The following is a 40,678-nucleotide window of genomic DNA, read 5'->3' on the forward strand; positions in this document are numbered from 1 at the left end:
TGCTGTTGCCGTTGCTGTTGCTGTGGCCCTTACATCCTTTTCGATGACGAAGTCAGCGGTCTTTTGATCTGCGCTTTTGATCGTGATCTTGATCTGAAATCGCCCCGTCAAACACGATGGCCGGAATCTGACAGTGATTTGGGGGGTAAACCGGCAGGGATGCCGGTTTAGCCGCCCCGCGCCATGGATGGCGCGTGGCGGCGGCCCCCCAAATCACTGTCGGATTGCGGGCATGCCGAGCCACAGCGAGGCACCGAGTGTTGGGGCGAGGACTTTTTGCTTACTTTTTGCTGGGCCGGCATTCCGGTCCCTCAAAAAGTGAGCCGCCGTCAGGGCGGAACCCTAAGCCGCCGTTACCGCAGCAACGGATATGCACACCACTCAACCTGCACAGTACCAGGCCCGAAAGCGCATCAATGTGCCTTAGGGCTGCCGATACAATCCTTATAGCAAGGATCCACACGCACATCCGGCCTGTCGTCGACGTAGAATCCGTCGCGATTGGGCATCTTCAGATGGGTGAGGGTGGCAGCATCCAGCGTGGCGTTCGCTTCCACTATCTGGTTTTTGTTGAGGATATAACCCACCACCGCGTACACCTGATCATTGCTCAACGACTGTGGTTGCTGAAAGGGCATGGTGCGCCTTACATAGTCGAACAGGGTGGTTGCGTAGGGCCAATAACTGCCGACGGTTTTTACCGGTTTGGGCGTGGGCAGCGAGCCAGCACCGCCGATTAATGCCGGGCCTGTGCCGCCTTCGAGGTGGGCGCCGTGGCAGCCAAGGCAGGCGGTTTGATAGACCTTTTCGCCTTCCACGACGGTGCCTTGCCCGGCCGGCAGGTTTTTGCCATCGGGAGCGACGTCGATGGTCCAGCGGGCGATGTAGTGCTCTGTCACCGGCTGCCCCAAGCCGGATTGCGCAGCCGTCGATGCGCACGAAACCACGCCCATGCTCAGTAGCCCCAATGCCAAGGCGGTAAAGTTATGCACGGCCATTGGTAACCTCCCCGTTGGCCTTGATGCGCCAGGGCTGGATTGCATTGTTGTGGTAGAACGAAAAATCCCCGCGCACGGCTTTCAGTTGTTCCAGGCCGGGTTGCACGTAGCCGGTCTCGTCCATGGCGCGACTCATGATGAGCATTTCTTTGCCCTGCCATTCAAAGGGCGCACGAAACACCGTCAGGCATTTGTTCAGCACCGGCGCCTGAAGCGTGGCCGCATACCAGTTATTGCCGCCATCGACGGACACGTCCACGCGGGTGATTTTGCCGTTGCCGCTCCAGGCGATACCGCGTAGTTCATGTTCGCCTTTACGGGTGAGTGTCTGGCTGCCGGACGGGGCAGTGATGATTGACTTGCACTCCATCACGAAGGAGAACTTCCTGGCCCGCCCATCCGGCATCAAGTCGGTGTATTTGGCCGTTTCTTCACGGCTATAGGCGGGGGCATCGGTGACATGCAGGCGGCGTAGCCACTTGATGTGGGTATTGCCTTCGTAACCCGGCACGATAAGGCGCAGGGGGTAGCCTTGTTCGGGGCGCAGCCTTTCGCCGTTTTGGCTGTAGGCCACCAGCACATCATCCAGACATTTTTCGAGCGGCAGGCTGCGGTTCATGGCGGCGCCATCGGCACCCTCTGCCACAATCCATTTCGCCTCAGGCTTGAGGCCGGCCGCGTGCAGCAGGGCTTTCAACGGCACGCCGGTCCATTCGGCGCAGCTGACCAGGCCCGCGACTTCAGCGGCGGTTTTGCCCCAGGGTGGCAAGAATGAAGGGTTGCCCGAGCATTCGATGAAGTGGATGCGCGAGACGGCAGGGAACTGGCGTAGCTCATCCAGGGTGAACAGCAGGGCGGTGTCGGTCAGCCCATGAATCACCAGGAAATGTTTTGCTGGATCAATCGCTGGCACGCCGGCGTGATGGCGTTCAAAAAACAACCCGTTGGGCGTGATGATGCCGTCCAGTTCCTGCAAGGGCGAAGTGCTGTAGGCCGACATGCGTTCGGTAAGCCCAGGGTAGAGAGTGCGCACCGCCTCTGTCTCAAAGCTGGACGGTTTACCGTAGGGCACACCGGTGGGGCCGCCCAAGGTTTTTGTCCAGGCCGGCACTTCGAGTTGGTCATCGGTTGAAGTGGGCGACTGTGCCGCGCGTGCCAGCGGCCCAAACGTAGCCCCGAGCGCGGCGCTGCCCACCAGCAGGCCGGTTTTACCGAGAAAGTCCCGACGGGCCAAAGGGGCGGTGATTGCGGGTTTATCGTCTGTTGAGTCGTCCTTCATTCCGGCTCTCCTGAGCAAAAATTTTGGCGACTCACCAGCGGTTCACGCTGCACCATGGATTTTAATGTAGTCGGGTTTTAACCACAGGCGTAGAAATTGACGTAACGGCGGCAAATTAATTTTCAAGCGAATGACTTTTTTCTCCTCCGCCAAGGTCCACATCCTTCAGGAACCCTTGAACCCAGGAGAATGACCCCATGACCACCCCCAAAGCACTGTTGATTCTGCACGGCAAGCAAGCCCTCAATGAGGACGTGCGCGCGGCTGTGCAGGCACGGCGCGAGCAGGGTTGGGAGCTGGCGGTACGGGTGACGTGGGAGGGCGGCGATGCCCAGCGCCTGGTCAACGAAGCCTTGGCCGACGGCTATACCCATTTGATCGCCGGCGGTGGCGACGGCACCTTGCGCGATGTGGCCGAGGCCATGGCCCTGGCCAAGACCGACGCCAGCCTGGTGCTGATGCCGCTGGGCACCGCCAACGACTTTGCCCGCGCTGCCGGCGTGCCGCTGGAGCCTGCACGGGCGCTGGCGCTGCTGGATGTGCCGCCCAGGGCCATCGACCTCGGCCAGGCCGGTGGGCAGATGTTCCTGAATATGGCCACCGGCGGCTTTGGCAGCCAGGTCACGGCCAATACCTCGGAAGACCTGAAAAAGGTGTTGGGCGGCGCCGCGTATCTGTTCACCGGGCTGTCGCGTTTCAGCGAGTTGAAGGCGGCGTATGGCGAGCTGGAAGGGCCGGGCTTTCACTGGAAGGGCGACTTGCTTGCGCTGGGCATCGGCAATGGCCGCCAGGCCGGTGGTGGGCATGTGCTGTGCCCCGGCGCGCTGGCCGATGATGGCTTGCTCGATATCAGTATTCTGCCGGCGCCCCAGGAAGTGGTGGGCACGCTGATGACCCTGATGAGTGACGGCTGGGGCCTGGACAATATGTTTGTCCGCGCGCGCCTGCCATGGGTCGAAATCAAAGTGGCCGAAGGGCTCTATATCAACCTCGATGGCGAGCCGCTGAAGGGCGATGACCTGCGTTTTTCCGCGCTGCCCAAGGCCCTGCGCGTGCACTTGCCGGTGGGCTCGCCGTTAGTCGTCCAGGCTGATGATCTGCTCGCGAACGGCGAATAACACCAGGCCTGCCACGTCGAAGATTTGCAGGCGTTTCATGATCTGCGAGCGATGGGCTTCCACCGTTTTGATACTCAGGCCCAGGCCCTGGGCGATTTCCCGGGTGGACTTGCCGCGCACAATCAGGCGCAGGATCTCCAACTGGCGCGCCGTGAGGTTGTGGCTGTCGGCGGCGGTGGAGATCGGCCCCTGGCTGCGGATCAGCGCCTGGTTGATCACTGTGTGGGCAATCGCCGGGCTCAGGTAGCGCTCGTTGTTACGCAAGGCCAGCAAGGCGTGTTCGAGCTCGTTGGCGGTGGTGTCCTTGAGCAGGTAGCCATGGGCGCCGCACTCCAGCGCGCGCATGATCAGCTCCGGGTCGGTGTGCATTGACAGGATCAGCACCTTGCTTTTGGGGTAGGCGGCCTTGAGTTGCTGTAGTGCGTCGAGGCCGCCGGTGTATTTCATCGACAGGTCGAGCAGTACGATATCCGGCTGCAGGGCGCTGAATGTCTCCAGCAATTGCGTGCCATCGCTGGCCTCGCCGATCACGCTGTAGCCTGGGATGTCCTGGATCAGCGCGCGTACGCCGGCCCGGATCAGTGCGTGGTCATCCACCAGGAGTAAGTTGCAAGTCACTCGAGAACCTTAGGGGAATTGGCCCGTTCGAGGGCGCGGGGCGCCCAGGGGAATAGCGCTTCGATGCGCGTGCCTTTGCCTGGCTGGCTGCTGACAGACAACGCACCACCCAGTTGGTCGATACGCTCGCTCATGCCGGCCATGCCCCGTTGGCCTTCCAGGCTTGGGTTGGGCGCCGGTGAAAAGCCCAGGCCGTCATCGCAGATCATCAGCGACAGGCCTTCGGGCAGGCGTTGCAGGCGTACCAGCAAGTTCTGCGCCTGGGCGTGGCGCAACATATTGGTCACCGCTTCCTGGGTGATGCGAAAGGCTGCCACGGCCATTTCTTCCGGGATGCCGGTCAGGCGCTGCTGGCATTCCAGGCTCCAGTGTACCGAGGTGTTTTCCAGGGTCTTGAGCAGGTGCGCGCGCAGGCTCGCTTCAAGGCCCAGGCTCGCCAATTGGCGTGGGTTGAGGATGGCGGACACGTCGCGCACTTTGGCCAGGGTTTCGTTCAAGGTATTGCATAACACCGTGCATTGGCTTTGCAGGTCGTCGGGCAGGCGGCGCTTGAGCCATTCGCTTTGCAGTTTGGCGGCGGTCAGCAGTTGGCCGATATCGTCATGCAATTCGCGGCTTAAACGGTGGCGCTCGTTTTCCTGGACCTGCAGCAGGCGGTCGGCCAGTTCCTGCGGCTGGAATTTTATCGATTTGCGCGAGCGCCACTGTTGCAGCCCCACCACCATCAACGTGGCCAGGTTGAGCAGCAGTATCAGCAAGGGCAGCGGCGCGGCGTGGGTGTAGGCCCACAGGCTGACCAGCAGCGAGCAAAAACACAGGGCGAGGACCAGGCGGCGGGCATTGCTGCGGGCATTGCTGCGGGCATTGCTGTGGGACACGGACCTTGCGATGAGTGACTTCAGGCTGGCGTACATAGCGGATGGAGCCAATCAAGGTTCGCTGCGGGAAGACCGGTCATGGCGGCTGACAGGGCTCTGTGTGGAATGCGGTGCCGGAACGTTTTTTTATACATGATGAAGTTGAGTCACTTCGAGCGGGGCATAGTACCACCACTATTACCGTTGGTCGCCTGGCGCCTTAGCCTGTTCGGTTTAATCTGCGCAAAACGCCGAGGAACCTGACTCTGTAGTTCAAAGAGTCAGCCGTTTACTCGAGGTAGTTATATTAATTTGATGTGTTTGTATCGATATTGCGTTGATGGCTAATTGATATATATCGCCCGCGCATCATTATCGACCGTTTAATGTACGGTCGTTTTTAGATAACTCGACGATCAAATACGACCTGTCAGCACTCAGGACGCGTGATGTAGGCGCTGTTGTGGTTTATGCGTGAAGTCTTTCTGCGGGATCTGCAAGGTGACGGTCGCGATGAGTGTGGTTTGTTCGCTGTCGTCCAGCGTCAGTTCGCCGGTGCGGATGTCGATCAGCTCCAGTTGCCAGGCCAGCAGCGTCAGGCAGTCATGCAGGGCATTCAGTGCCTGGTCGTGCAGCTCCATGGGGCTGGCGGCGTTGGCGATCAGGTATTGGATGTGCCGGGAAAACTCGCTGATCGCCCGCAGGGCCAGGCCTTCGGCTTTTTCCGCCAGCTTGGCCAGGCTGGTTTTCATGCAGTCGATGGCATCGTTGTCGTTGCGAATCAGATGTAAGTGGTGCAAGCACTCTTCTGATTTGGCCAAGAGCTTTTCGGCTTCCAGCAGAAACTCTGGAAGTGCAGTTTGCCATTCGTTTGCGCTATTCATCATGCAAGTCTCCGCAACATAAGGTCGGGTGATGAGATGCCGCACCGGGTGAATAGCGTAAAACTACCGCCGAAATATGACTGAGATCTGTAGCCTGCTTCTGAAATTCCAGTAGGACCGTTACTTGAATGAGCCGAGTAGCCGTGGAAGGCCTTGGTCATTCGGGTCATTTGCACAACTTTGGTTGCCGCCACGTATAAGTCTGAAAGACCCGTGGGCCGAGGGCTTGGGATGGCAAACAAAAGCCTGACTCCATTCATGCAATGAGAATGGCGTCACATTAATGGCTATTAGATATCGCGAATATCAGGTCGGGCCTGATTGTGCATAGGGGAATCCCTTACGCAACGGAACCCTACGTCGATTTGAATGTCGCGCAAGGTCGCTGTACTGCCGCTTGGAGGGCGGATTGCAGTAAACCATGATGTCAGTGTGACATCAATGAATTTACATGGCATTTTACCGGGGTCAAGGTCTGGCGCTGGCCGCCGATAACCAGCCTTAAGTGAGCTGCACAATCCCACATCAGGAGCTTTTAATGGCCGGCATTCTCGACACGGTAGATCAACGCACGCAACTGGTGGGTGAGAATCGCCTGGAGATCCTCATGTTTCGCCTGGCCGGGCGGCAACTGTTTGCGATCAACGTGTTCAAGGTTCAGGAAGTCCTGCAACTGCCCAAGTTGACCCTGATGCCCCAGCGTCACCCGTTTGTGTGCGGCGTGGTCAACCTGCGTGGCCAGACCCTGCCGGTGATCGACCTGTCTCAGGCCATCGGCATGCGCCCGCTGGTACCGGGGCCGAACAGCACGATTATCGTCACCGAGTACAACCGTTCGGTGCAGGCCTTCCTGGTGGGCGGTGTGGACCGCATCGTCAACATGAACTGGGAAGCCATCCTGCCGCCGCCGGCCAGCGCCGGGCGCCAGCATTACCTCACGGCCATCAGCAAGGTCGATGACCAGTTGGTGGAAATCATCGACGTGGAAAAAGTCCTCGCCGAAATCGTGCCGTACAACGCCAAAGTCTCGCGTGAAAAACTTGAAGACCCGGTGCTGGAACGTGCCCGTGGCCGCGAAGTGTTGCTGGTGGACGACTCCAACGTGGCCCTCTCGCAACTGCGCGACACCCTGGGGCAACTCGGCGTGAAGATGCACATTGCCAGCGACGGCCTCAAGGCGCTGAACATGCTCAAGGCCTGGGCCGACAGCGGCCAGGTCATGACCGACAAGTTGCTGATGATCTTCACCGACGCCGAAATGCCCGAGATGGACGGCTACCGATTGACCACCGAAATCCGCAACGACCCGCGCCTGCGTGGGCTTTACGTGGTGTTGCACACCTCGCTGTCGGGCAGCTTCAACGACTCGATGGTCAAGAAGGTCGGGTGCGACAACTTCCTGTCCAAATTCCAGCCCGACAAGCTGGTGGATGTGGTGCGCCAGCGCTTGATGTTGGACGAAGTGCCCGCCTGACTTTAGGATGACACTTTGTTTCCCAGGAATGCAGGCCCATGCTTCGTCTCAGCGCGTTGTACCGTTACCCCTTGAAGTCCGGCAAGGCCGAAACCTTGCAACACATCGGCCTGGATAAACTCGGACTGGACGGGGATCGACGCTGGATGCTGGTGGACGAAGCCAGTGGCCGATTCCTGACCCAGCGGGCGGTGGCGAAGATGAGCCAATTGTCGGCGTTGTGGAACGGCGCCGGTGGCCTGACCCTGAATTCACCCGGCTTTGCCACCCTCGACGTGGCGCTGCCGGGCAGCGATGCCGAGTTGCGCGGCGTGACGATATGGCGCGACACCCTGCGTGTACCGGATGCCGGCGATGCGGCGGCGGCCTGGGTCAGTGACTTTATCGGCAAGCCCACGCGGCTGGTGCAGGTGCCGCTGGCACGTGCACGTACTACCGAGGCCGGTTATGGCAAGGACGACGATCAGGTCGGTTTTGCCGATGGTTTCCCCTTGCTGCTGATCGGCCAGGCCTCGTTGGACGACTTGTCCCAGCGCATCGGCCGGCCGATGGAAATGCTGCGTTTCCGTCCCAATCTAGTGATTGAAGGCAGCGAGGCCTTCGCCGAAGACGGTTGGAAACGCGTGCGTATCGGCGAAGTGGAGTTTCGCGTGGTCAAGTCGTGCTCGCGCTGCATCCTCACCACCATTGATCCGGCCAGCGGCGAGCGCAGTGCCGACCGCGAACCGCTGGCGACACTCAAGACCTACCGTGAGCGGGGCGGTGACGTGATGTTCGGCCAGAACCTGGTCAACGATGGCATCGGCGAATTAGCCGTCGGAATGCCCATGACGATCCTGGAATAAAAAATGCCCGTCTCCTGCGAGACGGGCATTTTTTTGCGCTGTAACCCTTAGCCGCGGTATTCGCACAGGTAAGCGGTGTCTACGGCGACCTTCAGCTGGAACTTGCTGTTGGCCGGCACGTTGAACTGGCTGCCGGCGGCGAAGGTTTCCCAGGTGTTGGCGTCTGGCAGCTTGACGGACAGGGCGCCGGACACCACGTGCATGATTTCACGCTGGGCGGTGCCGAATTCGTATTCACCCGGGGCCATCACGCCGATGGTCGCAGGGCCCTCAGCGGTGCCGAAAGCGATCGACTTGACGGTGCCGTCGAAGTACTCGTTGACTTTGAACATGGGTGAATCCTCGCAAAAGGGTCTGGAAAGGTCGGCCAGTATGCCCAAGGCCAGGGGAGCTGCCTAGACCGGCAAAATCAACGGTAGCAGGCGTGCGGTATTGCGCGCGTCTTCGAGTGCCCGATGTTGCTGGCCATGGAACTGCATCCCCGCCAATTGCAGCGCGCCATTGAGCCCCAAGGGCTTGTCCAGGCGCCGGGCCTTGGCGAAGCGCTGCTTGAGGTTCACATGCGCGGTCTGGGCGAGCGCGCTGGTCAGGCCATGGCGTTGCCATTCAAGTTCGAGCTGCGCGCGATCGTAGTCGCCCCAGCTGGCCCAGCCTTCCAGGCGTGCTTGATGCTGGCCCAGCCAACGCTCGAACAACGGCCACACCTCGGTAATCGGCGCCGCCGCGTCGATGTTGGCCTGGGTGATATGCGTGAGTTGGCGACAGAACGGCGTCAGCAAGGGCCGGCGCAGCGGCCGCACGAAGCGCTGGAAGTGATCCAGTTCGCGACCCTGGCGGTTCACCAGGCTGGCGCCGATCTCGATGACTTCCATCTCTGTCACGGGCCAGCCGCCTTCATCCGTTGTGGCTTCAAGGTCAATAATCAGCCAATGGGGCATCGTGCAGGTTCCCGTACTCGTCCTTTCCTGATGGGGATAGAGCGTAGCTGGGCCGTGTAGTTCCGCCTAGGGTGTTATTCGATCTCCAGCAAAACCTGGCGATTGCGCACTTGATCACCTGCGACGACCTGCACAGCCTTGATCACACCGTCGATGCCGGCTGTCAGCGGATGCTCCATTTTCATGGCTTCGAGCACCAGCAGCAGTTGGCCTTTGCTGACGCTTTCACCAGCGCTTACGCGGATATCGACAATCGCGCCGTCCATCGGCGCCTTGACGATGCCGGTGCTGGCATCGGCCTGGCGGCTGGCGACGTGGTGGGTGCGGTTGACGATCTTCACGCCCGGCAGCCAGAGTTGAGTGTCGTCCAAATGGTAGGGCAGGCGTCGGCGGATGCCGTCGATCACCAGCGTGGCCCAGCGGCCATCGGTGGTCAGGTCGCGGATCTCGATGCCGTTGGCGTGCAGGTGGTTGCCGTCCAGTACGCTGACGTCGAGGTCCCGTACCTCGTCGTTCACCGCCAGGCGATAGCGCCAGGGGGCATTGTTGCGCCATCCCGACAAGCCTTGGCGGTGGGCGCTGGCGCTGTGTTGGTAAAACAGCGCGGCGGCCAGGGCAAGCTGCTCATCCGTCGCGACGTGACGCGGGATGTCATGGAAGCGCTCGGCGATAAACCCGGTGCTGAACTCACCCGCGATAAAGTCCGCGTGCCTGAGCAGGTCGACCAGCAAACCCTGGTTGGTAGTGACGCCCAGCAACACCGTGTCTTGCACTGCGCGCAGCAATTTGCGCCGGGCCTCCTCGCGGGTGGCGCCGTGGGCGATGATTTTGCCGAGCATGGCGTCATAGAACGGGCTGATGCGTTGGCCTTCCAGCACGCCATGGTCGATGCGTACACCGCCAGCCGGTTCCCAGCGCAGTACGTCGCCGGTTTGCGGTAAAAAGCCCTGGGCCGGGTCTTCGGCGTACAGGCGCACTTCCATGGCGTGGCCGGTCAGGGTCAGGTCGGCCTGTTGCAAGGGCAGCGGTTCGCCAGCGGCGATGTTCAGTTGCAACTTAACCAGGTCCAAACCCGTGACCAGTTCGGTGACCGGGTGCTCCACCTGCAGGCGGGTGTTCATTTCCAGGAAGTAGAAGTGGCCGTTGCGGTCGAGCAGGAACTCCACCGTGCCGGCGCCGACGTAATTGACCGCACGCCCAGCCTTGAGCGCCGCTTCGCCCATGGCTTGGCGCAGCGCAGGTGTCATCACCGGGCAGGGCGCTTCTTCGATGACTTTTTGGTGGCGGCGCTGGATCGAGCAGTCGCGTTCGCCCAGGTAGATGAGGTGGCCGTGGCTGTCGCCGAACAGTTGGATCTCGACATGGCGCGGGTCGATCAACGCCTGTTCGAGAATCAGTTCGTCACTGCCAAACGCGTTGAGGGCTTCGGAGCGTGCGGTGCGCAGTTGGTCGAGCAGTTGGCTGCTGTCGTGAACCAGGCGCATGCCACGCCCGCCACCGCCGGCACTGGCTTTGATCATCAGCGGGTAGCCGATGCGCTCAGCCTCTTGCTGCAAGGTCGTGTCATCCTGGGCATTGCCTTGGTAACCGGCGATGCACGGCACACCCGCGTCGAGCATGGCGAGTTTGGACCGGCGTTTGCTGCCCATCAGCTCGATGGCGGCAACGCTGGGGCCGATGAAGATGAGGCCGGCGTCCAGGCAGGCTTGGGCGAACCCAGCGTTTTCAGAGAGGAAGCCATAGCCGGGGTGGATGGCGTCGGCGCCCGTGCGTGTGGCGGCGTCGAGGATGGCCGCGATGTCGAGGTACGACTGCTGCACTGGCGCGGGGCCGATGTGGACGGCTTCGTCGGCCATTTGCACGTGCAGGGCCTGGGCGTCGGCGTCGCTGTAGACCGCGACGGTGCGATAGCCCAGTGCTTGGGCGGTGCGCTGGATGCGGCAGGCGATTTCGCCGCGGTTGGCGATCAGGATTTTGGTGAATGCAGGCATGGGTTTATCCCTTGGATGATGGGGTGTTTGTGGTGGCCTCTTCGGGAGCAAGCCCCCTCCCACATTTGAAGGGGTTCACACATCAAAATGTGGGAGCGGGCTTGCTCGCGAAAGCGTCATTTGCACCACCCAGGCTTACGCTTCTGCACAAACGCCTGCGTCCCCTCAATCCCTTCCTCACTGCTCACCGCCTCGGCAAACCACTGCGCGGCCTGATCCAACAGCGGGCCGATCGGCTGTTCCACACTGGCGAGCAACAGCGCTTTAGTCCGCGCATTCGCCCCCGGCGCACAGCGCAACACCTGCCCCAGCACCTCATCCAATCGTTCCGCCAATGCTTGTGCATCGCGCTCGACGTAGTGCACCACGCCCAATCGCTCAGCCTCAACCCCATCAAACCGCGCCGCTGTCAGCGCCAGTCGTCGTGCCTGGGTCAGCCCTATACGCTTGACCACAAACGGCGCTATCTGCGCCGGCAACAAGCCCAGGCTGGTCTCCGGCAGGCCGAACTGCGCCTGGTGGTCGGCAATCGCGATATCACTCACGCACGCCAGCCCAAAGCCACCGCCCAGCACGGCGCCTTGCAGCACCACGATCACCACTTGCGGCACGGCTTCGACGGCTTGCAGCAAGGTGCCGAAGGCGCGGTTCAGCGCCTGCAACTGCCCGCCCGCCATGACCATGTCTTTCACATCCGCGCCGGCACAGAAGTGTCCACCGGCGCCGCTGATCACCACGGCACGCACCTGGCTGTCCAATTGTGCCAATACCGCCTGCAGTTCGTTGACCATCTCCAGGCTCATCGCATTACGGCTGGCCGGGCGGTTAAGGGTGATGTGCAGCACGCCGTTATGCGGTTCGAGCAGCAGGGTGTTCATGATTTTTTCCCGGGCAGCGTGCCCATCAATTTGCAGATGATGCCCAGCATGATTTCGTCGGCGCCGCCGCCGATCGACACCAGCCGCACATCACGGTAGGCGCGGGCTACCGGGTTGTCCCACATAAAGCCCATGCCGCCCCAGTATTGCAGGCAGCTGTCGCTGACCTCACGGCCCAGGCGCCCGGCCTTGAGTTTGGCCATGGAGGCCAGGCGGGTCACATCCTGGCCTTTGATGTATTGCTCGGTGGCCTGGTAGACCAGCGCGCGCAGGCATTCGATTTCGGTGGCCAGTTCGGCCAGGCGAAAGTGGATGACCTGGTTGTCGATCAGCGCCTTGCCGAAGGTCTGGCGCTCTTTGCAGTAATCGATGGTGCTGTCGATGCAGTACTCCAGCCCCTTGATCATATTGGCCGCGCCGAACAGGCGTTCTTCCTGGAACTGCAGCATTTGCATCATGAACCCCGCGCCTTCGTGGCCGATGCGGTTGCGTTGCGGCACGCGCACGCCGTCGAAAAACACTTGGGCGGTCTCGGAGCTGTGCATGCCGAGCTTTTCCAGGGGCGGGCTGACGCTGATGCCAGGGGTGTTCATCGGCACCATGATCAGCGATTTGTTGATATGTGGCTTGTCGTCGGAGGTGTTGGCCAGCAGGCAGATAAAGTCGGCGCTGGGCGAGTTGGTGATCCACATTTTGCTGCCATTGATCACGTAGTCGTCGCCATCCTTGCGCGCGTGGGTTTTAAGCCCCGCCACGTCGGAACCGGCGCCGGTTTCCGAGACGCCGATGCAACCCACTTGCTCGCCGCTGATGGCCGGGCGCAGGAACTCATCGCGCAGTTCATCGGAGCCGAAACGGGCGAGGGCGGGCGTACACATATCGGTCTGCACGCCGATGGACATGGGGATGCCACCGCAGCGGATGGTGCCGAATTCTTCGGCGGCGACGATGGAGTAGCTGTAGTCCAGGCCCATGCCGCCGAATTGTTCCGGCTTGGAAATGCCCAGCAGGCCGAGGTCGCCGGCTTTGCGGAAGATCTCGTGAATGGGGAAGCGCCCGGCTTTTTCCCATTCGTCCACGTGCGGGTTGATCTCGCGGTCGACGAAGGCACGCACAGTGCGGCGCAGTTCCTGGTGTTCCTGGGTGAAGATCATTGTTGTTGTTCTCCTTGTTGGGACGCGGAGCGTCCTTGGCTGCGTTACCACGCGGAGCGTGGGAACGATCAGCGCGCTACACCAAAGCTGTTGGGCTGCAGTTGGCGCACCTCGGCCTCATGGCAGATGTCCAGCAAGAACCCCAATAGCGTGCGGGTATCGCGTGGATCTATCAGCCCGTCGTCCCACAGGTTGGCGCTGCCATACAGCGCGGTGGACTGGCTGTCGAGTTTCTGCGCGGTGACCTGTTCGAGCATGTCCAGCATCTTGGGGTCGGGCACCAAACCGTCTTTCAATTGTTTGGCCTCCGTCACGATGCGCAGCACCTTGCCCGCCTGCGCGCCGCCCATCACCGCCGTGCGACTGTTGGGCCAGGCGAAGATAAAACGCGGGTCCAGGCCCCGGCCGCACATCGCATAGTTGCCCGCGCCATAAGAGCCGCCGACCACTACCGTGAGTTTAGGCACCCGCGCATTGGCCACCGCCTGGATCATCTTCGCGCCGTGCTTGATCACGCCTTGCTGCTCCGACTCGGTGCCGACCATAAAGCCGGTGGTGTTGTGCAGGAACAGCAGCGGTGTGCGGCTCTGGTCGCACAGTTGGATAAATTGCGCAGCCTTGCTCGCGCCCTTGGGAGTGATGGGGCCGTTGTTGCCGATCACCCCGACGGCGCGGCCCTGGATATGCAAGTGGCCGCAGACGGTGTGGGCATCGAACTCGCCTTTGAACGCCAGAAAGTGCGAGCCGTCGGCCAGGCGTGCGAGGATTTCGCGCACGTCGTAGGGTTTTTTCGGGTCATCGGGGATCAATCCCAGCAACTCGTCAATCGGATACAGCGGCTCCTTGTAAGCCCGTTGTGGAACGGGTGGCAGGCGATCATCCCAAGGCAGCAGGCTGACGATTTCGCGCACGATACGCACGCCGTCGGCATCGTTTTCCGCCAGGTATTCGGCGGTGCCGGCGGTTTGCGCGTGCATCTCGGCGCCGCCCAGCTCTTCATCAGTCGCCACTTCGCCGGTGGCGGCCTTGAGCAGCGGCGGCCCGGCCAGAAACAGCTTGGCCTTGCCGCGCACCACCACCACGTAATCCGACAGCCCCGGTTGATACGCGCCGCCCGCCGTGGCCGAGCCGTGTACCACTGTGATCTGCGGCAAGCCCATGGCCGACATGCGCGCCTGGTTGGCGAAGCTGCGTGCGCCTTCGACGAAAATCTCCGCCGCGTAATTGAGGTTGGCCCCGCCGCTTTCGGCCAGGGTCACCACCGGCAGTTTGTTTTCCATGGCGATCTGTTGCAGGCGCAGGGATTTTTTCAGGCCGGACGGCGAAATGGTGCCGCCCTTGATCGCGCTGTTGTTGGCCACCACCAGCATGCGCACGCCGCTGACGTAGCCGATACCGGCGATCAAGCCGCCACCGGCCGCGCTGCCGTCTTTGTCATCGTGCAGTTTGTAGCCGGCCAGGCTGGCCAATTCCAGAAACGGTGCGCCGGGGTCCAGCAGCAGGTTGAGGCGCTCGCGAGGCAACAGTTGGCCGCGTTTATCGAACTTGGGTTTGGCTTGCTGCGCCTTGTTCAGCAGGGCCTGCTCCAACTGCTGCAATTGCGCGATGGCGGCCAGCATCGCCGCACGGTTCTGCGCGAATTGTGGGCTGTGGGCGTCGATCAGGCTTTCAATCACCGGCATGGTTTATTGCTCCGTCTTCAGCACATCGGGCAAATACGCGCGGTGGAAACCATTAAATGCCGCGCTCGGCGGCTGCGCTTTGTGAAGCGGCCAGGCGCGGCTGCCCAAGCTGGCGGCGCCGTCGATGCGCAAGGTGCTGCCGCTGATAAACGCGGCGGCGGGGCTGAGCAAAAACACGATGGCCGCGCTGACTTCCGATTCGGTGCCGATGCGTTTGAGCGGCACGTGCTCACGCAATGTGGGGATCACCGCCTTGAACGCGCCTTCGTAGGTGTCCATGCCGCTGGAGGCGATCCAGCCCGGCGCCACGGCGTTGACGCGCACACCGGCGTAACCCCACTCGAAGGCGGCGGTCTTGGTGAAGTTGTCCATCCCTGAGCGTGCAGCGCCCGAGTGGCCCATGCCGGGCATGCCGCCCCACATGTCGGCGAGCATATTGACGATGGCGCCGCCGTGTTTGCTCATCGACTGGTTGAACACTTCACGGGCCATCAGGAAACCGCCGACCAGGTTGGTACGCAGTACGGTTTCAAAGCCTTTTTGATTGATCGACGCCAGTGGCGACGGGTATTGGCCGCCGGCGTTGTTGACCAACCCATGGATCGGCCCGTGTTCGTGAATGATCTGCGTGACCAGTGCTTTCACGGCCTCTTCATCGCGAATGTCACAGGCCTGCCAGTGCGCGGTGCCGCCGTCTTCGGCGATTTCCGTTGCCACGGTTTGCAGTTTTTCCGGCTTGCGCCCCACCAGTATCACGCTGGCGCCAAGGGCCGCCAGTTCATGGGCGGTGCAGCGACCAATGCCACTGCCGCCGCCGGTCACAATCACGGTGTGCCCCTGGAACAGGTCGGCTTTGAAGATCGAGTCGAAGGCCATGGCGACGGTCCTTTAGGAGAGTTGATCGGCGATGTGTTGCGGCACGGCGATGGGGATTTCCAGTAACTGCTGGGCGAAGGCCTTGCCTTGGGGGTCGATGCACAGGCTGGCGATGCCGCCGCCGCCCAAGGCGTTTTCCAGCAGGAAATTCAAGCTGTGGCTGCCGGGCAAGTACCAGCGCTCGACGCGGCCGTGAAGTGGGTCGAGCACGTGGCTCATCCAGTCGACGATCACCTCCGGGGTCAGCGCTTCGGCGATCCAAGGCAGGTAGTCGGGGTGGCGGGCGATTACGCCGATGTTGCTGTGGTTGCCCTTGTCGCCGGAGCGCGCCACGGCCAGTTTCACCAGGGGCACGCTGGCGTCCGCGCGGCCTTCGGGTTTGGGTGGATCAATCGGCGCGGCGGGTGTGCGCATCGGCGCTGATGAAGGCAATGCAACGGCGTGACGCGCGCCTTGGAAGTCGACCTGCGGTGCGCAGGATGATTTGTCGATCAGGAATGAAAACAGCCGGATCAGCGGGTACACCGTCGGCCGCCCGCCGACGATACCGGTCAAGCCGGGAGCCATGCCGGTCGCCGCCTGGGCGATCTCGCGGGCGAACAGCACCAAGGCCTGCTTGCTGGGGTGGCGTACCGCCAATTTCACCACCACCTCGCGGCAATCCTGACGCTGGGCGTGAGCGCCGTAGGTGGCTTCGCTGCCGAGCAGTTCAATGTTTACCTCGGTGTAAGGCGCCCAGCCGCGTTGGCTGAACAGCTCCGAGGTCTTGTTGATGATCGCCTGGCTGACTCGTTCGGCTTTGGCCACCGCGTCGATACCGGCGATCAGGCAACTGGCGGTGCAGCGGAAACCGTCGGGGTAAGTGGCGCTGACCTTGTACTGGGCGGTGGGCGGCAAACCTTTGGCGCCGTGCAGGCGCACGCAGTTTGGGCCGTGCTGCTGCAGGTTGACCTGGCTGAAATCGCAGATCACATCCGGCAGTAAATACGCGCGCGGGTCGCCGATTTCATACAGCAACTGTTCGGCCACGCTGAGTTCGCTGATCAGCCCACCGGTGCCGGCGACTTTATTCACGGTAAATTGGCCGTCGGCGCTGACTTCGACGATGGGAAAGCCGATGTGCTCGTAGTCCGGTACATCGCGCCAATCGGTGAAGTTACCGCCGCTGCACTGCGCGCCGCATTCGATGATATGCCCGGCGAGCGCGGCTTGAGCGAGGCGGTCATAGTCCTGCCACGACCAGTTGAATTCATGCACCAAGGCGGCGCTGACCACGGCGCTGTCGACCACGCGGCCGGTAATCACAATATCGGCGCCCAGCGCCAGTGCCTGGGCAATGCCGGGTGCGCCGAGGTAGGCGTTGGCCGAGACGCACACCGGCGGCAGGGGCGCACCGTTGAACATATCGGTAATGTTGTGCAGTTGCTTGAGTTGAGGTTGCAGGTCGTCACCCAGCAGCACGGCGATTTTCAGCGGCACACTGGCCTTGTCGCAGGCCGCTTGCAGGGCGGCGGCGCAGGCGTGAGGGTGGATGCCGCCGGCGTTGCTGATCACGCGGATGCCCTGGCGCTGGATATCGCCCAGCAACGGCGTGAGCACCTCGACAAAATCCGTGGCGTAACCGGCCTGGGGATCTTTCATCCGCGCACCGGCCAGAATCGACATCGTGACTTCCGCCAGGTAGTCGAACACCAGGTAATCCAGGGCACCGCCGTGCACCAGTTGGGCGGCAGCCGTGCAGGTGTCGCCCCAGAAGGCGCTGGCGCAGCCGATACGAACCGTCTTGCTCATGAGAAATCCTTCCTCGAATGGCTGGTGCCGAGACTACCAAGCAAGCGCTTGGTTTGTAAACGGTTGATATAAGTTTTGCCCAAGCGCTTGCTTGGCTGGCGGCCACGGCCTAAATTGCCGCCCAAGACGTCAGTACAGATCAAGGAGAGCAGCATGGATGAGCAAAAAGCCCTGCGGGTGATGCGCACCATGGTCGACGGCGGCCAGTTGACCGACCCCGACAGTGCCCGTGGCAAGTTGCTGCAAACCGCGGCTCACCTGTTTCGCAACAAGGGTTTCGAGCGCACCACCGTGCGTGACCTGGCCAGTGCCGTGGGCATTCAGTCCGGCAGTATCTTTCATCACTTCAAGAGCAAGGACGAGATCCTGCGTGCGGTGATGGAGGAAACCATCCACTACAACACCGCGATGATGCGCGCTTCACTTGAAGAGGCCGGCAACGTGCGTGAGCGCGTGCTGGCGCTGATCCGCTGCGAGTTGCAGTCGATCATGGGCGGCAGTGGCGAGGCCATGGCGGTGCTGGTCTACGAATGGCGTTCACTGTCGGCCGAGGGCCAGGCCCAGGTGCTGGCGCTGCGCGATGTGTATGAGGACATCTGGTTGCAGGTGTTGGGCGAGGCCAAGGCGGCGGGTTACATCCGGGGCGATGTGTTTATTACCCGGCGCTTCCTGACCGGCGCTTTGTCCTGGACCACAACCTGGTTTCGCGCCGAAGGCAGCCTGACCCTCGAGCAGCTCGCCGAAGAAGCGCTGTTGATGGTGCTTAAAGCCGATTGAGGCGCAAGCTATTAATTTGCCGATGGAAAGTTGTCTCACCTGACAAAAACGCCTAGCTTATTGCCATCAGAGTGTTAAACGGTGTGTGCCTCAATGTTTTCGCCATGGCGGCTGGCTGCAGGACTGACTATATGGGCACTGGGCACCGCGTGGTGGCTGCCGGCGTCGGCCGCGCAATTGGTCAGGATTGGCGCCGCGCACTTTCCACCCTACACCGTTCGGCCCGAGCAGGGCGCTGACACCGGTTTATTGCCGCAACTGGTGGAAGCCCTGAATGCTTCACAAGGCGACTACGTGTTTGTGCTGGTGCCTACCTCGATTCCGCGGCGTTTTCGCGATTTTGAGCAAGGCCGGGTCGACATGGCGATCTTCGAAAACCCCGACTGGGGTTGGCAGAATATTCCCCACACCAGCGTGGACATGGGCCTGGAAGATGCAGAAATATTCGTTGCCCAGCGTGAACCCGGCCGTGACCAAAGCTATTTCACCGACCTCGCCGGTAAGCGTCTGGCGGTGTTCAGCGGTTATCACTACGCCTTTGCCGGCTTCAACCCCGACCCCAAGAACATGGCCGAACATTTCAACGCCACGTTGACCTATTCCCATGACAGCAACCTGCTGATGGTGGCGCGCGGGCGTGCCGATATTGCGCTGGTCACGCGTTCGTTTTTGAGCGATTTCATGGTGCGCAATGCCGATATGGCCGGGCAATTCCTGGTCTCGGAGCGGATTGACCAGGTGTATCACCACTATGCGCTGGTGCGGCCCGAAGCGCCGATCACAGGGCCTGCGTTCGCTGAGCTGCTCAAACACCTGCGTGAGGACGGGGAGATGTTGAAGATATTCGAGCCGTATCGCATTGATGTGATGCCGGTACCCTAAGGTCTCGCACAGATCCAAATGTGGGAGCGGGCTTGCTCGCGAAGGCGGTGTGTCAGTCAATTCATCTGTTACTGACCCACCGCATTCGCGAGCAAGCCCGCTCCCACCTTTGACCGAGTATGGCTCTGCAGTTGCTTTGCTGTTGCTGTTGCTCTTACATCCTTTTCGATGACGAAGTCAGCGGTCTTTTGATCTGCGCTTTTGATCTTGATCTAAAGTCGCCCTCCAAATCACTGGCGGATTGCGGGCATGCCGAGCCACAGCTTTACACCCTGCGCGCAAACGTATCGCTATGGCTGCCCGACACCTTGCGGCAATGCACCAGCGCATCGCGAATCATGAAGTTGACCAGGGTTGGGGACACGCCCAACTCCTTGGCGATGTCTTTTTGCGGCACGCCGTGCAGGCGGTACATCTCGAACGCGTAGCGGGTGCGCTGGGGCAGCTCCGTCAGGGCGTCGGCGATGTTTTCCAGGGTGTTGAAGTTGATATGCGAGGTTTCCGGTGAAGCGCCGTGAATGACCACATTCAAGCCTTCCTCTTCCGTCCCCGAATATTTCAGCTCCAGGGCCTGCTTACGGTAGTGATCGATCGCCAGGTTGCGCACGATCTGGAACAGATAACTCAGTTGAGCCTTGAACGACGAGGTGATGGTCGGCGCCGATTGCAGCCGGAAGTAGGCGTCCTGCACCACGTCTTCGGCGCGTGAGCGGCAGCCGGTAATACGGGCGGCGATCTTCACCAGAATCAATCGATTGTCGACGAATGCCTGTAAAAGGGGTGAATCACACCTGCCTGTGGATACTTGTTCCGTCATGGAAATCACCTTGTCGCGAAAGAGTTAGGGGAGGGCGTCCTTGCTGAGGCCTCCTACACATCGGGCAACAAATTATTCTGAATGATAATGATTGTCAAATGAGAAGACGAACTAATCTTATGCTTTCTTGTTCGCTGTGAACCACGTCTCGCTTACCCCCGGCGACTAATTATTTGCCGGGGCCGTCCGTTCTTCTGGGTGACAGGTCCGTTAGCAAACGGCCAAGGATCAGCACCCGCAGGAGGGCGAAATGGGTTTTTATCGTGCAGGCAGCGTGTTTCAGTCTGGAGACCGCGATCGATGAGCGTTTCCACGCGATTGCGCCTGTTCTGCCTGCCCTATTCGGGTGCCAGCGCGATGGTCTATGCACGTTGGCGCCGGGCGCTGCCTGACTGGTTGCAGGTGTGCCCATTGGAGTTGCCGGGTCGCGGCATGCGCATGGATGAGCCGTTGCAGCGCGATATCAAAACCCTGGCCGCGCAGCTTGCCGACGAGATCGGTCGTGACCTGGGTAGCCCTTATGCACTGTTCGGCCACAGCCTGGGCGGCCTGCTGGCATTTGAATTGGCGCATGCCCTTAAGGCACGCAATCTGCCTGCGCCGCTGGCGCTATTTGCCTCCGGTACTGCCGGCCCGGCGCGCCGCGATGTCAGCGAATACGCCATCGAAAAGACCGACGAGCAACTGATCGCCCGCCTGCGCGAGCTGCAGGGCACCGCCGAAGAGGCGCTGGGCAATCCGGAATTGATGCAGTTGATGCTGCCGATTTTGCGCGCCGACTTCCTGCTGTGCGGCAGCTTCACCTATGGCGAGCGTGCGCCGCTGGGCATGCCGATCCATGTGTTTGGCGGCAAGCAGGACAGTGTGCGCGCCGACCAGTTGCTCGACTGGCAGCTGGATGCCGCCAGCGGCTTTTCCCTCGATATGTTCGACGGCCACCACTTCTTCCTCGTGCAGCACGAAAGCGCGGTGCTGCGCTGCCTGCGCCGCTATGCCGACGAGCACCTGGCCCGCTGGCGCAACGATGTGGCGCGCCAACTGGCTGCCGTTTAGCACGGCCCTAATTCCCGATTTTCCCGTAAGCCGATTTCAGGCAGGAACCCCATGATGGACGCCTTCGAACTTCCCCGCACCCTGGTCCAGTCCCTCCAACGCCGCGCCGCGCAGACGCCGGACCAGGTGGCCCTGCGCTTCCTTGCCGAATCCGCCGCCGATAGCGTTGTGCTCAGTTACCGCGACCTCGACCAGCGCGCCCGCACCCTTGCCGCCGCCTTGCAGGCCAATGCGGCATTGGGTGACCGTGCGGTGCTGCTGTTCCCCAGCGGCCCGGATTACGTCGCGGCGTTCTTTGGTTGCCTGTACGCCGGGGTCATCGCCGTGCCGGCTTATCCGCCGGAATCCACCAAGCGTCACCATCAGGAGCGCCTGCTGTCGATCATCAGCGATGCCGAGCCGCGCCTGCTGCTGACCATCGCCAGCCTGGCGGACGGCCTGGCGCAGATCGAAAACGCACCACCGGTATTGAGCGTCGATACCCTGCAGACCACCGGCAATTGGGTCGAGCCCGAGCTGCAAGCGGACGATATCGCCTTCCTGCAATACACCTCTGGCTCAACGGCGCTGCCCAAGGGCGTGCAAGTCAGCCACGGCAACCTGGTGGCCAATGAAGTGCTGATCCGTCGCGGCTTCGGCATTGATCTGAACCCGGATGACGTGATCGTCAGCTGGCTGCCGCTGTACCACGACATGGGCCTGATCGGCGGCTTGCTGCAACCCATCTTCAGTGGCGTGCCCTGTGTGTTGATGTCGCCGGCGTACTTCCTCGGCCGGCCATTGCGCTGGCTGCAAGCGATCAGCGAATACGGCGGCACCATCAGCGGCGGGCCGGATTTCGCCTATCGGCTGTGCAGTGAGCGGGTCAGTGAAACGGCCCTGGAACGCCTGGACTTGAGCAAGTGGCGCGTGGCCTATTCGGGCTCCGAGCCGATCCGCCTCGACACCCTGGAACGCTTCGCCGAGAAGTTTGCCGCGTGTGGTTTCACCCCGAATAATTTCTTCGCCTCCTACGGGCTGGCCGAGGCGACTTTGTTTGTCGCCGGTGGCACCCGTGGTCAAGGCATCCCCGCGTTGCGTGTGGATGAGCAGGCGCTGGCCGCCAACCGCGCTGAACCGGGGCAGGGCAGCGCGATCATGAGTTGCGGCACGAGCCAGCCGGAACACGCGGTGCTGATCGCCGACCCGCACACCCTCACCGAACTGCCCGACAACAACGTTGGCGAACTCTGGGCCGCCGGCCCCAGCATCGCCCACGGCTACTGGCGCAACCCCGAAGCCAGCGCCAAGACCTTTGTACAACACGCGGGGCGCACCTGGCTGCGCACCGGCGACCTGGGTTTTATCCGTGACGGCGAGGTGTACATTACCGGTCGCCTCAAAGACCTGCTGATCGTGCGCGGCCACAACCTGTACCCGCAAGACATCGAGCAGACCGTCGAGCGTGAAGTCGAAGTGGTGCGCAAGGGCCGTGTCGCCGCCTTTGCCGTGCAGGACCACGGCCTGGAAGGCATTGGCATTGCCGCAGAAATCAGCCGCAGCGTGCAAAAAATCCTGCCGCCCGAGGCCTTGATCAAGGCGATTCGCCAAGCGGTGGCCGAGGCTTATCAAGAAGCCCCGAGCGTGGTGGTGTTGCTCAACCCCGGCGCCTTGCCCAAGACCTCCAGCGGCAAGGTGCAGCGTTCGGCCTGCGCGCTGCGTCATGCCGATGGCAGCCTCGACAGCTACGCGCAGTTCCCGAATCTGCAAGCCCAGGCCAGCGATGCGCTGCTTGAATCCGAACTGCAAAAGCAGATTGCAGCGATCTGGTGCGAGCAGTTGCAGGTCGCAACGGTGGCGGCCGATGACCATTTCTTCCTGCTCGGCGGCAACTCCATCACCGCCACCCAGGTGGTCGCGCGCCTGCGTGAAACCCTGGGCCTGGAGCTGAACCTGCGCCTGCTGTTCGAAGCGCCAACGCTCTCGGCGTTCGCCGCCAATGTGGCGCAGTTGCAGCAAGACGGCGGCATTGCCCAAGGCGCGATCCAGGCCTTGTCACGCCAGGACGACCTGCCGCAATCCCTGGCGCAGAACCGCCTGTGGATCACCTGGCAACTGGACCCGCACAGCAGCGCCTACACCATCCCCGGCGCCCTGCGTTTGCGCGGCGAGCTGGACGAGGATGCGGTGCGCGCGAGCTTCCAGCAGTTGATCCAGCGCCACGAAGCCTTGCGCACACGCTTCTATGAGCGCGATGGCCAAGCCTTGCAGCGTGTCGAGGCCAACACGGGTTTCGAGCTGCAAGTAATCGACCTCAGCAACCTGCCCGCCGCCGAACGCGAAGCCCGCGCGCAGCAGATCCGCGAGGACGAAGCACGCACCCAGTTCGACCTGGAAAAAGGCCCGTTGCTGTGGGTAACACTGGTGCGCCTGGACGATGAAGATCACCAACTGCTGGTGACCTTGCACCACATCATCGCCGACGGTTGGTCGCTCAACATTCTGATCGACGAATTCTCGCGCCTGTACGCCGCCGCGAGCCAAGGCCAAACCCTGGAGCTGCCACCACTGGCCCTGCAATACGCCGACTACGGCAGCTGGCAGCGCCAATGGCTGGCCGAAGGCGAAGGCCAGCGGCAATTGGCGTATTGGAAGGCGCAATTGGGTGAGGAACACCCGGCCCTGAGCCTGGCCACCGATCATCCACGCTCTGCGCAGCACATCAAGAGTGCCTCGCGCCACAGCGTGCGCTTGAACGCGACGCTCAGCGAAGCCATTCGCCGGGCCGCTCAAGCCCATGAGTCCACACCGTTCATGTTGTTGCTGGCGGCGTTCCAGAGCCTGCTCTACCGCTACAGCGGCCAGCGCGATATTCGCATCGGCGTGCCCAACGCCAACCGCCCGCGCCAGGAAACCCAAGGCCTGATTGGCTTCTTCATCAACACTTTGGTGCTGCGCGTTGAGCTGGACGGGCGCCTGCCATTCAATCAGCTGTTGGCTGCCACGCGCCAGGCTGCGCTGGGTGCCCAGGCCCATCAGGACCTGCCTTTCGAACAACTGCTGGAAGCTTTCCCGCAGGCCCGCGAACAAGGCCTGTTCCAGGTCATGTTCAACCACCAGCAACGCGATTTGAGCGCCTTGCGCCGCTTGCCGGGCATGCTTGCCGATGAGCTGCCATGGCACAGCCGCGAAGCCAAGTTCGACCTGCAACTGCACACTGAAGAAGACCGCAACGGGCGCCTGAGCCTGGCGTTCGACTACGCCGATGAGCTGTTCGACAGCGCGACCATCCAGCGCCTGGCCGAGCATTTCGTCAGCCTGCTGCAAGCGGTGTGCGAGCAGCCGGAGCAAGCCATCGGCGACCTCAAGCTGATGCACACAGACGAGCAGCAGCCATGGAGCGAAGCCCCGTGTGCCCCGGCCCAGCAGTGGCTACCCGAATTGCTCAACCAACACACCTCGGACCACACCGCACTGGTCTGGCAAGGCGGCAGCCTGACTTTCGCCCAACTGCACACCCAGGCCAATCGCCTGGCCCACTACCTGCGCGACAAAGGCGTCGGCCCGGATGTGTGCGTGGCCATCGCCGCCGAGCGTTCGCCACAGCTGCTGATTGGCCTGTTGGCAATCATCAAGGCCGGTGGCGCCTATGTGCCGCTCGACCCGGATTACCCCGCCGACCGCCTGGCCTACATGCTCAAGGACAGCGGCGTACACCTGTTGCTGACCCAAACCGCACTGCTTGAACTGCTGCCGGCCACCGAGGGCGTTTGCGTGATCGCCATGGACAGCCTGCACCTGGACAGCTGGCCGACCCAGGCGCCGGGCCTGCACTTGAATCGCGACAACCTTGCTTACGTGATCTACACCTCCGGCTCCACCGGCCAGCCCAAAGGCGTGGGCAATACCCATGCGGCCCTGGCCGAGCGCTTGCAGTGGATGCAGGCCACTTATCAACTGAACGACACCGATGTGCTGATGCAAAAGGCACCGATCAGTTTTGACGTGTCGGTGTGGGAGTGCTTCTGGCCGCTGATCACCGGCTGCCGCCTGGTGCTGGCCGGCCCGGGTGAGCATCGTGACCCGCAGCGCATTGCGCAGCTGGTGCAGGAGCATGGCGTGACCACGCTGCACTTTGTGCCGCCGCTGTTGCAGCTGTTTATTGATGAGCCGTTGGTGGCTGAGTGCACCAGCCTGCGGCGTCTGTTCTCTGGCGGCGAAGCCTTGCCCGCCGAGCTGCGTAACCGCGTATTGGCGCAGCTGCCGGCGGTACAACTGCACAACCGTTATGGCCCGACCGAAACCGCGATCAACGTGACCCACTGGCATTGCCAGGTTGCGGATGGCGAGCGCTCGCCCATCGGCCGGCCGCTGGGCAATGTGATCTGCCGCGTGCTCGATGAGCAGCTCAACCCGTTGCCGGCCGGTGTGCCGGGTGAACTGTGCATCGGCGGCATCGGCCTGGCGCGCGGTTACCTGGGCCGCGCCGGGCTCACCGCCGAACGCTTTGTGGCTGACCCGTTGGGCGAACCCGGCACCCGCCTGTACCGCACCGGCGACCGTGTGCGTTGGAGCGCCGATGGCGTGCTCGAATACCTCGGCCGCCTTGATCAGCAGGTTAAATTGCGTGGCTTTCGTGTAGAGCCTGAAGAAATCGAGGCACGTATGTTGGCCCTGGACGGTATCGCCCAGGCCGTGGTGTTGGTGCGTGATGCGCAGTTGATCGGCTACTACACGGCGCCTACCGAGCTGGACGAAAAGCAGGTGAAAACCGCTCTGGCCGCCGAGCTGCCGGAATACATGGTGCCCGCCTTGCTGATGCGCCTGGCTGCCATGCCCCTGAGCCCCAGCGGCAAACTCGACCGCCGTGCCTTGCCCGAACCGGTGTGGCAAACCCGCGAGCACATCGAGCCGCAAACGCCGTTGCAGCAGCAGATTGCCGCGATCTGGCGCCAAGTGCTGGGCCTGCCACGTATCGGCCTGGGCGACGACTTTTTCGCCCTCGGCGGCCACTCGTTGCTGGCCACGCAAATCATCTCGCGCACCCGCCAGGCCTGCGACGTCGAGTTGCCGTTGCGCACCTTGTTCGAAGCCAGCGAGCTGGGCACATTTGCCGAGCAGGTCGGCTTGATCCAGGCTTCGGGCCAACGCAATCAGCAAACCGCAATCGCCAGGGTCGACCGCAGCGCGCCGGTGCCGCTCTCCTATTCCCAACAACGCATGTGGTTCCTGTGGCAGATGGAACCCGACAGCCCGGCCTACAACGTCGGCGGCATGGCGCGCCTGCGCGGCGTGCTGGACGTGGGGCGCTTTGAGGCGGCCTTGCAGGCACTGATCATGCGCCACGAAACCCTGCGCACCACCTTCCCGAGCGTCGATGGCGTGGCGTATCAGAAGGTCGCGGCGCAAACCGGCTTGCGCATGGACTGGCAGGATTTCTCCGCGCTCACCGAGGCTGAGCGTCAGCAGCGCCTGCAAGATTTTGCCGATCAGGAAGCGCACACGCCGTTCAACCTGGAAACCGGGCCGCTGTTGCGCGCTTGCGTGGTCAAGGCCGGTGAGCAGGAGCACTACTTCGTGCTGACCCTGCACCATATCGTCACCGAAGGCTGGGCGATGGACATCTTTGCCCGTGAACTCGGCGCACTGTACGAGGCGTTTATCGACGAACGTGACTCGCCGCTGGCGCCGCTGACGGTGCAATACCTCGACTACAGCGTGTGGCAGCGCCAGTGGCTGGAGTCCGGTGAGCGCCAGCGCCAACTGGATTACTGGACCGCGCAACTGGGCCATGAGCATCCTTTGCTCGAACTGCCCGCCGACCGCCCACGGCCACCGGTGCAAAGCCATCAGGGCGAGCTGTACCGCTTTGACCTGAGCGATGACTTGGCCGCTCGCGTGCGCGCCTTCAACGCCGAGCGCGGCCTGACGCTGTTCATGACCATGACCGCCACCCTGGCGGTGTTGCTCTACCGCTACAGCGGCCAGACCGACCTGCGCATCGGCGCGCCGGTGGCCAACCGCATTCGCCCGGAAAGCGAAGGGCTGATCGGCGCGTTCCTCAATACCCAGGTGCTGCGTTGCCAGCTCGATGGGCAGATGAATGTGGCCGAGTTGTTCGAGCAGGTGCGCCATACCGTGATCGAAGGCCAGTCGCACCAGGACCTGCCATTCGATCATCTGGTGGAAGCCCTGCAACCACCGCGCAGCGCGGCCTATAACCCGCTGTTCCAGGTGATGTGCAACGTGCAGCGCTGGGAGTTCCAGCAGAGCCGCCAACTGGCGGGCATGACCGTCGAATACCTGGTCAACGATGCGCGGGCGACCAAGTTCGACCTCAACCTGGAAGTCACCGACCTCGACCATCGCCTGGGTTGTTGCCTGACCTACAGCACCGACTTGTTCGACGAGCCGCGTATTGCGCGGATGGCCGCTCACTGGCAAAACCTGTTGGAAGCGTTGATCGCCAACCCGCAACAGCGACTGAGCGAGTTGCCCTTGCTGACCGCCACTGAGCAGCGCGCATTGCACAGCAGCCTGGGTATCGAGGCGGGTGAACACCGTCTGGATCAGTGCATTCACCCATTGTTCAGCCACCAAGCCGTGGCTCGCCCGGATGCAGCGGCGTTGACCTTTGCCGGGGTTACGCTCAGTTATCGCGAACTGGACGAGCGCGCCAACCGCCTGGCGTGGATGCTGCGTGAGCGCGGCGTTGGCCCGCAGGTGCGGGTCGGCCTGGCGCTGCCGCGTTCGCTGGAAATGGTCATTGGCCTGCTGGCGATCCTCAAGGCCGGCGGCGCTTATGTGCCGCTGGACCCGGAATACCCGCTCGACCGCCTGCACTACATGATCGAAGACAGCGGCATCGGCCTGCTGCTCAGTGATGCGGCGATGTTCGAAGCCCTTGGCGAGCTGCCTGCTACCGTGGCGTGCTGGTGCCTGGAAGATGACTTGCCGGTGCTGGCCAATTACCCCGCCGACGCGCTGCCGTTTATCAGCCTGCCGCAACATCAGGCGTACCTGATCTACACCTCCGGCTCCACCGGCAAGCCGAAAGGCGTGGTGGTGTCCCACGCTGAAATCGCCATGCATTGCCAGGCCGTGATTGCGCGCTTTGGCATGCGCGCGGATGATTGCGAGCTGCACTTCTACTCCATCAACTTCGACGCCGCCACCGAGCGTTTGCTGGTGCCGCTGCTCAGTGGTGCGCAAGTGGTGTTGCGTGCCCAAGGCCAATGGGATGCCGAAGAAATCTGCGCGCTGATCCGCGCCCATGACATCAATATTCTCGGCTTTACCCCAAGCTATGGCAGCCAGTTGGCACAATGGCTGGCGACCCAGCAACAGACCTTGCCGGTGCGCATGTGCATCACCGGCGGCGAGGCGCTGACCGGCGAGCACTTGCAGCGGATTCGTGCGGCGTTCCAGCCCGAGCTGTTTTTCAACGCCTATGGCCCGACCGAAACCGTGGTGATGCCGCTCGCCAGCCTGGCGCCGCAGGTGTTGGAAGAGGGCGTCGCCAGCGTGCCGATCGGCAGCATCATCGGTGCTCGCGTGGCCTATATTCTCGACGCCGACCTGGCGCTGGTGCCCCAAGGCGCGACCGGTGAGTTATATGTGGGCGGCGCCGGTCTGGCCCAGGGTTATCACGAACGTCCTGGCATGACGGCTGAGCGTTTTGTCGCCGATCCGTTTGCTGCCGATGGCGGCCGTTTGTACCGCACCGGCGACCTGGTGCGCCAACGCGCCGACGGCCTGGTGGAGTACCTGGGCCGTATCGACCATCAAGTGAAGATTCGCGGTTTCCGTATTGAACTGGGCGAAATCGAAACGCGCCTGCTGGAGCACCCAGCCGTGCGCGAAGCCGTGGTGCTGGCGCTGGACTCACCCAGTGGTAAACAGCTGGCGGCCTATCTGGTCAGCGACGCCGACCCTGCCACTTTGCGCGAAGCGCTGAAGGCGCACCTCAAGGCGCAACTGCCGGACTACATGGTGCCCGCGCACCTGATCGTGCTCGACAGCATGCCGCTCACTGCCAATGGCAAGCTCGATCGCCGCGCCTTGCCGCAGCCCGATCCTGAGGCCAATCGCCAAACCTACGTGGCGCCACGTAATGAGCTGGAGCAAAGCCTGGCGGCCATTTGGTGCGCGGTGTTGAACGTGCAGCAAGTCGGCCTGGACGATAACTTCTTTGAACTGGGCGGCGACTCGATCCTGTCGATCCAGGTGGTCAGCCGTGCGCGGCAGGCCGGGATTCATTTCAGCCCACGGGATTTGTTCCAGCACCAGACTGTGCAAACCCTGGCCGCTGTGGCTACGCGTACTGAGCAGGTGACTGCCGAGCAAGGCCTGCTCACCGGCAGCTCGGGCCTGACGCCGATCCAGCACTGGTTCTTTGATACCGAGATCCCCAACCGTCAGCACTGGAACCAGGCATTGCTGCTCAAACCGCTGCAGTTGCTCGAGCCCCATCGCCTGGAGCAAGCGCTGCTGGCGGTGCTGGAGCATCACGACGCCTTGCGCCTGAGCTTCTCCAAGCGCGACGCAAAATGGCATGCCGAACACTTGGCCGTGCCCCTAGGCGGCGTGCTGATGCAGGCGCAAGTGCGCGATATGCAGGATTGCACCGCACTGTTCACCGACACTCAACGCAGTCTCGACCTTGAGCACGGCCCGCTGTTGCGCGCCTTGCTGGTGGACGGCCCGCAAGGCCAGCAACGCCTGTTGATCGCGATTCATCACCTGGTGGTGGACGGCGTGTCGTGGCGCGTAGTGCTGGAGGACCTGCAAACGGTTTACCGCCAGTTGAGCGACGGCCAGTCCGTCAGCCTGCCCGCCAAGACCAGCGCATTGCGCGATTGGGCGGCGCGTCTGCGCGCTTATGCCGGCAGCGAGTCCCTGCGTGAAGAATTGAGCCTGTGGCAAGAGCAATTGGCCGGCCCGGCAGTGGCGTTGCCGGTGGAGCGCCCACAGGGATCGCTGCGCAACCGTGAGGCTGAAACCGTCAGCGTGCGCCTGGGCGCCGAACACACGCGGCAGTTGCTGCAACAGGCGCCGAGCGCGTATCGCACCCAAGTCAATGACCTGCTGCTGACCGCCTTGGCCCGCGTGCTGTGCCGCTGGACGGGGCACGCCTCGACCTTGATCCAACTGGAAGGCCATGGCCGTGAAACCTTGTTCGATGAAATCGACCTGACCCGCAGCGTCGGCTGGTTCACCAGTGCTTACCCGTTGCGCCTGACGCCGCAAGCCGGGCAGGGCGACTCGATCAAGGCCATCAAGGAACAACTGCGCGGCGTGCCGCACAAAGGCCTGGGTTATGGCGTGCTGCGTTACCTGGCGGACGATCAGTGCAAACAGGCCATGGCCGCGCTGCCGACGGCGCAGATCACCTTCAACTACCTCGGCCAGTTCGACCAGAGCTTCGGCGCCGATGCGCTGTTTCATCCGCTGGATGAGTCGGCCGGCCTGGCCCACGACCCGGATGCGCCACTGCCCAATGAGCTGAGTGTCGACAGCCAGGTGTACGGCGGCGAATTGGTGCTGCGCTGGACTTTCAGCCGTGAGCGCCATAACCAACAGACCATCCATGAGCTGGCCGATGCCTATGTGGCAGAGCTGCAAAGCCTGACCGAGCATTGCCTCAACGACGAGGCGGGTGGCCTGACGCCGTCCGACTTCCCGCTGGCGCACCTGACTCAGGCACAGCTCGACAGCCTGCCGGTGCCGGCCCACGTCATCGAAGACGTCTACCCGCTGACGCCCATGCAGGAGGGCCTGCTGCTGCACACCTTGCTGGAACCGGGCACCGGCCTCTATTACATGCAGGACCGCTACCGCATCAACAGCGCTCTGGACCCCGAGCGTTTCGCCCAGGCCTGGCAGGCGGTGATCGCCCGGCATGAAGCCTTGCGTGCGTCGTTCTGCTGGAACGTCGGCGAGGACATGCTGCAGGTGATCCACAAGCCGGGCAGCACGCCGATTGAGTATCTGGATTGGAGCCATGACCCCGAAGCCGAGCAGGAGCCGCGCCTGCAAGCCTTACTGAAGGCCGAACGCGAGGCCGGTTTTGATCTGCTCAACCAGGCGCCGTTCCACCTGCGGCTGATCCGCGTGGGCGAGGCGCGCTACTGGTTCATGATGAGCAACCACCACATCCTGATCGATGCCTGGTGCCGCTCGTTGCTGATGAATGATTTCTTCGACATCTACATGGCCCTGGGTGAGGGCCGTGAGGCGCAACTGGCCACGCCGCCACGCTACCGCGATTACATTGCCTGGCTGCAACGTCAGAACCTGAATGAAGCGCGCCAGTGGTGGCAACAGAACCTGCAAGGCTTTGAACGCACCACGCCGATCCCGAGCGACCGGCCATTCCTGCGTGAACACGCAGGCCACAGCGGCGGCATGGTGGTGGGCGATTGCTACACCCGCCTGGATGCCCGCGACGGTGCGCAATTGCGCGAACTGGCCCAGGCCCATCAACTCACCGTCAACACCTTCGCCCAGGCGGCGTGGGCGTTGGTGCTGCGGCGTTTGAGCGGTGATCGCGACGTGTTGTTCGGCGTCACGGTGGCCGGGCGCCCAGTGGAAATGCCCGAGATGCAACGCACCGTGGGCCTGTTCATCAACAGCATCGCGCTGCGGGTGAAACTGCCGCAAGACGACCAGCCTTGCAGCGTGCGCCAGTGGCTGAGCGGCCTGCTCGACAGCAATATGCAACTGCGTGAATATGAATACCTGCCGCTGGTGACTATCCAGGAACACAGCGAACTGCCCAAGGGCCAGCCGCTGTTCGACAGCCTGTTTGTGTTTGAAAACGCGCCAGTGGAAGTTTCGGTACTGGACCGTGCGCAAAGCCTGAACGCCACCTCGGACTCCGGCCGCACCCACACCAACTTCCCGCTGACGGCGGTGTGTTATCCGGGCGATGACCTCGGGCTGCACCTGTCCTACGATCAGCGTTATTTCGATGAGACCACCGTGCAAGGCATGCTTGGCGAGTTCAAGCGCCTGCTGCTGGCGCTGGTGCAGGGCTTCCATGGGGATATGGCCGACCTGCCGCTGATCGGTGCGCAGGAGCGGGCGTTCCTGGTCGACGGCTGCAACCAGAGCGAACACGACTACCCGCTGGAGCGCAGTTACATCGAGCTGTTCGAAGCGCAGGTGGCGCAGCATCCGCAGCGCATCGCCGCCAGTTGCCTGGACCAGCAATGGACCTATGACACCTTGAACCGCCGCAGTAACGGCCTGGGCTACGCGCTGATCGAAGCCGGTCTCGGGCTGGATCAGCCGGTGGCGCTGCTGGCCGAGCGCAACCTGGATTTGCTCGGCATGATCATCGGCAGCTTCAAGGCTGGTGCCGGTTACTTGCCGCTGGACCCAGGCCTGCCAAGCCAGCGCCTGAGCCGCATCATCGACCTGAGCCGCACGCCGTTGCTGGTGTGCACCCAGGCGTGCCGCGAGCAGGCGATTGAATTGCTGGACGGCACCGACTGCCAGTTGCTGGTCTGGGAAGAAGTGCCTGGCCGTGGGGAAAACCCGGGCATCTACAGCGCGCCGGATAACCTCGCCTATGTGATCTACACCTCCGGCTCCACGGGGTTGCCCAAAGGCGTGATGGTGGAACAGCGCGGCATGCTCAATAACCAGTTGAGCAAGGTGCCGTATCTGCAACTGAGCGAGGCAGATGTGATCGCGCAGACCGCTTCGCAGAGTTTCGATATTTCTGTGTGGCAGTTCCTCGCCGCGCCGCTGTTTGGCGCGCGGGTGGATATTGTGCCGAACAGCATCGCCCATGACCCGCAGGGTTTGTTGGCGCACGTGCAGGCCCAAGGTATTACCGTGCTGGAGAGCGTGCCGTCGCTGATCCAGGGCATGCTGGCCCAGGAGCGCATGAGCCTGGATGGTTTGCGCTGGATGCTGCCGACGGGTGAGGCAATGCCGCCGGAGCTGGCGCACCAGTGGTTGCGGCGTTACCCGCAGATTGGTTTGGTCAATGCTTATGGCCCGGCGGAGTGTTCCGATGACGTGGCGTTCTTCCTCGTTGACCTGGCGTCGACCCGTGGCACGTATCTACCGATTGGCACGCCGACCGACAACAACCGTTTGTACCTGCTCGACGGTGCGCTGGAGCTGGTGCCGCAAGGGGCAGTGGGTGAGTTGTGTGTGGCTGGCACGGGCGTAGGGCGTGGTTATGTCAGCGACCCGTTGCGCACCGCCCAGGTGTTTGTGCCGAACCCGTTTGGCGCGCCGGGCGAGCGCTTGTACCGCACCGGCGACCTGGCGCGTCGGCGCAGCGATGGCGTGCTGGAATATGTCGGGCGTATCGACCATCAGGTGAAAATTCGCGGTTACCGCATCGAACTGGGTGAAATCGAAGCGCGGCTGCATGAACAGCCGGATGTGCGGGATGTGGCAGTCGGCGTGCAGGAAGGCGTCAACGGCAAGCATTTGGTGGGTTACCTGGTGGCGACGGATGCAGCGCTGAATCCAGGCGAGCGCCTGGACCGCATCAAGCAACGCCTGCGCGCGGAATTGCCGGAATACATGGTGCCGCTGCACTGGCTGTGGCTCGACCGCCTGCCGTTGAACGCCAATGGCAAGCTGGACCGCAAGGCACTGCCGGCACTGGAGATTGGCCAGTTGCACAGCCAGGATTACCTGGCGCCACGCAACGAGTTGGAAGCGACCTTGGCGGCGATTTGGGCTGAGGTGCTGAAGGTCGGGAGGGTGGGCGTGCAGGACAACTTCTTCGAGCTGGGCGGGCATTCGTTGCTGGCTACGCAGATTGCTTCGCGCGTACAGAAAACCCTGCAACGGGATGTGCCGCTGCGGGCAATGTTCGAGTGCAGCACGGTGGCGGAGTTGGCCGAGTATATCGACGGCCTGGCGGCCAATGAGATCAGTGAGGAGAAGGTGGATCGCTTGAGTGATTTGATGGCGGAGTTGGAAGGCTTGTAACTGATCGTTCCCACGCTCCGCGTGGGAATGCAGCCCAGGACGCTCTGCGTCCCAAAGCGTGACGCAGAGCGTCACCTGAGGCATTCCCACGCAGAGCGTGGGGAACGATCTGATGGGCTATTTTGGCCCGAGAATCTTCACCAGCTTATCCGGCGACGGCGCGCCTTGCTGTTGCTGCAAGCCGCCCTTCACTGATCGTTCCCACGCTCTGCGTGGGAATGCAGCCCAGGACGCTCTGCGTCCCAAAGCGTGACGCAGAGCGTCACCTGAGGCATTCCCACGCAGAGCGTAGGGAACGATCTGATGGGCTATTTAGGGCCGAGAATCTTCACCAACTTATCCGGCGACGGCGCGCCTTGCTGTTGCTGCAAGCCGCCCTTGTCATCCCGATAGAAAATCGCCGGTGTTGCCGACAGTTCCAGCTCTTCCATCAACTTCATGTTGGCATCGAGCTTGGCTTCGATATCTGCCGGGATCTTGTCCAGCGCCTGCAATTTGCTGCCCTTGCCGGCGGCTTCGTGTTCTTCCAGGGCTTTTTGCGGGTCTTTGGCAGCCAGCAGCGCGGCGGATTTGCCTGGGCTGTCTTCGCGAATGATGCCGACCATGATGTGGCGCAATTGCACCTTGCCGGCCTTGACCCACGGGCGTGCCTGTTCCCAGAACATGTTGCAGTACGGGCAGTTGGGGTCACTGAACAGGTAGACGATGCGCGGCGCGTTTTTGTCGCCGTCCTGGATCCAGTTGCTGTGTTCCATCTTGGCCCAGACTTCCTTGGCCATCGGCGCGTACACCAGTTTTTCCAGCGGCGCGCTGCTCAGGTCATTGCCTTGGGCGTCGTACAGGTTACCGGCCAGCACACTTTTACCGTCGGCGGTCAGGTACAGGGCCATACCACGGTTCTGGTATTGCGCAGCATAACCAGTGAGGCCGCTGGGCGCGTCGAACTTGCCGAGGATCTTGGCGCCCTTGGCTTCGATCTGTTTGATCGGCGCCGGCCAGTCTTCGGCCTGGGCCAGTGTGGCCGCGAGTGTCAGCGGCAGCAGGGTCAGCAGGTGGCGGAGTCTTGGCATGTCGGTTTCCTTGTGGCAGCAGGGGCAGTGTCGAAGGGTTCCATGGCACGGGCCAGGCTGGCCTGGGACAGTTCGCCCAGGTGGCTGTTGATCAGGCGCCCATCGGCTTGGTAGAACAGGGTTGTCGGCAGGGCCATGGAGCCCACGGCCTGGCCGAGGCGGCCGCTGGCATCAAACAGCACGTTGTCGAGGGTCAGGCCTTGGGTGGCGAGAAAGGTGCTGACGCTTTGCATGCTTTCGGCCTGGTTGACGAACAGGAAAGTCACGTCCGGGCGTTGGTGCTGTGCGCGTTCCAGCACCGGCATCTCGCGGCGGCACGGCGGGCACCAGGTGGCCCAGAGGTTGATCACCAGCGGGCCGCCTTTGTAGTCGGCCAGTTGCACCACATCGCCATTGGCATTGCGCAAGGTGATGTCCGGCAGTTGCGAGCCCTTGTCGTAAAGGCTCAAGGACACACTGGTCAGGCCCCAGAACACCAGGCCAGTGACCACCCCGGCACTCAACGGTTTGCGCATGGCAGGGCGGCGCCAGCCGTAGAACAAGGCGCCCAGCACCAGCGCGATCACGCCGGGCCAGGGCAGGAAGCCGCCGTCGCGCAGGTCGACCATTTGCAGTGGGTCGTGGCGGTAGTCGCTCCAGTACATCAGTACAAAGCTTAAGCGTGCCACCAGCATGCCCAGCAGGAACAGGCTGAACAGCACCGATTCGGGGTTTTCACCGCCGCGCTTGGCCACGCGCCAACCCACCAGCGTGGCGAGGATCAGCGCGCTGATCAGCAGGATGTGATTCAGGGCGATGGCGAACGTACCGATGGTCAGGGTCAGCATCAGCGTGCGTCTCGGGTTTGCGTCCAGCGTTGCAGGAAGGCGGCGGCATCCACTTCGCCGGTGATGCGTTGGGCGCGGCGTTCTTCACCGTCCGGGCCGATCCACACGAAGCTCGGTGGCCCCGGCACCTTGTAGCGCCCGAGCAGCTCGCGGCTGGCGGCGTTGTCGGCGGTGACGTCCAGGCGCAACAGGTGCACGTCTTTAAGCGCGTCCATCACCTGGGGTTGGCCGAAGACTTGTTTCTCCATGATTTTGCATGACACGCACCAGTCGGCGTAGTAGTCCACCAGCACCCATTGGCCCTGGGCCTTGGCGCTGTCGAGCTGGCTTTGCAGCACGGCGGGGTCATTGATGGTCATGAACGCGTCGTGGGCGCTCGGCGCAGCAGCGACCTTCGAACCGCTGTAGACCTTCAACGGTTGCCACAGGTCGTCGCTGCCACCGGCCGCGCCGACTACCAGCAGCGCGCCCCACAGGCCCAGCACCAGCGAGCCGGCGCCGAATACCTTGGCCGCCAGCCCGTATTCGCGGGCCAGTGTCCAGCCGCAGTAGGCCATCACCAGCGCCAAGGCGCCCCACAGGCCGAGCCACAGGCTTTCGCCAACCACCGGGCGGATCATCAGCACGGCGGTACCGAGGAACAGGAAGCCGAAGATGCCCTTGAGCACGTTCATCCAGGTGCCCGGCTTGGGCAGGAAACGGTTGCCCACGGTTACCAGCAGCAACAGCGGAATGCCGATGCCGATGCCCATGGCGAACAGGATCAAACCGCCGTGCAGCGCGTTGCCGCTCTGGGCGATATACAGCAGGGCGCCTGCCAGTGGTGCGGTCATGCACGGGCCGACCAACAGGCCGGACAGCGCACCGAGAATACCGGCGCCGACCAGGCTGCCGCCGCTTTGCTGACGGCTGACGTTGTCCAGGCGATCACGCAGGAAGGTCGGCAGTTGCAGTTCAAAGAAGCCGAACATCGGCAGGGCCAGGATCACAAACAGCGCGGCAAAGCTGCCAAGGATCCACGGCGTTTGCAGGAGCGCGGCAAGGTTGCCGCCCAGCAGCGCAGCCAATACGCCGAGCGCCGCATACACCAGCGCCATGCACACCACATAGCTGCTGGCCAGGGCAAAGCCGCGACGGGGGCTGGCGCCGCTGCCTACCACCAGGCCCGCGAGGATCGGCAGCATCGGCAGCGAGCACGGGGCAAACGCCAGCAGCAGGCCCAGGCCGAAGAACACCAGCAGGCTCCAACCCAGGCTGCGCTGTTGCAGGCCGCTGGCCAGGCTTTGGTCCTGGGCTTGCGCGGTCGCCGCTACGGCCGGGTTGCCACCCAGGTCTACAGTGATCGATTGTGGCGGGTAGCACAGGCCGGCATCGGCGCAGCCCTGCCAGCCGAGCATGAGTTGGCCGGTGGCGCCAGCCGGGATCTTCACTTCCAGGCCCTGGCGGTACACTTGCTGCTCGCCGAAAAACTCATCGCTGTGGGCTTCACCTTGCGGCAGCACGGGCTTTTCAGCCAGGCCGTCGAACTTCATGCGCTGCTGATAAAGGTAATATCCGTCGGCAATCTGCCAATACAGCTGGGTTTCGCCGCTTTCAAGACGTTCGGAGGTAAAGGTGAATGCTTTGCCCACCGGCAGGAAATCGGGTTTGGTCTCGAATGGATTGCCCGGCGCGGCCTGGGCGAACCCTGCGAATAACACCAGCAGAAAGGTAAACAGATACCGCATGGTCAAGCCTTAGTTCGATGCAAGTTAGGCACACAATGTGTGGTGTTGATTAACCGATGATTAACCGGGCGCTATTCTAAACTGAGCCTGTCGGTTTTCACGGCATAATCGGCGCTTAATCCGCCCGACCTTTAATTCCCCCATCTTTCATGAAGGGTTAACCATGCACGTACTGGTCTGTGAAGACGACGAACTGATCGCCAGCGGCATCGTGGCCGGGCTTGGCGCCCAGGGCTTTACCGTCGAGCGCGTGGCTTCGGCCGCCGCCGCACGCGCGATGCTCAAGGCCGCCACGTTCGACATCATGGTGCTCGACCTCGGCCTGCCCGATGAAGACGGCCTCAAGTTGTTGCAGCAACAGCGCAGCCAGGGCCTGGAAATCCCGGTGCTGATCCTTACCGCGCGCGATTCAGTCACCAACCGTGTCGACGGCCTGCAAGCCGGTGCCGATGACTACCTGCTCAAACCCTTCGACCTGCGCGAGCTTGCCGCACGCCTGCAAACCCTGCTGCGCCGGGTGGCAGGGCGCCGGGTCAACCTGATCGAACATGGCCAACTGGCCTACGACCCCAGCAGCCGCGAAACCTTCCTGGCCGGCCAGCCGGTCGACCTGTCGCGTCGCGAGCAAGCCTTGTTGCAGGCGCTGTTGCATAACAAGGGCCGCGTATTGTCCAGCGAACAGCTCAAGGACAGCGTCTACGGCTTCAACGACGAACTGGAAAGCAACGCCCTCAACGTGCACATCCACCACTTGCGCCGCAAATTGGGCAACGGCATCGTCGAAACCGTGCGCGGCCTGGGTTATCGCCTGGGCACGGCGGATGGGGGAGAGGACGCGTCGTGATGAGCTTGCGCCTGCGCCTGACGTTCAAGTTGGGCGCCGCCTTTGTGTTGATCTGGGTCCTGGCTGCCGCCTGGATGCTCAACGATCTGCGCAACCAGATGATGTTTTCCCTCGACCAGCGCCTGGTGGCGTCGGCGCGCATGGTGGCCGGGCTGACCGAGCAGATGCCGGGCCTGGCCAGTGTGAGCGGCGCGCCTACGCATTTGCGCACTGAACAACTCAACGTGCCAGGCGGCATGGCCTGCCAGGTCAGCTCCCTGCGCGGGGAAATCCTGGCGCGCAGCCACATGACCCCGGATGAAGGCCTGGAATCGCGCAAAAGTGGCTTTCGCGATCAGATTATCGACGGTGTGGGCTGGCGCAGCTTCACCTTGTCCCGTGGCGACCTGCTGATCACCACCGCCGACCGCCAGGTGGAGCGCGAGGCGCTGAACCTGTCGATCCTGCTGGCGGCTTCGGTTCCGGTGGGCGTAGCCCTGCTGGGTTGCCTGTGCCTGCTGTGGCTGGGCATCGGCCAAAGCCTGTTGCCGCTTAACCGCATGCGCGATGCCTTGATGCGCCGCAGTGCCGATTCCCTCGAACCGCTGCAGATTCACCCGCTGCCCAGCGAGTTGAAGCCGCTGCTCGACACCCAGAACCAGCTGTTGCAACGCATCGCCAAGACCATCGAGCGCGAGCGCCGCCTGACCGGCGATGCCGCCCATGAACTGCGCAGCCCGCTGACGGCGATCAAAACCCACCTGCAAGTGGCTCGCATGACCGACGGCGCGGCCCGTGACCAGTCCCTGGCCCACGCCGAAGAGGGCGCCGACCGCTTGCATCGCACCCTGGAGCAATTGCTGCTGCTGGCGCGGGTCGAGGGCAGCCTGTCGTTTGACGATGGCTTGCAATCGAGCGCCGAACAAGTGGCGCGGCTGGCGATTCAGGATGCCAATGCGGGCGATAACCGCCGCATCGACCTGATCCTGGCGGACAACCTCACGCAAGCGCCTGTGGAAATGCCGGTGGCCCTGGCGGTAGCGGCCTTGCGTAACCTGTTGGATAACGCGCTGCGCCATACGCCGGGTGACACTCGCGTTGAGCTGAGCGTGTTCACCAGCGCCGACACGGTGGTGTTTCGCGTGCGCGACCATGGCAAGCAGATTTCTGCCGAAGACCTGCAATACCTCACCCAACGTTTCTGGCGTAATGGCAGCAGCGAGGGCTGTGGCTTGGGCTTGGCGATCGTGCAAGCCATCGTGCAGCGCTGTTCCTGCTCGCTGAAATTCGACAGCCAACCGGACGGTCTGCGGGTCGACTTGGGCATGCCGCTGCGGCGCTGAACACTTTTCTTCAAACACTAAATAGTTACCGCCAGCCTGAAATCCATCCCTTCAGGATGGCGGTAATTTTTTTGCGTTTGAACGGGCTGAATGACTCGGCCTGTATTGAAAAGGATGGTTCTTATGTTAGTGATTGACAGCAGTTTCCCTTCCAGGGATTTTAATCAGCGCAACGGCGAACCCGTGCGGCAGATCATCCTGCACTACACCGCAGCGCCCTTTGCAGCGTCTTTGCGCACGCTGACTCGAGGGGGCGTCAGTGCGCACTATTTGCTCCCGGATCCTGATGAACCCAGCTACCACGCTGCCGGTTATGACGAGCTGCGGGTGTTTCGCCTGGTGGACGAGGATAAACGTGCCTGGCATGCCGGGGTTAGCCATTGGTGTGGGCGCGATAACCTCAACAACGGTGCGATTGGTATCGAGATTATCAACCTGGCGCGGGACGATGGCGGGGTGTTTACCTTTCCCGAGTATGGCCGGGAGCAGGTCGATATGTTGATTGCGCTGGTTGGCGACATTCTTGGGCGTTACCCGCAAATGGGGCCTATGGATGTGCTCGGGCATTCAGATGTGGCGTATTGGCGCAAGAGTGATCCTGGGCCTCGGTTGCCCTGGCAATGCTTGTTCGAGGCCGGGATCGGTGCCTGGTTTGATGAGGCAACACGGGCGATGTATCAGCGGCGGTTTTGCCTTGGGTTGCCGCCGGAGGTGGAGCTGGAACGGGCGTTTCAGCGGTTCGGGTATAAACCGGCCTTGAATCGTCGTGAGTTTGAACTGCGCACGCGGGCGTTTCAGATGCGCTTTCGGCAGCGGGATTATTGTGGCGCGTTGGATGGCGAGACGTGCGCGATTTTGTATGCGTTGAATGAGCGGTATCGGGGGATTTGAGTGGTTGTTTGGTGGGGTACATATCCGTTGCTGCGGTAACGGCCGCTTATGGTTCCGCTCTTACAGCGGGTCACTTTTGCAAGGACCGGAATGCCGGCCCAGTCAAAAGTAACCAAAAGGTCCTCGCCCCACCACTCGGCACC

27 protein-coding genes are annotated in these 40,678 nt (G+C 62.4%); 10 read left to right on the forward strand and 17 right to left on the reverse strand.

Annotated features, from left to right (window positions below; all coding sequences use genetic code 11):
• Nucleotides 1-413: 413 nt before the first annotated feature.
• Both ACTD9P_RS17990 and soxC read right to left on the reverse strand, forming a co-directional pair.
• Nucleotides 414-998 carry a c-type cytochrome gene (locus ACTD9P_RS17990; protein WP_438868757.1) on the reverse strand — a complete coding sequence of 195 codons (585 nt, stop codon included), beginning with the start codon at nucleotides 996-998 and terminating at the stop codon, nucleotides 414-416.
• Entirely contained in the window at nucleotides 985-2,277 is a 1,293-nt protein-coding gene (soxC, locus tag ACTD9P_RS17995) for a sulfite dehydrogenase (protein ID WP_438868758.1), read from the reverse strand. Before soxC ends, ACTD9P_RS17990 begins: the two co-directional genes overlap by 14 nt.
• A 197-nt stretch (nucleotides 2,278-2,474) precedes the next feature.
• Between soxC and yegS the strand changes: the two genes are divergently transcribed.
• Nucleotides 2,475-3,395 carry a lipid kinase YegS gene (gene yegS, locus ACTD9P_RS18000; protein WP_438868759.1) on the forward strand — a complete coding sequence of 307 codons (921 nt, stop codon included), beginning with the start codon at nucleotides 2,475-2,477 and terminating at the stop codon, nucleotides 3,393-3,395.
• Here the strand turns inward: yegS and ACTD9P_RS18005 are convergent.
• From ACTD9P_RS18005 to ACTD9P_RS18015, 3 genes are all read right to left on the reverse strand, one after another.
• A complete protein-coding gene (locus tag ACTD9P_RS18005; protein ID WP_438868760.1) occupies nucleotides 3,354-4,013 on the reverse strand; it encodes a response regulator transcription factor in 660 nt (219 codons plus the stop codon). The two genes, yegS and ACTD9P_RS18005, sit on opposite strands and share 42 nt — an antisense overlap.
• Nucleotides 4,010-4,927, reverse strand: coding sequence for a sensor histidine kinase (locus tag ACTD9P_RS18010; RefSeq protein WP_438868761.1), 918 nt, complete (start codon nucleotides 4,925-4,927; stop codon nucleotides 4,010-4,012). Before ACTD9P_RS18010 ends, ACTD9P_RS18005 begins: the two co-directional genes overlap by 4 nt.
• 380 nt (nucleotides 4,928-5,307) lie before the next feature.
• Nucleotides 5,308-5,757, reverse strand: coding sequence for a hypothetical protein (locus tag ACTD9P_RS18015; protein WP_438868762.1), 450 nt, complete (start codon nucleotides 5,755-5,757; stop codon nucleotides 5,308-5,310).
• A gap of 535 nt (nucleotides 5,758-6,292) precedes the next feature.
• On the opposite strand from ACTD9P_RS18015, the gene ACTD9P_RS18020 reads away from it, so the two are divergent.
• Nucleotides 6,293-7,228, forward strand: a complete 936-nt coding sequence (locus tag ACTD9P_RS18020; RefSeq protein ID WP_017134971.1) for a chemotaxis protein CheV — start codon at nucleotides 6,293-6,295, stop codon at nucleotides 7,226-7,228.
• A gap of 38 nt (nucleotides 7,229-7,266) precedes the next feature.
• On the forward strand, nucleotides 7,267-8,073 hold the full coding sequence (locus tag ACTD9P_RS18025; protein ID WP_438868763.1) for an MOSC domain-containing protein: 807 nt from the start codon (nucleotides 7,267-7,269) through the stop codon (nucleotides 8,071-8,073).
• Nucleotides 8,074-8,120: 47 nt separating this feature from the next.
• Here ACTD9P_RS18025 and ppnP read toward each other — a convergent pair whose 3' ends face one another.
• The 8 genes from ppnP to ACTD9P_RS18065 all read right to left on the reverse strand — a co-directional run bounded on the left by ppnP (nucleotide 8,121) and on the right by ACTD9P_RS18065 (nucleotide 17,383).
• Nucleotides 8,121-8,405 carry a pyrimidine/purine nucleoside phosphorylase gene (gene ppnP, locus ACTD9P_RS18030; RefSeq protein WP_058420589.1) on the reverse strand — a complete coding sequence of 95 codons (285 nt, stop codon included), beginning with the start codon at nucleotides 8,403-8,405 and terminating at the stop codon, nucleotides 8,121-8,123.
• Nucleotides 8,406-8,468: 63 nt separating this feature from the next.
• Complete coding sequence (locus tag ACTD9P_RS18035) at nucleotides 8,469-9,011, reverse strand: 3'-5' exonuclease (protein WP_017134973.1); 543 nt, start codon at nucleotides 9,009-9,011, stop codon at nucleotides 8,469-8,471.
• A 74-nt stretch (nucleotides 9,012-9,085) separates the two neighbouring features.
• Nucleotides 9,086-11,002 (reverse strand): acetyl/propionyl/methylcrotonyl-CoA carboxylase subunit alpha, encoded by a 1,917-nt coding sequence (locus tag ACTD9P_RS18040; RefSeq protein WP_438868764.1) that lies wholly within the window; start codon nucleotides 11,000-11,002, stop codon nucleotides 9,086-9,088.
• A gap of 116 nt (nucleotides 11,003-11,118) precedes the next feature.
• Nucleotides 11,119-11,880 carry an enoyl-CoA hydratase/isomerase family protein gene (locus ACTD9P_RS18045; RefSeq protein ID WP_438868765.1) on the reverse strand — a complete coding sequence of 254 codons (762 nt, stop codon included), beginning with the start codon at nucleotides 11,878-11,880 and terminating at the stop codon, nucleotides 11,119-11,121.
• A complete protein-coding gene (gene atuD, locus ACTD9P_RS18050; protein WP_438868766.1) occupies nucleotides 11,877-13,034 on the reverse strand; it encodes a citronellyl-CoA dehydrogenase in 1,158 nt (385 codons plus the stop codon). Before atuD ends, ACTD9P_RS18045 begins: the two co-directional genes overlap by 4 nt.
• Before the next feature lie 68 nt (nucleotides 13,035-13,102).
• Nucleotides 13,103-14,716, reverse strand: a complete 1,614-nt coding sequence (atuC, locus tag ACTD9P_RS18055; protein ID WP_438868767.1) for a geranyl-CoA carboxylase subunit beta — start codon at nucleotides 14,714-14,716, stop codon at nucleotides 13,103-13,105.
• Between the two features lie 3 nt (nucleotides 14,717-14,719).
• Nucleotides 14,720-15,592, reverse strand: coding sequence for an SDR family oxidoreductase (locus ACTD9P_RS18060; RefSeq protein ID WP_438868768.1), 873 nt, complete (start codon nucleotides 15,590-15,592; stop codon nucleotides 14,720-14,722).
• Nucleotides 15,593-15,604: 12 nt separating this feature from the next.
• A complete protein-coding gene (locus ACTD9P_RS18065; protein ID WP_438868769.1) occupies nucleotides 15,605-17,383 on the reverse strand; it encodes an acyclic terpene utilization AtuA family protein in 1,779 nt (592 codons plus the stop codon).
• A gap of 153 nt (nucleotides 17,384-17,536) precedes the next feature.
• On the opposite strand from ACTD9P_RS18065, the gene ACTD9P_RS18070 reads away from it, so the two are divergent.
• Together ACTD9P_RS18070 and ACTD9P_RS18075 are read left to right on the forward strand one after the other, a co-directional pair.
• Nucleotides 17,537-18,160, forward strand: coding sequence for a TetR/AcrR family transcriptional regulator (locus ACTD9P_RS18070; RefSeq protein WP_438868770.1), 624 nt, complete (start codon nucleotides 17,537-17,539; stop codon nucleotides 18,158-18,160).
• A 93-nt stretch (nucleotides 18,161-18,253) separates the two neighbouring features.
• Nucleotides 18,254-19,042, forward strand: coding sequence for a substrate-binding periplasmic protein (locus tag ACTD9P_RS18075; protein ID WP_438868771.1), 789 nt, complete (start codon nucleotides 18,254-18,256; stop codon nucleotides 19,040-19,042).
• Nucleotides 19,043-19,307: 265 nt separating this feature from the next.
• Here ACTD9P_RS18075 and ACTD9P_RS18080 read toward each other — a convergent pair whose 3' ends face one another.
• Entirely contained in the window at nucleotides 19,308-19,859 is a 552-nt protein-coding gene (locus ACTD9P_RS18080; RefSeq protein WP_005789991.1) for an RNA polymerase factor sigma-70, read from the reverse strand.
• Between the two features lie 300 nt (nucleotides 19,860-20,159).
• Between ACTD9P_RS18080 and ACTD9P_RS18085 the strand changes: the two genes are divergently transcribed.
• Entirely contained in the window at nucleotides 20,160-20,912 is a 753-nt protein-coding gene (locus ACTD9P_RS18085) for a thioesterase II family protein (protein ID WP_438868772.1), read from the forward strand.
• Nucleotides 20,913-20,963: 51 nt separating this feature from the next.
• A complete protein-coding gene (locus tag ACTD9P_RS18090) occupies nucleotides 20,964-33,854 on the forward strand; it encodes a non-ribosomal peptide synthetase (RefSeq protein ID WP_438868773.1) in 12,891 nt (4,296 codons plus the stop codon).
• Nucleotides 33,855-34,162: 308 nt separating this feature from the next.
• On the opposite strand, the gene dsbG is transcribed toward ACTD9P_RS18090, so the two are convergent.
• The 3 genes from dsbG to dsbD are packed head-to-tail and all read right to left on the reverse strand — an operon-like array spanning nucleotide 34,163 to nucleotide 37,478.
• Nucleotides 34,163-34,924 (reverse strand): thiol:disulfide interchange protein DsbG, encoded by a 762-nt coding sequence (dsbG, locus tag ACTD9P_RS18095; RefSeq protein WP_099487224.1) that lies wholly within the window; start codon nucleotides 34,922-34,924, stop codon nucleotides 34,163-34,165.
• Nucleotides 34,900-35,751, reverse strand: coding sequence for a prolipoprotein diacylglyceryl transferase family protein (locus ACTD9P_RS18100; protein WP_438868774.1), 852 nt, complete (start codon nucleotides 35,749-35,751; stop codon nucleotides 34,900-34,902). Before ACTD9P_RS18100 ends, dsbG begins: the two co-directional genes overlap by 25 nt.
• Nucleotides 35,751-37,478 carry a protein-disulfide reductase DsbD gene (gene dsbD / locus ACTD9P_RS18105; RefSeq protein ID WP_438868775.1) on the reverse strand — a complete coding sequence of 576 codons (1,728 nt, stop codon included), beginning with the start codon at nucleotides 37,476-37,478 and terminating at the stop codon, nucleotides 35,751-35,753. The genes ACTD9P_RS18100 and dsbD overlap by 1 nt, the downstream gene beginning before the upstream one ends.
• Nucleotides 37,479-37,641: 163 nt before the next feature.
• Between dsbD and ACTD9P_RS18110 the strand changes: the two genes are divergently transcribed.
• The 3 genes from ACTD9P_RS18110 to ACTD9P_RS18120 all read left to right on the forward strand — a co-directional run bounded on the left by ACTD9P_RS18110 (nucleotide 37,642) and on the right by ACTD9P_RS18120 (nucleotide 40,535).
• On the forward strand, nucleotides 37,642-38,322 hold the full coding sequence (locus ACTD9P_RS18110; RefSeq protein WP_017134987.1) for a response regulator: 681 nt from the start codon (nucleotides 37,642-37,644) through the stop codon (nucleotides 38,320-38,322).
• On the forward strand, nucleotides 38,322-39,644 hold the full coding sequence (locus tag ACTD9P_RS18115; RefSeq protein WP_438868776.1) for an ATP-binding protein: 1,323 nt from the start codon (nucleotides 38,322-38,324) through the stop codon (nucleotides 39,642-39,644). Before ACTD9P_RS18110 ends, ACTD9P_RS18115 begins: the two co-directional genes overlap by 1 nt.
• 123 nt (nucleotides 39,645-39,767) lie before the next feature.
• Nucleotides 39,768-40,535 (forward strand): N-acetylmuramoyl-L-alanine amidase, encoded by a 768-nt coding sequence (locus tag ACTD9P_RS18120; RefSeq protein ID WP_438868777.1) that lies wholly within the window; start codon nucleotides 39,768-39,770, stop codon nucleotides 40,533-40,535.
• Nucleotides 40,536-40,678 lie beyond the last annotated feature (143 nt).

It is taken from the genome of Pseudomonas onubensis (assembly GCF_965653655.1).
In the GTDB taxonomy this organism is placed as follows: domain Bacteria; phylum Pseudomonadota; class Gammaproteobacteria; order Pseudomonadales; family Pseudomonadaceae; genus Aquipseudomonas.

Bases quoted from the DNA above. Each gene is read 5' to 3' on its own strand.
- ACTD9P_RS18085 (WP_438868772.1), top strand. From the start codon at position 20,160: ATGAGCGTTTCCACGCGATTGCGCCTGTTCTGCCTGCCCTATTCGGGT.
- ACTD9P_RS17990 (WP_438868757.1), bottom strand. From the start codon at position 998: ATGGCCGTGCATAACTTTACCGCCTTGGCATTGGGGCTACTGAGCATG.
- ACTD9P_RS18035 (WP_017134973.1), bottom strand. From the start codon at position 9,011: ATGCCCCATTGGCTGATTATTGACCTTGAAGCCACAACGGATGAAGGC.
- dsbG (WP_099487224.1), bottom strand. From the start codon at position 34,924: ATGCCAAGACTCCGCCACCTGCTGACCCTGCTGCCGCTGACACTCGCG.
- ACTD9P_RS18040 (WP_438868764.1), bottom strand. From the start codon at position 11,002: ATGCCTGCATTCACCAAAATCCTGATCGCCAACCGCGGCGAAATCGCC.
- ACTD9P_RS18015 (WP_438868762.1), bottom strand. From the start codon at position 5,757: ATGATGAATAGCGCAAACGAATGGCAAACTGCACTTCCAGAGTTTCTG.
- ppnP (WP_058420589.1), bottom strand. From the start codon at position 8,405: ATGTTCAAAGTCAACGAGTACTTCGACGGCACCGTCAAGTCGATCGCT.
- ACTD9P_RS18060 (WP_438868768.1), bottom strand. From the start codon at position 15,592: ATGGCCTTCGACTCGATCTTCAAAGCCGACCTGTTCCAGGGGCACACC.
- ACTD9P_RS18065 (WP_438868769.1), bottom strand. From the start codon at position 17,383: ATGAGCAAGACGGTTCGTATCGGCTGCGCCAGCGCCTTCTGGGGCGAC.
- ACTD9P_RS18025 (WP_438868763.1), top strand. From the start codon at position 7,267: ATGCTTCGTCTCAGCGCGTTGTACCGTTACCCCTTGAAGTCCGGCAAG.
- ACTD9P_RS18110 (WP_017134987.1), top strand. From the start codon at position 37,642: ATGCACGTACTGGTCTGTGAAGACGACGAACTGATCGCCAGCGGCATC.
- ACTD9P_RS18070 (WP_438868770.1), top strand. From the start codon at position 17,537: ATGGATGAGCAAAAAGCCCTGCGGGTGATGCGCACCATGGTCGACGGC.
- atuD (WP_438868766.1), bottom strand. From the start codon at position 13,034: ATGATCTTCACCCAGGAACACCAGGAACTGCGCCGCACTGTGCGTGCC.
- ACTD9P_RS18115 (WP_438868776.1), top strand. From the start codon at position 38,322: ATGAGCTTGCGCCTGCGCCTGACGTTCAAGTTGGGCGCCGCCTTTGTG.
- ACTD9P_RS18075 (WP_438868771.1), top strand. From the start codon at position 18,254: ATGTTTTCGCCATGGCGGCTGGCTGCAGGACTGACTATATGGGCACTG.
- ACTD9P_RS18100 (WP_438868774.1), bottom strand. From the start codon at position 35,751: ATGCTGACCCTGACCATCGGTACGTTCGCCATCGCCCTGAATCACATC.
- dsbD (WP_438868775.1), bottom strand. From the start codon at position 37,478: ATGCGGTATCTGTTTACCTTTCTGCTGGTGTTATTCGCAGGGTTCGCC.
- ACTD9P_RS18120 (WP_438868777.1), top strand. From the start codon at position 39,768: ATGTTAGTGATTGACAGCAGTTTCCCTTCCAGGGATTTTAATCAGCGC.
- ACTD9P_RS18090 (WP_438868773.1), top strand. From the start codon at position 20,964: ATGATGGACGCCTTCGAACTTCCCCGCACCCTGGTCCAGTCCCTCCAA.
- ACTD9P_RS18010 (WP_438868761.1), bottom strand. From the start codon at position 4,927: ATGTACGCCAGCCTGAAGTCACTCATCGCAAGGTCCGTGTCCCACAGC.
- ACTD9P_RS18045 (WP_438868765.1), bottom strand. From the start codon at position 11,880: ATGAACACCCTGCTGCTCGAACCGCATAACGGCGTGCTGCACATCACC.
- ACTD9P_RS18080 (WP_005789991.1), bottom strand. From the start codon at position 19,859: ATGACGGAACAAGTATCCACAGGCAGGTGTGATTCACCCCTTTTACAG.
- atuC (WP_438868767.1), bottom strand. From the start codon at position 14,716: ATGCCGGTGATTGAAAGCCTGATCGACGCCCACAGCCCACAATTCGCG.
- soxC (WP_438868758.1), bottom strand. From the start codon at position 2,277: ATGAAGGACGACTCAACAGACGATAAACCCGCAATCACCGCCCCTTTG.
- ACTD9P_RS18020 (WP_017134971.1), top strand. From the start codon at position 6,293: ATGGCCGGCATTCTCGACACGGTAGATCAACGCACGCAACTGGTGGGT.
- yegS (WP_438868759.1), top strand. From the start codon at position 2,475: ATGACCACCCCCAAAGCACTGTTGATTCTGCACGGCAAGCAAGCCCTC.